The sequence below is a fragment of the Hydrogenovibrio sp. SC-1 genome, assembly GCF_002848135.1.
Classification (GTDB): Bacteria; Pseudomonadota; Gammaproteobacteria; order Thiomicrospirales; family Thiomicrospiraceae; genus Hydrogenovibrio.
Window position 1 is genome coordinate 1 of the sequence record NZ_PKGB01000003.1, and the last position, 57,671, is coordinate 57,671.

54 protein-coding genes and 1 other RNA gene (1 of these 55 running past the window's edge) are annotated in these 57,671 nt (G+C 43.7%); 37 read left to right on the forward strand and 18 right to left on the reverse strand.

Annotated elements, in window-relative coordinates:
- The 6 genes from CYQ88_RS02090 to CYQ88_RS02115 form a co-directional block, all read right to left on the reverse strand.
- A partial coding sequence (locus CYQ88_RS02090) for a tRNA-dihydrouridine synthase family protein (RefSeq protein ID WP_233188786.1) occupies positions 1-378 on the reverse strand: 378 nt, incomplete at its 3' end.
- A 19-nt stretch (positions 379-397) separates the two neighbouring features.
- Positions 398-1,285 (reverse strand): 50S ribosomal protein L11 methyltransferase, encoded by an 888-nt coding sequence (gene prmA, locus CYQ88_RS02095; RefSeq protein WP_101839694.1) that lies wholly within the window; start codon positions 1,283-1,285, stop codon positions 398-400.
- Positions 1,286-1,360: 75 nt separating this feature from the next.
- The gene (accC, locus tag CYQ88_RS02100) at positions 1,361-2,710 is read right to left on the reverse strand and encodes an acetyl-CoA carboxylase biotin carboxylase subunit (protein WP_101839695.1); all 1,350 of its coding nucleotides are present in this window, start codon (positions 2,708-2,710) and stop codon (positions 1,361-1,363) included.
- 23 nt (positions 2,711-2,733) lie between these two features.
- A complete protein-coding gene (accB, locus tag CYQ88_RS02105) occupies positions 2,734-3,198 on the reverse strand; it encodes an acetyl-CoA carboxylase biotin carboxyl carrier protein (RefSeq protein ID WP_101839696.1) in 465 nt (154 codons plus the stop codon).
- A gap of 54 nt (positions 3,199-3,252) precedes the next feature.
- Positions 3,253-3,687: a type II 3-dehydroquinate dehydratase gene (aroQ, locus tag CYQ88_RS02110; protein ID WP_101839697.1), complete on the reverse strand. Its 435-nt coding sequence runs from the start codon at positions 3,685-3,687 to the stop codon at positions 3,253-3,255.
- 256 nt (positions 3,688-3,943) lie between these two features.
- Entirely contained in the window at positions 3,944-5,827 is a 1,884-nt protein-coding gene (locus tag CYQ88_RS02115) for a protein-disulfide reductase DsbD (RefSeq protein ID WP_101839698.1), read from the reverse strand.
- Between the two features lie 171 nt (positions 5,828-5,998).
- Here CYQ88_RS02115 and CYQ88_RS02120 point away from each other — a divergent pair, with 171 nt between their 5' ends.
- Positions 5,999-6,505: an FxsA family protein gene (locus tag CYQ88_RS02120; protein ID WP_101839699.1), complete on the forward strand. Its 507-nt coding sequence runs from the start codon at positions 5,999-6,001 to the stop codon at positions 6,503-6,505.
- 32 nt (positions 6,506-6,537) lie between these two features.
- Here CYQ88_RS02120 and CYQ88_RS02125 read toward each other — a convergent pair whose 3' ends face one another.
- The 6 genes from CYQ88_RS02125 to CYQ88_RS02150 form a co-directional block, all read right to left on the reverse strand.
- The gene (locus tag CYQ88_RS02125; protein WP_101839700.1) at positions 6,538-7,458 is read right to left on the reverse strand and encodes an alpha/beta hydrolase; all 921 of its coding nucleotides are present in this window, start codon (positions 7,456-7,458) and stop codon (positions 6,538-6,540) included.
- 19 nt (positions 7,459-7,477) lie between these two features.
- Positions 7,478-8,767 carry an MFS transporter gene (locus CYQ88_RS02130; RefSeq protein ID WP_101839701.1) on the reverse strand — a complete coding sequence of 430 codons (1,290 nt, stop codon included), beginning with the start codon at positions 8,765-8,767 and terminating at the stop codon, positions 7,478-7,480.
- Between the two features lie 259 nt (positions 8,768-9,026).
- Positions 9,027-9,860, reverse strand: a complete 834-nt coding sequence (locus CYQ88_RS02135) for an SDR family oxidoreductase (protein WP_101839702.1) — start codon at positions 9,858-9,860, stop codon at positions 9,027-9,029.
- Between the two features lie 199 nt (positions 9,861-10,059).
- Complete coding sequence (locus CYQ88_RS02140) at positions 10,060-11,559, reverse strand: OmpP1/FadL family transporter (RefSeq protein WP_101839703.1); 1,500 nt, start codon at positions 11,557-11,559, stop codon at positions 10,060-10,062.
- Positions 11,560-11,985: 426 nt separating this feature from the next.
- Positions 11,986-12,555 (reverse strand): DUF302 domain-containing protein, encoded by a 570-nt coding sequence (locus tag CYQ88_RS02145; protein WP_101839704.1) that lies wholly within the window; start codon positions 12,553-12,555, stop codon positions 11,986-11,988.
- A 189-nt stretch (positions 12,556-12,744) separates the two neighbouring features.
- Positions 12,745-13,893: a 4-phosphoerythronate dehydrogenase gene (locus CYQ88_RS02150; protein WP_101839705.1), complete on the reverse strand. Its 1,149-nt coding sequence runs from the start codon at positions 13,891-13,893 to the stop codon at positions 12,745-12,747.
- Between the two features lie 102 nt (positions 13,894-13,995).
- Here CYQ88_RS02150 and CYQ88_RS02155 point away from each other — a divergent pair, with 102 nt between their 5' ends.
- The 4 genes from CYQ88_RS02155 to CYQ88_RS02170 all read left to right on the forward strand — a co-directional run bounded on the left by CYQ88_RS02155 (position 13,996) and on the right by CYQ88_RS02170 (position 20,651).
- Positions 13,996-14,601, forward strand: coding sequence for an alpha/beta hydrolase (locus CYQ88_RS02155; RefSeq protein ID WP_101839706.1), 606 nt, complete (start codon positions 13,996-13,998; stop codon positions 14,599-14,601).
- 182 nt (positions 14,602-14,783) lie between these two features.
- The gene (locus CYQ88_RS02160) at positions 14,784-16,193 is read left to right on the forward strand and encodes a TolC family protein (protein ID WP_101839707.1); all 1,410 of its coding nucleotides are present in this window, start codon (positions 14,784-14,786) and stop codon (positions 16,191-16,193) included.
- 55 nt (positions 16,194-16,248) lie between these two features.
- Positions 16,249-17,349, forward strand: a complete 1,101-nt coding sequence (locus tag CYQ88_RS02165) for an efflux RND transporter periplasmic adaptor subunit (protein WP_101839708.1) — start codon at positions 16,249-16,251, stop codon at positions 17,347-17,349.
- Complete coding sequence (locus CYQ88_RS02170; RefSeq protein WP_101839709.1) at positions 17,349-20,651, forward strand: efflux RND transporter permease subunit; 3,303 nt, start codon at positions 17,349-17,351, stop codon at positions 20,649-20,651. The genes CYQ88_RS02165 and CYQ88_RS02170 overlap by 1 nt, the downstream gene beginning before the upstream one ends.
- A gap of 33 nt (positions 20,652-20,684) precedes the next feature.
- Here the strand turns inward: CYQ88_RS02170 and CYQ88_RS02175 are convergent, their stop codons facing one another.
- The 3 genes from CYQ88_RS02175 to CYQ88_RS02185 all read right to left on the reverse strand — a co-directional run bounded on the left by CYQ88_RS02175 (position 20,685) and on the right by CYQ88_RS02185 (position 23,067).
- The gene (locus tag CYQ88_RS02175; RefSeq protein WP_101839710.1) at positions 20,685-21,734 is read right to left on the reverse strand and encodes a GTP-binding protein; all 1,050 of its coding nucleotides are present in this window, start codon (positions 21,732-21,734) and stop codon (positions 20,685-20,687) included.
- Between the two features lie 2 nt (positions 21,735-21,736).
- Positions 21,737-22,786 carry a GGDEF domain-containing protein gene (locus tag CYQ88_RS02180; RefSeq protein WP_101839711.1) on the reverse strand — a complete coding sequence of 350 codons (1,050 nt, stop codon included), beginning with the start codon at positions 22,784-22,786 and terminating at the stop codon, positions 21,737-21,739.
- 83 nt (positions 22,787-22,869) lie between these two features.
- Positions 22,870-23,067 carry a DUF2892 domain-containing protein gene (locus CYQ88_RS02185; protein ID WP_101839712.1) on the reverse strand — a complete coding sequence of 66 codons (198 nt, stop codon included), beginning with the start codon at positions 23,065-23,067 and terminating at the stop codon, positions 22,870-22,872.
- Positions 23,068-23,167: 100 nt separating this feature from the next.
- Here CYQ88_RS02185 and CYQ88_RS02190 point away from each other — a divergent pair, with 100 nt between their 5' ends.
- The 3 genes from CYQ88_RS02190 to rpsI all read left to right on the forward strand — a co-directional run bounded on the left by CYQ88_RS02190 (position 23,168) and on the right by rpsI (position 24,581).
- Complete coding sequence (locus tag CYQ88_RS02190) at positions 23,168-23,590, forward strand: winged helix-turn-helix domain-containing protein (protein ID WP_101839713.1); 423 nt, start codon at positions 23,168-23,170, stop codon at positions 23,588-23,590.
- Positions 23,591-23,746: 156 nt separating this feature from the next.
- On the forward strand, positions 23,747-24,175 hold the full coding sequence (rplM, locus tag CYQ88_RS02195; protein ID WP_101839714.1) for a 50S ribosomal protein L13: 429 nt from the start codon (positions 23,747-23,749) through the stop codon (positions 24,173-24,175).
- A gap of 13 nt (positions 24,176-24,188) precedes the next feature.
- Positions 24,189-24,581 (forward strand): 30S ribosomal protein S9, encoded by a 393-nt coding sequence (gene rpsI / locus CYQ88_RS02200; RefSeq protein ID WP_101839715.1) that lies wholly within the window; start codon positions 24,189-24,191, stop codon positions 24,579-24,581.
- Between the two features lie 174 nt (positions 24,582-24,755).
- On the opposite strand, the gene nrdA is transcribed toward rpsI, so the two are convergent.
- Positions 24,756-27,038: a class 1a ribonucleoside-diphosphate reductase subunit alpha gene (gene nrdA, locus CYQ88_RS02205; protein WP_101839716.1), complete on the reverse strand. Its 2,283-nt coding sequence runs from the start codon at positions 27,036-27,038 to the stop codon at positions 24,756-24,758.
- A 483-nt stretch (positions 27,039-27,521) separates the two neighbouring features.
- Here nrdA and CYQ88_RS02210 point away from each other — a divergent pair, with 483 nt between their 5' ends.
- The 13 genes from CYQ88_RS02210 (at position 27,522) to lnt (ending at position 41,512) form a co-directional block, all read left to right on the forward strand.
- Complete coding sequence (locus CYQ88_RS02210) at positions 27,522-28,517, forward strand: porin (RefSeq protein WP_101839717.1); 996 nt, start codon at positions 27,522-27,524, stop codon at positions 28,515-28,517.
- A gap of 185 nt (positions 28,518-28,702) precedes the next feature.
- Positions 28,703-29,686 carry a hypothetical protein gene (locus tag CYQ88_RS02215; protein ID WP_101839718.1) on the forward strand — a complete coding sequence of 328 codons (984 nt, stop codon included), beginning with the start codon at positions 28,703-28,705 and terminating at the stop codon, positions 29,684-29,686.
- Between the two features lie 38 nt (positions 29,687-29,724).
- Positions 29,725-30,861, forward strand: a complete 1,137-nt coding sequence (locus tag CYQ88_RS02220; protein WP_101839719.1) for a hypothetical protein — start codon at positions 29,725-29,727, stop codon at positions 30,859-30,861.
- Between the two features lie 172 nt (positions 30,862-31,033).
- Positions 31,034-31,699 carry a TorF family putative porin gene (locus CYQ88_RS02225; RefSeq protein WP_101839720.1) on the forward strand — a complete coding sequence of 222 codons (666 nt, stop codon included), beginning with the start codon at positions 31,034-31,036 and terminating at the stop codon, positions 31,697-31,699.
- 180 nt (positions 31,700-31,879) lie between these two features.
- A complete protein-coding gene (locus CYQ88_RS02230) occupies positions 31,880-32,827 on the forward strand; it encodes a hypothetical protein (RefSeq protein WP_101839721.1) in 948 nt (315 codons plus the stop codon).
- Positions 32,827-33,687, forward strand: coding sequence for a type II secretion system protein (locus CYQ88_RS02235; RefSeq protein WP_101839722.1), 861 nt, complete (start codon positions 32,827-32,829; stop codon positions 33,685-33,687). Before CYQ88_RS02230 ends, CYQ88_RS02235 begins: the two co-directional genes overlap by 1 nt.
- Positions 33,688-35,070, forward strand: a complete 1,383-nt coding sequence (locus CYQ88_RS02240; RefSeq protein ID WP_101839723.1) for a type II secretion system protein — start codon at positions 33,688-33,690, stop codon at positions 35,068-35,070. It abuts the gene before it with no gap.
- A gap of 122 nt (positions 35,071-35,192) precedes the next feature.
- Positions 35,193-35,753: a prepilin-type N-terminal cleavage/methylation domain-containing protein gene (locus CYQ88_RS02245; RefSeq protein WP_101839724.1), complete on the forward strand. Its 561-nt coding sequence runs from the start codon at positions 35,193-35,195 to the stop codon at positions 35,751-35,753.
- Between the two features lie 139 nt (positions 35,754-35,892).
- Positions 35,893-37,335 carry a tRNA (N6-isopentenyl adenosine(37)-C2)-methylthiotransferase MiaB gene (gene miaB, locus CYQ88_RS02250; protein WP_101839725.1) on the forward strand — a complete coding sequence of 481 codons (1,443 nt, stop codon included), beginning with the start codon at positions 35,893-35,895 and terminating at the stop codon, positions 37,333-37,335.
- A gap of 110 nt (positions 37,336-37,445) precedes the next feature.
- Positions 37,446-38,414 carry a PhoH family protein gene (locus tag CYQ88_RS02255; RefSeq protein WP_101839726.1) on the forward strand — a complete coding sequence of 323 codons (969 nt, stop codon included), beginning with the start codon at positions 37,446-37,448 and terminating at the stop codon, positions 38,412-38,414.
- A complete protein-coding gene (gene ybeY / locus CYQ88_RS02260; protein WP_101839727.1) occupies positions 38,411-38,890 on the forward strand; it encodes an rRNA maturation RNase YbeY in 480 nt (159 codons plus the stop codon). The genes CYQ88_RS02255 and ybeY overlap by 4 nt, the downstream gene beginning before the upstream one ends.
- Before the next feature lie 84 nt (positions 38,891-38,974).
- Positions 38,975-39,910 (forward strand): HlyC/CorC family transporter, encoded by a 936-nt coding sequence (locus CYQ88_RS02265; RefSeq protein WP_101839728.1) that lies wholly within the window; start codon positions 38,975-38,977, stop codon positions 39,908-39,910.
- Between the two features lie 69 nt (positions 39,911-39,979).
- Positions 39,980-41,512 carry an apolipoprotein N-acyltransferase gene (lnt, locus tag CYQ88_RS02270; protein WP_233188787.1) on the forward strand — a complete coding sequence of 511 codons (1,533 nt, stop codon included), beginning with the start codon at positions 39,980-39,982 and terminating at the stop codon, positions 41,510-41,512.
- Positions 41,513-41,522: 10 nt separating this feature from the next.
- Here lnt and CYQ88_RS02275 read toward each other — a convergent pair whose 3' ends face one another.
- Positions 41,523-41,885, reverse strand: coding sequence for a hypothetical protein (locus tag CYQ88_RS02275; protein ID WP_101839729.1), 363 nt, complete (start codon positions 41,883-41,885; stop codon positions 41,523-41,525).
- Between the two features lie 72 nt (positions 41,886-41,957).
- On the opposite strand from CYQ88_RS02275, the gene leuS reads away from it, so the two are divergent.
- From leuS to CYQ88_RS02295, 4 genes are read left to right on the forward strand one after another with little or no spacing between them, the layout of a single operon-like run.
- Positions 41,958-44,579, forward strand: coding sequence for a leucine--tRNA ligase (gene leuS, locus CYQ88_RS02280; protein WP_101839730.1), 2,622 nt, complete (start codon positions 41,958-41,960; stop codon positions 44,577-44,579).
- Between the two features lie 3 nt (positions 44,580-44,582).
- Positions 44,583-45,170 (forward strand): hypothetical protein, encoded by a 588-nt coding sequence (locus tag CYQ88_RS02285; protein ID WP_101839731.1) that lies wholly within the window; start codon positions 44,583-44,585, stop codon positions 45,168-45,170.
- The gene (holA, locus tag CYQ88_RS02290; protein ID WP_101839732.1) at positions 45,167-46,180 is read left to right on the forward strand and encodes a DNA polymerase III subunit delta; all 1,014 of its coding nucleotides are present in this window, start codon (positions 45,167-45,169) and stop codon (positions 46,178-46,180) included. Before CYQ88_RS02285 ends, holA begins: the two co-directional genes overlap by 4 nt.
- 34 nt (positions 46,181-46,214) lie before the next feature.
- Positions 46,215-47,486, forward strand: a complete 1,272-nt coding sequence (locus tag CYQ88_RS02295) for a glutamate-5-semialdehyde dehydrogenase (RefSeq protein WP_101839733.1) — start codon at positions 46,215-46,217, stop codon at positions 47,484-47,486.
- Here the strand turns inward: CYQ88_RS02295 and CYQ88_RS02300 are convergent.
- Positions 47,473-48,159: a DNA-J related domain-containing protein gene (locus tag CYQ88_RS02300; protein ID WP_101839734.1), complete on the reverse strand. Its 687-nt coding sequence runs from the start codon at positions 48,157-48,159 to the stop codon at positions 47,473-47,475. The genes CYQ88_RS02295 and CYQ88_RS02300 overlap by 14 nt on opposite strands.
- Positions 48,160-48,197: 38 nt before the next feature.
- On the opposite strand from CYQ88_RS02300, the gene nadD reads away from it, so the two are divergent.
- The 12 genes from nadD to CYQ88_RS02360 all read left to right on the forward strand — a co-directional run.
- The gene (gene nadD / locus CYQ88_RS02305) at positions 48,198-48,839 is read left to right on the forward strand and encodes a nicotinate-nucleotide adenylyltransferase (RefSeq protein WP_101839735.1); all 642 of its coding nucleotides are present in this window, start codon (positions 48,198-48,200) and stop codon (positions 48,837-48,839) included.
- A gap of 58 nt (positions 48,840-48,897) precedes the next feature.
- A complete protein-coding gene (rsfS, locus tag CYQ88_RS02310) occupies positions 48,898-49,254 on the forward strand; it encodes a ribosome silencing factor (RefSeq protein ID WP_101839736.1) in 357 nt (118 codons plus the stop codon).
- A 12-nt stretch (positions 49,255-49,266) separates the two neighbouring features.
- A complete protein-coding gene (gene rlmH, locus CYQ88_RS02315) occupies positions 49,267-49,737 on the forward strand; it encodes a 23S rRNA (pseudouridine(1915)-N(3))-methyltransferase RlmH (protein ID WP_101839737.1) in 471 nt (156 codons plus the stop codon).
- 51 nt (positions 49,738-49,788) lie between these two features.
- Positions 49,789-50,682: a patatin-like phospholipase family protein gene (locus CYQ88_RS02320; protein ID WP_233188788.1), complete on the forward strand. Its 894-nt coding sequence runs from the start codon at positions 49,789-49,791 to the stop codon at positions 50,680-50,682.
- Positions 50,683-50,712: 30 nt separating this feature from the next.
- Positions 50,713-51,654 (forward strand): hypothetical protein, encoded by a 942-nt coding sequence (locus tag CYQ88_RS02325; RefSeq protein ID WP_101839738.1) that lies wholly within the window; start codon positions 50,713-50,715, stop codon positions 51,652-51,654.
- A gap of 36 nt (positions 51,655-51,690) precedes the next feature.
- Entirely contained in the window at positions 51,691-52,083 is a 393-nt protein-coding gene (locus CYQ88_RS02330; protein WP_143483749.1) for a hypothetical protein, read from the forward strand.
- 130 nt (positions 52,084-52,213) lie between these two features.
- Positions 52,214-53,842 (forward strand): hypothetical protein, encoded by a 1,629-nt coding sequence (locus CYQ88_RS02335; protein ID WP_101839740.1) that lies wholly within the window; start codon positions 52,214-52,216, stop codon positions 53,840-53,842.
- Between the two features lie 139 nt (positions 53,843-53,981).
- Positions 53,982-54,078: signal recognition particle sRNA small type (gene ffs, locus CYQ88_RS02340), an RNA gene on the forward strand.
- A 99-nt stretch (positions 54,079-54,177) separates the two neighbouring features.
- A complete protein-coding gene (gene dnaX, locus CYQ88_RS02345) occupies positions 54,178-56,184 on the forward strand; it encodes a DNA polymerase III subunit gamma/tau (protein WP_101839857.1) in 2,007 nt (668 codons plus the stop codon).
- Positions 56,185-56,202: 18 nt separating this feature from the next.
- Positions 56,203-56,532, forward strand: coding sequence for a YbaB/EbfC family nucleoid-associated protein (locus tag CYQ88_RS02350; RefSeq protein WP_101839741.1), 330 nt, complete (start codon positions 56,203-56,205; stop codon positions 56,530-56,532).
- Between the two features lie 35 nt (positions 56,533-56,567).
- The gene (gene recR / locus CYQ88_RS02355; RefSeq protein WP_101839742.1) at positions 56,568-57,170 is read left to right on the forward strand and encodes a recombination mediator RecR; all 603 of its coding nucleotides are present in this window, start codon (positions 56,568-56,570) and stop codon (positions 57,168-57,170) included.
- Positions 57,170-57,671 carry the start of an Ig-like domain-containing protein gene (locus tag CYQ88_RS02360; protein ID WP_101839743.1) on the forward strand. It continues 1,400 nt past the right edge of the window, so the window shows 502 of its 1,902 coding nt (coding positions 1-502); the start codon lies at positions 57,170-57,172; its stop codon lies beyond the right edge, outside the window. The genes recR and CYQ88_RS02360 overlap by 1 nt, the downstream gene beginning before the upstream one ends.

Genomic DNA, 57,671 nt, shown 5'->3' on the forward strand with positions numbered 1-57,671 from the left:
GTTAACCGCATTGACCAAGGCATCAAGTAGTTGGGCTGCTTGGTCTGGATTTGCCATTAAGGCCGATCCAGCCGCAACATCACAGACCTTTTTAGCAGGGCATCCCATATTAAAGTCAATAATGTCTGCCCCCATTTCAGCCTGCCATTGCGCCGCTTCAGCGAGTTCATCTGGGTCAGTGCCGAGTAATTGAACAATGCGAGGCGACGCCTCGGAGCGTTCTGCTTGGCGGGTGGCCGATTTACGTGAGTGGCGTAATTGTTTTTGAGAAGCGACCATTTCAGCAACGGCATAATCGGCCCCTTCAGATCGACAAATATCTCGAAATACGCGATCGGTAATGCCAGCCATGGGTGCCAGTGCAAGAGTCGGTTGCATTGGCTGATTCGGTGTTGGGTTAAGCAGCGTTAGCATCGTGGCTAAAACTGAGTTGTGCCCAATCGTCTAAGGTATTTTGTCCCGTTAATGAAAAGCCTTGTGCTCGGTAAAACTCGATGAGTTCATCTGCTTGCTGTTCTAATAGGCCGGAAAGCACCAAAGTGCCATTGGGTTTGAGTAGGCGTTTGAACTCAGGGGCCAGTTCTTTGAGGGGGCCAGCTAAGATGTTGGCTAACAGACAGTCAACAGGCGACGATTGAAAGTCCTTAACTAAGCTAAAGGGAATGTCAGCCTGATTTCGCCCAGCATTTTGTTGACTGGCTAAAATGGCTTGAGGGTCGATATCTGTTCCTTGTACCGATTGGGCACCTAGTTTCTTAGCAGCCAGTGCCAGTACGCCGGAACCACAGCCATAGTCGATGACGCTTAAGTCGATGGGTGGGTTTTGATCAAGCCAGGTTAAGCAGAGTGCGGTAGTCGGGTGGGTGCCAGTGCCGAAAGCCATGCCGGGATCAAGCAGTAAATTGACGGCATTGGCATCGGGAGCGTCACACCAACTGGGGACGATCCAAAGGTTATTGCCAAATTGCATGGGTTTAAATTGATCCATCCAGGCGCGAACCCAGTCTTTATCTTCAAGGGGTTCAACTCGAAACTCGTTTTCAGGTAATTCAGGCATTTGTGCTGTTAATTGAGAAATGATTGCTTTAGCATCAGTCTCTGCGTCAAATAGGGCGATGACCCGAGTTTGTTGCCATATCGGGGTGGTTCCCAGTTCCGGCTCATAAATCGGGTTATCTTGGGCGTCAGCAAAAGTCACTGACACCGCACCGACTTCCATAAAAACATCTGAAAGCGGTTCTGCAAGCGGTTCATTGACAGTGATATTGATTTGTATCCAGGCCATGGGCAAGATCCTAACAAGGGGGTTGAAAGAGAGGGAGAACAAAAGGCCCCAAAAAGGGGCCGATTTATTGTTGGATTAAATCAGGTGTTCGAGCCGATGCTCTAAGTAGTGAATGTTTTGTTCACCTTCACAAAATCCTAAGTCATTCATGATCTCACGCTGTAAACGAATATTGGTGTCGATCCCTTGGATAATCAGTTCATCTAATGCCGTGTCCATACGCGCTATGGCAGACGCCCGGTCTGGACCGTAACAAATCAGTTTACCGATCATGGAATCATAGTATGGCGGAACTGTATAGCCCGTATAGATATGAGAGTCCCAACGCACACCGATACCACCAGCCAGATGTAAACGCTCAATTTTACCCGGTGATGGCGTGAAGTTTTTGGAAGGATTTTCGGCATTGACGCGGCATTCGATGGCATGCCCGCGAATGACAATATCTTCTTGTTTGATTTGAAGAGGCAATCCCATAGCAATTTCTATCTGCGCTTTGACAAGGTCAACCCCTGTCACTTGTTCGGTGACCGGGTGCTCTACTTGAAGACGTGTATTCATTTCGATGAAATAGAACTCGCCATTTTCATAGAGGAACTCAAAAGTACCCGCACCGCGATACCCAATTTCCAAACAGGCATTGACGCAAGCCTGTCCAATTCGATTGCGTTGTTCTTCCGTTACGCCAGGCGCGGGCGCTTCTTCAACTACTTTTTGATGGCGACGTTGCATTGAGCAGTCTCGTTCACCTAAGTGGATGGCATTGCCTTGGCCGTCAGCTAAAACTTGAATTTCAACATGGCGCGGAGTTTCCAAGAATTTTTCCATATAAACTTCTGGGTTGCCGAAGAAGCTGCCTGCTTCAGATTTCGTCAGTTGAATGGATTTGATTAAATTGGACTCAGTATGCACCACGCGCATGCCACGACCGCCGCCGCCGCCCGAGGCTTTAATAATAATGGGATAGCCGATTTCTTTGGCTAATTGTTTGTTTTCATCGTCGTTGTCGCCGAGAGGACCACCGGAACCCGGAACAGTTGGTACACCAGCGGCTTTCATTGCTCTAATGGCCGAAACCTTGTCACCCATAATGCGAATGGTTTCTGCTTTGGGTCCCATAAAGACAAAGCCACTTTCTTCAACGCGCTCTGCAAAATCGGCATTTTCCGATAAAAAGCCATAACCAGGATGAATGGCTTCGGCATCCGTGATTTCAGCCGCAGAAATAATGGCTGGGACATTGAGGTAACTGTCGGTAGAAGCAGCTGGGCCAATACAGACCGATTCATCCGCGAGTAATACGTGCTTAAGATTGGCATCGGCCGAAGAGTGTACTGCAACCGTTTTGATGCCCATTTCCTTACAAGCTCTGAGCACCCGTAAAGCAATTTCACCTCGGTTGGCAATTAGAATTTTTTCAATCATGTATCAGGTTTCCTATGGCTTGATTATTCGATGATGAATAAGGCTTGTCCGAACTCAACGGGTTCAGCATTTTGAGTCATGATTTTTTTAATTGTACCTGAAACATCCGCTTCAATCGGGTTCATAATTTTCATTGCTTCGATAATGCATAAGGTGTCGCCTACAGAAACCTGATCACCCACACTGACAAAAGGGTCGGCATCCGGAGAAGGGGCATTATAAAAAGTTCCAACCATTGGAGAGGTAATCGTATGACCACTAACTTCTGTCGGTGCCGCTTCTGCCGGAGCAGCAGTCTCTGCTGCTGGTACGCTGGCTGGCGCAGCGGCTGGTGCCGCATGATAAGCCATTTGGGCAGGGGCTTGCATCATGACAGGCTCTTTGCTACGGGTAATGCGAATATTATGTTCACCTTCCTTAATTTCGATTTCCGCGATATCTGATTGTTCTACGATTTCGATAAGCTTGCGAATTGAGCGAATATCCATGATTGGGTTCCTTTTAAGCAGTTAGGTTTATGGGGTTCAAATTAGTTGAGTCAGTTATTTAAGTTTTTCTACGGCGGCAGCCAATGCCAATTGGTATCCAATCGGACCTAATCCAGCAATAACGCCTTCGGCAATGTCCGAAAAATAGGAATGGTTGCGGAAGGGTTCGCGACGATGGATGTTGGATAAGTGCACTTCTATAAAAGGAATTTTGACAGTGCTTAATGCATCGCGAATCGCCACACTAGTATGAGTGAAGGCAGCTGGGTTAAAAATAATGAAATCAATGTCTTTCATTGCCTTATGAATGCGTTCAATAATTTCATGTTCTGCATTGCTTTGGAAGTTAAAAAGACGCACTTCATAATCATCTGCAAGTACTTCAAGCGATTCAATGATATCGCTTAGTGACTGGCGACCATAGTGTTCGGGTTCTCTCTTACCGAGTAAATTGAGATTAGGGCCATTGATGACGAGAATATTTGCCATAAAGCGTCCTTGGTTTAACTGACAGTCAAGTGAGTTACGTTCTGAAATTTAATAAAGTGCTGAAAATTATACCTTAAAGTGGCAATTTGTCATAGGTAATGTGCAAAAAAAGCCGTGAAAATTCGCGAACGGTATTGAAGTGGTTAAGAAGTTTTAATTTATTAGTTAGAGGGAAGGTTTGGTAAAAAAGTCTGCTAAAAATGACCAGGCCTGGTCATTTTTAGCAGGAGAGGGGAAGTTTTTGCTGTTCTAACGCTTATTTATAAGCGTTTTGAATGTTGTTTAAAAATACATCCGGTTTTTGGAAGCCGACAACACGCTGTGCTTTTTGCTCTTGACCTTCATTAAAGAACATGATGGCTGGTGGCCCAACAATGCCGAGTGCTTTCATTAATGCTTTATCATTGGCATTATTATCTGTCACGTCGGCTTGTAATAGCGTGACGTTGCTAAGCGCTTTTTGTACTGCTGGATCAGAGAAGGTAAAGCTTTCCATTTCCTTACAGCTAATACACCAGTCGGCGTAGAAGTCGAGCATGATTGGGTTGCCTTTGGCAATTTCCGTATTCAGCTCATCAACCGTGCTGATCTTTTGGAAGTTTAACTCTGCATGAGATTCACTTGAACCAGCAGACCCGCTTCCTTGGAATACTTTCAGTGGCTGTAGATACGAGTTGCTACCACCAGCAAGTCCAACGAACATGACCGTACCATAGATGAATAGAATCATGCCGATACTTTTGCCAAGTTTTGCCCAACCAGATTTGCCCGCTGTCGATTCCAACGCACCTAAGTAGATTGCGGAACCAATTAATAGCGATGCCCAGGCTGCCAGAGTGATCCATTCTGGAAGGATGCGCTCTGCCATCCAGATAGCCACACCAATCATCATTACCCCAAAGATCGCTTTGACGTTATCCATCCAGGCGCCCGCTCTTGGTAGTAATTTACCAGCAGAGGTCCCTAGTAGAAGGAGTGGAACGCCCATACCAATACTCATGGCAAATAAGGCGGTACCGCCTAATAAAGCATCCCCAGTTTGACCAATGTAAATCAAAGAGCCTGCTAGCGGTGGTGCCATACAAGGCCCAACGATAAGTGCAGATAGGAAGCCCATAACGGCAACACCCGTTAGCGTACCACCTTGCTGTTTGTTAGAGATATTGGTTAGTTTAGATTGAACACTGCTAGGCAATTGAAGCTCATAGAAACCGAACATTGAGAAAGCCAGCATGATAAAGATGAGTGAGAAGGTTCCGATGACCCATGGGTTTTGGAAGTGCGCTTGTAAGTTCTCACCAAACAGTCCCGCAAATACACCCGCTAGAGTATAGGTGACCGACATCGCTAACACATAGACCAAGGACATAGTAAAGGCGCGACGGGTGGTGAGTTGATCTCCTTGTCCGACAATGATACTGGAAAGAATCGGAATCATTGGGAAAACGCAAGGGGTTAACGATAGCAGTAAACCAATCAGGAAGAAACTACCGATAATGGTCCAAATTGAACCGGTTTCAAGGTTGTTTGCAATTTGATCTGTTTCTGAAAGTGGTTGTTGTGTTTCTGTTTCAGCTGCGCTTGAGGTGGTTGCGTTATTAGCTGTTGCAGATGTCGTTGTAAAATCCGCTGGATCTAATGCAATTTTCTTTTTGACGGGTGGGTAGCAAACGCCTGCTTCGACTGAACAGCCTTGATAGCGAATTTCAACCGTCGTGTCATTGCCGACATTTGAAATGGGTAAACGAACTTGAAAGGCACCATGATAAACCATCACATCCCCAAATACAGGATCGTTTGCGGAGATGGCATGCGGTAGGTCTAGAGCCCCCAAGGTTGCTGAACCAGTCTTAACCTTGGCCTTAATTTTATCTCGATAAAGGTGATAACCCTCAGCAACCTCGAAGTCGAGCACTAAATGGCCTTGTTTGTCTGTCTGTGTTTTCAGCTGAAAAGCATCATCTATGTCCAGAAGTTTTGGCTGTTCATGTTGATTGACGATCTTATTTAAGGCAGAAGCATCAGCAATCGCACCATTGTCGGCTTTGACTAAGCCAGGGTTGAATAAGGCGGCCAGCAACAATAGCATGGCAGCCAGTAATGGGGGTGAAAAAGTAAATTTTAATGCACGTGTTTTCATTAAAAAACCTCAAGTGTTAAATGACATTGATCTTAACTGTTTTGTTGTCATAGTATAGTAAGATATAAATCTTAACCAAAACTTAAAGATGAGATTCATTTATCGTTGCACAATTGTTTTTTTAATGAATGGCGTGGATTAAGTTGACGGGCGTGTATGAAAAGGGTTGTTATGTTTAAAGTATTTTTTGTGCTGTTTTTAGTGGTTCCGTTGGTGGAACTGTATGTGTTGATTCAGGTTGGGAGTGAAATCGGTGCCTTGCCAACGATTTTGTTAACTTTGTTTACGGCCGCCTTGGGTGCAGGATTAATGCGGCATCAGGGGATATCCACTTTGCAGAAAGCTCAAGTCAATATGGCACAAGGTCAAGTTCCTGCGGTTGAAATGTTTGAGGGGGTACTTATTTTTGTCGGGGGTGTTTTACTATTGGTTCCTGGCTTAATCACGGATGCGCTCGGTTTTCTATTGCTATTGCCCTTTTTTAGACAATGGTTGGCAATTAAATTAATTCGCCAGCGTCAAACCCAGTATGCAAGACAAAAGGGGCAAGTGTATGAAGCGGAATGGGCGCAGCAAGAAGATGGTCAAATTACCCGTCGAATTAAAGTGGTTCGAACTAATCAAGAGCCGGGTGACGTGATTGACGGAGAATGGCAAGACCCCAACGCTAAAAAGTAACGGTTGGGGCGGGTCTTACTTGCGTTGTTATTTTAATCCGTGCCACTCATAAATTCTGCAGTGGCGCTGGCGATATCTTCATTGGCAAAATCTAAAAAGAAGTGATCCGCATCTTCAAGCATCAGCGTTTGAATTTTATCGGCTTCAGCTAACGGCTGAATTTTTTCAGGCAGGTCGGCCACAACGGTATCGTTGGTTCCCATGATAACCAGAGTCGGTTTGCTGATCTTTTCTAACAGCGTTGGCGTGTCAAACTGAGGTTTGGATTCATAATAATCCACAAAAGCGCTTGCCGTGACCTGTGCTTTTTTACAATAGATAAAGTCGGTCTCTTTTAGCATGGCATCGCCTTGATTTTTCGCAATCAGGGCTTTTGCTTTGGCAAGAACCTTTGCAAGGGGTTTACCATATTTGCGTTCATAATCGCTGGCTGATTGCTGCTCTCCTGTTGCGGGCGCAATTAAGACGATATTTTTAATTAAGTCACTGTCTTGTTCAGCCGCATACCAAGCCGTTTGATTGCCGCCTCTCGAATGCCCCATCAGTGTCACCTTCGTTGTACCCTTTGATGTTAGCCATTTCAGCCAAAAATCAATTTCTTTTAAAGCATCGGTATGTTTATGGGTATGCGGCGAGGCACAGTCATATTCGCCTTTGCGATCATTCAATCCCAGCGACAAGTTAATCGCTAAAGAACTGATGCCTTGATTAGCAAGGTTTTTTTGAAGCTGTTGATAGGTAGAGCGTTCATTGTGAGTTAAGGTGCCGTGGGTGAGTAACACCATGGGGTTAGCAAAGGTTTTGTCATCAGCCATCATTAATTTGGCATTCACCGTTAGGTTTTGGTAGCTTTGTTTGATTTCTTGAAACTCTGCCGCATAGCCCCATGTGCTAGCAAGCAAGAGTTGTATCGCCATCACGGCAGAAGAAAAAAGAGAAATGCGTTTTTTCATAATAAGTTCTCCTTGGAGGTTAGGTGTTAGAGTAATCGTTTTGCATTTCGGTAAGCTGTTTTATGGGGTGTGGTTTACTAAGAGCGATCAAAACCCATAAACCTGATAATAGCATCATTATTCCGACAAAGTAAAAAGGCCAAATAATCGATTCTGTATAAATTGCGATAACCCCCATTAATAAAGCGCCTAATGCATAGCCAAAATCTCGCCAGAAACGATAAATGCCAAGAATACTTGCACGAGACTTGGGTTCGCTGATATCGGCAACAGCGGCACCTAAGGTCGGGTAAAGCATGGCCATGCCAAAGCCCATCATGCCGGCTAGGATTGACCAAGCGAGGGGCGTTTCAACCCATACAAATCCGAGACTGGCGAAGGCGCAGAGCCAAAAACCACCAACAATCAAGCCTCGTCTGCCCCATTTATCGGATAAGGGACCGGTAATCAGTTGAGAAGCGCCCCATACTACACCATAAATAGCGATAATAGCACTGGCTTGAACCAAGGTTTGGGCTTGATTGAGTAAGTAGATGGGCATAAACACCCACACGAGAGCATCGATGAATTTTTCGACCAGGCCTGCTTGGTTTAGCGCCACTAATTGGGGGTATTTTAAGCTGGCAGAAACCATCATCTTTTTCAGTGGGACGGTTTCCATGGGAGAATCTTTGTTGAGCGTCTTTTGATGGTTTTGTTGATGGCGTTGTGCCCAGCGCTGGGTATCAATAACCTTCCATATGGCCAGCCCTAATCCTAATCCAATAGTCGTTAAGCCAAACCCCAGTATGGCTTCGCGTGAACCATAGTGGTCAGCTAAAGCAGCGGTTACCCAACCGGCGATGCCAACCGCCGCGTAACCTGAAAATTCATTAAGCCCATTGATCAACCCTTTTTGATGCGCATGTGCTAAATCCAATTTGCTATTCAGTGCCATCGACCAACATAAGCCTTGGTTGATACCCAAAAACACCATTGCCCAGATAATCCACCACCAAGATTGCGCAAAGAAGATCAGTAGTGGGACAGGAAGGGCGAATAGCCAGCCTGAAATCAGTAGAGATCGCCGTCCATATTGGTCGCTTAGGCGACCAGCCAGTAAATTCATAGTGGCCTTCACCAGTCCAAAGACGACCACAAAAAGGGAGAGGCTTAAAAAGGCCTGTCCGGCAAGCCCAAACTCCGTTTCTGCCAAACCTGGGACAAGGGTCCGTGTCATACCAATGGTTAGTCCAACTAGAAATACTTGGAAGAGTTGCTGGCTAATTTGCGGTAGGTTTGCACGAATCCCGTGATGGATACGAGGCATTTAATTGTCCTAAATATATATTCAACTAATTGGTTGAATTATAAGTTAGGTCGATAGTGATTGCAACTGATTGTCACTTCAAAATTCTGAATACAGCTTAAAAATGCCGAAATGAGGATTTGGGGGTGGTGTCAGTTGGGGCAGGTGCTTTTGGCTATAGATTGTTGTGCTAGCGGCGAGCAAGAGATTGGAAGGGCCATGTTTGATTGCCACTTTTAATCATAAAGGTGGCGTTAAGAGTGTTATTTGGTTAATCGATTTAAGGCATGTTTTCGAGCATTTCACTGTAGCCTTCTCGGTAGCTGGGGTATTTAAATTGATAACCCGTTGCAGTGATTTTGGCATTAGAGAGTCGTTTGTTACTGCGTTGCATGCGGCTGTTTTCTGTTGGCTCTCTATGGTGAACGCTGGCAACAGAAAGTTGTTCTGCTAACCATTCATAGACATCACAAGTGAGCGCCGGTTCATTATCGACCCCAATATAAAGCACGTCAGGGTTCGTCAGTTGCATCAAATGTTCAAGAATTCCAATACAATCATCAGAGTGAATACGGTTGCTATAAACATCTTCCATGCAGTTGGCCTTGCCTTGTTGCACCATATCAATTAAGTAGGTTCTGCCAGGGCCATAAATGCCACCAAATCGAATAATCGTTGCAGGAAAAGGCGCATTCAGCGCAACCTCTTCGCCTTCGAGAAGTCGGCGACTGGAAAAGTTTTTGGCTTCTGCTAGGCTTTCTTCTGTGACCTTTTCGCCATCGCTTTGGCCAAAGACAGAGGAGCTGGAGACGAAAAAAAGTCGTTTGATGGTTTGGTTTTTAAGGGCTTCAATGACGTGTTTCAGTCCTAGTACATAGGCCTTGTAATAGGCAAGGTCATTATAGGTTTTAGCTGAGACAATATAGTAAACGTAGTCAAAATTGTTCGGTAATTCAGGCAAGGGAGCGAAAAGATCCGCTTCGATTGGCTGGATCGGCGAGCTGACTTTGTCAGGATTGCGGCGAATACCAAAGACCTCGTGGCCTTGATTGATTAAATTTTGACCGAGTGGATTGCCTAGTTGACCACAACCTGCGATTAAAACACGTGCCATTTTGATTCCTCTGTGCTGTTTGGGTTGTCGAATTAAGGTGTTAAATAGTGAGGACTTGTTTTAGCGAATAGTATCACAAAAAAAATGCATCATTTTTTAAAAATGGTTCAAATTGATTCGAAATGTTTTTAAGCAGAAAAGAAATAAAAAAGCCTCTCAAATGAGAGGCTTTATATTGACGAAAGTCAGGTGGGTATGATTAAAATCCAGCTTTACGTTGCACATTCCACTTGTAGGTGTACATGACCTGCCAGTTCATTTGGCTGTGGGTTGATGTCACACCTGCTGAAGAAGTCTGCTTAACTTCAGGTGCCATGACGATAGAGGCATCTATAACGTGGTTTTTACCCATGCCGTAGCCAATCCCTGCGGTATAGTGGTTTTCGATAGTTGCAGGAAATAATGGGTTTAGCGTTTCTTTAGGGACTGGGTTGTTGGCCATATTTGCCCCGAAACGAAGTGCAAGGTTTTTCTGCGCTTTCCACTGTGCTCCAACCATGATCACATTTTGATCATCCCAGTTTTGATCCATTTCGACATTCATCGCTGCATTGGCAAAGTTGCCATTAGCAGCAGAGCTATCAGCAACAAAAGCCATTTTCAAACTTTTCATGGTATCTGACCAAGAGATACGCTTGAAGTCGGCGTTAATGGTTAACGTATCGGTTGCTCGGTAGGAGGCACCGATACCAAATGTCGAAGGCCACTGGAAGTCAACAACTTTGATTTTACCTGTGACGGTCATGGTTTGATCTGTGTAGGCAGTGGTGCCATCAGTTTGATCAACTCCCATTACCATAGAGGCATCGCCTTCTAGGTCGCTGATAGCTGTTTTATTGTGATAGGAACCACCAATTGTTAATTTTGGTGAGACTTCGAAGGTAAATCCAAGTTTGCCACCAAATCCAGCGCCTTTTGCTTGACCGGTAAAGTCACTGTTATCAGAAAACTCAAAGCGGGCATAATTGATGTTGGTTAGTCCAGCCCCGCCACCCTGAGCACTTTGAAAGGATTGGTTTACACCATCAAACATGGAGCCGGAAACATTACCGGTTGGTGCTTGCTGTGCGGTACCTGGGTTAGTGTAGGCTAGGTCTCTAAATTGCGCGCCTGACATATCCATCAGCATGTCCATGCCTGCCCAGACATAATCGATTGATGCAGCAAGGTTTAGCTTGTCGGTCACTTCGTAACCAAATGGCACGACGATACGACCGATTGATACTTCTGAGCGGACATCCTTACCACTTAAAGCTGTGGCATTGTTTTGCATGTCTTGACCACCGGCAAATAGGCCAGTCGCACCTGCTTTACCATATTCAGTTCCCATGCCGCCTTGACCCATTACGCCAACACCCCAAACAAATCCGTTACGCTTTTGAGCATATCCCATGCCAGGCATAATGTAAGGACCACCGGTTGAATCGGTCGAGGCACCAGATTGATCGTGGGTTGAGCTGACTGTTGGGTTTAGAGAGCCCAGTGCAACTTGGAATTTGTTACCTTCGATTGAGCCGTGCCCCATCGTTGCAGGGTTATTCATCATTCCGCCAAGGCCATTATTGTAAGCTTGAGCCGTTCCGCCCATAGCGGTTGAAATTGGGCCGTAGCCTTCCATGTTCATGCCGTTCGTCGCATGAGCCATGCCTGAGACAAAACTGAGTGAAGCGATGGCTAAAGCAATTTTTGATTTTTGCATTGAAAGATCTCTCTAATTGTTAATCAATAAGGTTTTTCAGGCGCAATGTAGACGGCGGCTGAATTAGACACTGAAACTATGCCTAACTTTATCGATATTGAATAATTAAAATTATTTAAATCTCCATCAATAACATTGATTCATAAGGAGAAATTTTGTTTATTTAAGTGGCGAAATAGGTACAGAAATTAAATAAGTGTATGATTTTATTATAAAACAGTTGTATACTTATGCATTGTGGCGAGAGGTGTCATGCACTCTTGTACATGCAATGAATAATTTTATATTAGGGATGGTTTTTTCTATTTAAGCAAAGCCTAATATAAATGAATCAGATAGCAGAGTCGGTCACTGTTTTTTGAAGCAACCACAAACAAAAAAGCCTGCAAGTTGCAGGCTTTGTTAATTAGGGATAAAGGGCGTGTCTTAGAAAGCGCCAGATTTCCCTTTTTGCAGCATTTCCCACATGGTGTCTCTAACTTGCATCGTGGCTTCTCTTAACTCATCAGGCATTTTACGACCCATTTTGATTGCCATATCCATATTCATGGTATAGATATGCAAGCCGTCTTCTTTTTCGATGATATTGACGCGACAAGGTAAGAACCCTCCCATTGCTGGAGAGAAGTCAACCATTTTACGCGCGGTTTCAGGGTTACAGAATGACATAACGTGAATGACACCCCCTTCAATTCCGCGTGCAGCTAATTCTTCAGATAGAGGAAGTTCGCCAACATTTTTAATATTGCGGTTAATGCCGACATTTTTGATGGCATCAATGACATCAGCCAGTTCAACGCCTTCTTCAACCTTGACTTCCCACATGGTAGCTTCGGCAATATCGCCATCTGCCGCAACCCACTTATCCCAGATTTGCATGAAGGTCTCGCCAGCACCATCGGCTAGGTTACCAATAGCATTCATAGTGCCGCACCCTGAAAGGGTGGTAATGGCACCAGCGATAAAGGCGGCTTTAAAAAATTGTGTAAGTTTCATTCAGTTTCTCCGTTGCTGTTTGGTAGTGAGACACAAAGGCTGATATCCAGTAAAAAGCACATTTGTGAATCAGTCGCTTGATTTGAGTCAATTTTCAAGTGACAAGGTTACCCCTGTTGCGCATAAAATAAAAATCAATTTTTTTGTGACCTAATAATTTTATTTTATGAAGATTACGAATTAATAATATTATGGAGTCATGAAATGCTCAAACCCTAAGTGATGTAAGGTTTGATCGAATTTTTTGGATGGGCTTTTGTAGAGGGAATGTTGGTGCCATTCGCGTCGCAAGGGATAATGGCGTCGGTAACTTTCGTAATTGCTTTCAAAATCCTCTGTCAAGCCACTGCGAAGAGCTAGGTCATCTTCTTCTGGACGATAACAGTGCCGCAGTGTTTGATATAAATCGGTTTCTAAGTGCCCCGAGAAGTCAATTTTAATCGGATCAGGGGCGCTGGGTAAATGAGATCGCCATAACTGACTTGGCGAGATCTGCCAATGATTACATAGAGATTGGTAGACCATTTCACTGCCAGCAATTTTGGCATCTAGCGAGTGGCCAGCAATGTGTGGCGTTGCAATATTGGCCACGTTGTAGAGTTCTTGAGAAATATTCGGTTCATTTTCCCAGCAGTCAATAATATTGACTAAGGTTGGCGTTTGACACCATTGAGCTTCATTAATAATGCCGCCTCGGGCTGCGTTTATTAGGATTTGTTGTGGGGTGATATGACGCAGTCTTTCCTCCGAAATAAGATCAACCGTGGCATCTGAACCAGCCTCATACTGAGTTGTTAAAGGTGTATGGACGGTAATAATATCAGCCGTTAACGCCGTTTCTAAATCGACAAAGCCAGTGTCGCCAGTATGTCTTTGTCGCGGGGGGTCATTTAATAAGCATTTCATGCCCAAAGCTTGTGCTTTTTGAGCGACGCCTTGTCCGACATGGCCGACACCAATAATGCCTAAGGTTTTTGAAGCTAGAGAAAATTCTTTGGTATACGCAAGATTCACGAGATTGGTAATAATGTATTCCGCTACGGAATTCGCATTGCACCCTTGCGCTGAATAAAAGGGAATGCCTTTTCGTCTAAGGTACGGTTGATCAATATGGTCGAGACCGACAACGGTACTGCCGACAAAAGAAATTGAGGTGCCCTCCAGTAGCTTAGCATTCACTTGGGTGCGGGAACGCACAATCAGCGCATCTGCATTTTGAAGGTCTTGTCGCGTAATTTCTCGTCCAGGACGGAGAATCACTTGACCAAGAGGGGAAAAAATGGCTTCAGCATAGGGGATGGCATCGTCAATAACCAAGGTTTTATTTGGGTGGTTCATGGAGATCTCTAGGTGATATGAAGTTGGTTCGCCTCTATAATACCAAGTCAAAGACAACTTTGCATAAACAGGGCGAGATTTACATTTAAAGTAGGACTGAAAATGAAGCAATTAATTGACGGAGCCGCAGGCAAACTCCAGATTAGAATGACCAGGCCTGGTCATTCTTCATCTGCTAAATGGGTGGTATTAAGTCATCCGCACCCTCAGTTTGGCGGTACTATGAATAACAAGGTGATTACGACCCTAGAACGCGCCTTTCAACGTTTAGGCTATGGCACTTTGAGTTATAACTTTCGAGGGGTTGAAGCTTCGGAAGGTCATTATGATGGTGGAGAAGGGGAACAGCAGGATTTAGCGTCACTGGTAACATGGCTTCGTCAGACTGAAAGTGTGTCCCATATAACCTTGGCAGGGTTTTCATTTGGCAGTTATATTGCACTCAAACAAGTTGAGCACTTAAAAGCGGATGCGATATGCACTGTGGCACCGCCTGTGTCGATGATGGATTTTTCATCAATTGCACCTAAAGTACCTTGGGTATTAATCCAGGGGGGGCAGGATGAGGTTATCGATTCGAAGGAGGTTTTGGATTGGCTTTGGCATTTACCTAAACAGCCGGATGTCTATTGGCGAGCAGAAGCCAGTCATTTTTTTCATGGGCAGTTGGTTTGGCTAAAAAAAGTGATTGCGATGGCGTATCATTAGATTGATAGGGATGAAGCTGACTTTTAGTCATAATTATTATCTATCCTACCTCAAGAAAACTTGAATATTAGAAAATGCTTATATATAATGCCATTACATTAGAAAATTCTTATATGTGAAATAAGTTTGAGTTATGGCCAAAATCCAGTTAGGGTCATTTAAAACAGTTTAAGGATGTCGTGATGAAAATATTTGACAGAATAAATACGCTATCGGTTGTGGGGTTGCTTTTTTCAGTTTTCGCTGCAGAGTCGCAGGCGGTTTCATCGCCTGTCACTTATGATTTTAAGACTTGTGTCGAAACGGCCTTAAGTCAAAATCCTGAAATGGATGTCAGTCAATATCGCTTAGAGCAAGCGCAATATGCGTTAAAGGAAGCGAATGCCAGCCGTTTGCCACAGGTGACTGCGTCAATGACGGCCTCCCAATCAAATAGTGCTTTAAATGTCTTTGGTATGAAGCTTAACCAGCGCCAAGCTTCTTTTGCCGATTTCGGTTTTAATCCCACGGCCAGTTCCGAATTTATGAGCGGCAATTATAATTATGAACCGAAAGATCTTAACACGCCTGGCAGTCACACTGACTTGAACACCCGTTTGGAAATCTTAATTCCTGTCTGGAATGGCGGTAAGATTTCGGGCTACCAATCACAAGCTGAAGCAATGATTCAAGCGGCTAAAAAAGGTGAACAGGCCGTTCAACAATTTTTAACCTTTAATGTGTATCAAGCCTATGAAGGTGTTCATACGGCACGGGCATTTGTAGCGGTGGCTGAACAAGCCGTTAAAGCGGCTCAAGCTTATGTCGATACGACTGCCAATTTGGTCGAGCAGGGCGTTGTGGTTCGTTCAGAATTGTTGAGTGCTAATGTACACTTGTCTCAGGCAAAAACCAGTTTTGAACAGGCAAAAATGCAAGAACAATTAGCACTTGATAGTTTGAAGATGTTGATGTCGACCCCTGGGAATCAGAGCATTATGGTGGGTGATAGAATGAGTGTTACCTTGCCAAAGGCATCACTTGAAACTTTGCTAACGATGGGGATGCAGACCAACCCGCAATTAAATGCTAAGCGAGAAGAAGCGCGTTCAAGCCAAGCTGAAATGGATGTGGTCAAAGCAGATCAACGTCCGAGCTTTAATATTATGGCACGAGGGGATTTTAATGATTCAGGGCTAGGGTTTGATAGTCAGTCTTATACCGTTGCTGGCGTGTTGTCATGGAAAATGACTGATTTTGGTTTGACCCATAACCGATTAAATCGGGCTTCAGCGGCAACGGCAGAGAAAAAAGCCGCCGTTCGTTCTCAAGAAAATCAAGTTCGTCATGCCATTCTAAAAGCTTGGAGAACGTTGCAGGTGGTCGAAAAACAAGTTTACTCCCATCAGCTTGCCGTTGAACAAGCAGAAGAAGCCCAGCGATTGATTCTAAAACGCTATAAAGGTGGGATTGCGACGATGACTGAAGTGCTTGCAAGTCAAGCGCAGCTAGATAAAGCGCGTGCTGAATTGGTGCAGTCTTTGTATGAACAGAATATTCAAAAAGCCAAGCTAAGATTAGAAACAGGAACTATGCGCTTGGATCAATTGTAATTAAAACGTAACTTCAATTGCTGTAATCATTAAATTAATTGTTAAAGGTGATGCTATGACCTCTTTTTCTAAATCATTGTTTGTTGGGTTGATTGTTTTTGGCGTAGTTGGTTGTAATCAAGCGCCTGAAAATGAACCGGCTGCGGTTCATTCGGTTCAAATCATTGAAGCGCCCGTTGATCAAGTTAAATTGGGAACCATTCCTCTGAAAGCAACCGTCGCGGGAGCGGTGGTGCCAGATCAGAAAGCGCAGATCGCCTCTCGTTTAATGGGGTATATCAAAGATTTTGATGTCAGGGTCGGTCAAAAGGTGAAAGTGGGTGATTTGCTTTTTTCAATTGATTCAAATGATGTGAATAGTCAAATTTTGCAAGCTCAGTCCGCTTATCAGCAGGCGTTGGCTGCATTGGAAGATGCAAAGTTAGATTACGACCGTTTTTCAAAACTCTACCAAGACGATTCGGTATCAAAACAACAATTTGATAAGGTTTCTTTGCAGTATAAAGTCGCTAAAGAAAATTTGATCGCGGCGCGTTCTGGATTAAACCAAGCTAAATCACAATTAAATTATGCCAATGTAAAGGCGCCTTTTGATGGCGTTGTGGTTGAGAAGTTAGCAGTTGCAGGGGCGCTGGCTGCTCCTGGAAATCCGGTTCTCGTTTTGGAGAACCTGACGTCTTTAAGTGTTCGTACCCAAGTTGCTGAAGATCTTTTTGCCGTATTGCGCAATGGAGATGAAGCCGAAGTTCGTATGGATGGGCAGCCAGAACCAATCATGGCAACCATCTATGCGTTAGTGAGTGCAGCAGATCCTAAATCACGTACGCATACCGTTAAACTGAGTTTGCCTTCAGTGGTGAATGTCAATAGTGGTACCTTTGCCAGAGTTGGGTTTAAGCGTGGTGAAAGACAAACCATGATGGTGCCCCAATCCGCGATTGTGAATCGTTCTGGAATAGAAGGGGTCTTTGTCATAAAAGAGGGTGTTGCCTATTTTCACATGGTTCGATTAGGTGAAACGATTGCGGATCAAGTAGAAATCAAAGCTGGGGTTAATTTGGGCGATAATATCGTGATTGATAATAACCAAAGTATCTTAAATGGCGACAAGATCGTGCCTGTTTCTAAGACGTCTGAGTCTAAAGGAGCTAAGTAATGTCAAGCACTGATCAAAAATCATCAATGAATTTGAATATCGCTGGCAAGCTGGCAAAAGGGTTTATTCACTCCAAAATCACTATGATGATTATGATTGCCGTGACCTTAGCCGGTATTTTAGCTTATGTGGTGACGCCAAGAGAATATAACCCACAGATCGTGGTTCCAGCGGCGAATATTATTGTGCCAAAAGGAGGGGCAACGCCTAATGAAGTTCAAAATATGGTGGTTAAACCTCTAGAAACTATTATGGGCGCCTTACCGGGTGTGAAACATACCTTTGGTTATGCATCTAATGATTTTGGGGTGGTAACGGTTCAATTTGATGTGGGTGAAAATCAGGTGGATAGTTTGGTTAAGCTCTATAACCAACTGATGCAAAATATGGATAAGATGCCACCGGATACGCAGCAACCGCTGATTAAGCCAATTAATGTTGATGATGTACCGATAATGACCTTGGCGGTGACATCCGACTCACTTTCTGGATATGATTTGAGGGATATCACCACGAAATTGGTGGAGAGTGTTCGTAATATTCCTGGCGTCTCTTTTACAGAAGTGATCGGTGGGCAACGCCGAGCAGTCAATGTTTGGTTAGATGCGCAAAAAATTGCTCTGACGGGCATGTCGCTTGAGCAAATTAGCAAGATGTTAAAGGGCAGTAATGTGTCGTTGCCAGTCGGCGCGTTGGTTAATAACAACGAACGCTCGACAGTTCGAGTCAATGGCTTCTTGGGTAGCGCTGAAGAGGTTGGCGAAATCATTATCGGCATTTCAAAGGGTCGGCCAATCTATTTAAAAGATATTGCACAGATTGAAGATGGGCCAATGGAGATTGATGAAGATACTCGATTGGGTTATGGGCAAGCAGATCTGCGTTCGGCAAAAGGTGAAAGAGCCGCCGTGACCCTTTCGATTGCTAAAAAACCAGGCACTAACGCAGTCGTAGTTGCCGATGCAGTATTAGAAAAAATATCAGAGTTAAAGCGTAGCGTGTTACCGGCGAATGTTGATGTGGTAGTAACCCGTAATGATGGAGAAAAAGCCAATGCTGCGGTAAATCTACTAATGGAGCACTTGGTCATTGCGGTCGCTTCGGTGATTGTTATTTTAGTGCTGTTTTTAGGTTGGCGTGAAGCAGGTATTGTGACGCTGACGGTGCCGTTGATTTTGTTTGTGGTGTTGTTTATTGGCTATCTTTCAGGTCAGACGATTAACCGTATCACGTTATTTGCGTTGATTCTATCTTTAGGGTTATTGGTGGATGCGGCCATCGTGGTTATTGAAAATATACACCGCCATATTCATGATGGGTTCGACCCAGAAAAATTTGATGAATTAATGATTAAGGCAACCAATGAAATTGGAAACCCGACCAATGTCGCCACGTTTGCGGTTATTTTGGCCTTTATTCCAATGTTGTTCGTGACTGGAATGATGGGGCCTTTTATGGCACCGATTCCTTTTAATGTCCCCGTTGCTATGGTGGCATCCTTGTTGATTGCCTATATTTTGGTGCCTTATGCGTCCTATCGCTTCTTAGGTAAAAAAGCCATTAAAGAAATGCGTGAACGTGAAAGCCTAGAAGCACACCATGTTAATAAACAAGATTGGATGCAAACACTATATGAAAAGACCATCGTACCGATGTTGGAGAGTCGTACTAAGCGTAATGTGTTTTTATTTGCGGTGTTAGCCGCGTTAATTGCGGCGATGCTGCAACCGGCGTTACAGTTCGTGCGAGACGATGGCATGAATAATCCGTTGCACTCAGCTGGGGTTGAAGTCAAGATGTTGCCTTATGACAATACCGAGACGTTTTTAGTGCAGGTGGATATGCCAGAAGGAACGGCATTAGAAGCGACCGATGCCGTTGTGCGTCAAACCAATGCGGTGATTGCTCAAATACCGTTTGTGACTGATTATTCGGTTTATTTAGGTCGGCCTGCACCGATTGACTTTGCCGCATTGGTGCGTGGGGATTTAATAAAGCAAGGTTCAAATTTTGCGCAAATCCGAGTGAATTTGGTGAGCAAACATGATCGAGCCTTATCGTCACACGATATTGTACAGATGCTTGATGAACGTTTAAAATCATTGCGAATAGCGGTGCCTACGGCCAACATTAAGATTTATGAAACACCGCCAGGACCACCTGTGACCACACAAATTATGGCAGAGCTCTATGGGCCTGATTATGAAACTTTACGCGTGGCGGCGAAAGAAGTTAGCGCTAAAATGGATGAAATCTATGGATTGCGCAACATCGATGATAGCGTGACTGTGAACACCGATAGTTATCAAATCAATATTGATCGAACGCAAGCCAATTTGCTCGGTGTTATACCCGCAGAAGTTGCAAAAATGTTACGTGATTACATTACTGGCTATGAACTCGGTTATATGCATTTAGATAATGTCCGTGAACCGGTCAATATTATGGTGCGTTTACCCCGTTCGGAAAGAACCGTTCCAGAACAGTTATTGTCATTAACGGTACAATCTCGTTCTGGAGCATCCGTTCCGGTTTCAACCTTTGCCAAAATTCAAAAGGTCACCCAAGCGAAACCGATTGTTAGCCGAGATCAGCATCAAATGGTGATGGTCGGGGGCGAGCTCTTGCGCTCAAGTCCAGTTTATGCCGTATTGAGTTTAGATTCGATGCTGGATAGTGTTCGATTGCCAGAGTCGGGAGTTGCCTTTAAAACGGCGAACCTTGGCTTTGTTGAAGCCCAACCAGATGATGTGATGAATTATTCTTTGTTATGGGGTGGAGAGATGCGCCTAACATTGGATGTGTTTCGAGATATGGGCAGTGCCTTTATCGTGGCGTTAATTTTCATCTACTTAGTGCTGGTGGGCTACTATCGATCCTTTATGATGCCGGTGATTGTGATGGGCGCGATCCCTTTGACAATGATTGGGGTTTTTCCTGGACATTGGTTAACCGGTCAAGCGTTTACTGCGACGTCGATGATTGGGGTGATTGCGTTAGCTGGAATCGTAGTTCGTAATTCGTTACTGCTAATTGACTTCATTTTAGAATATCGTGCGGAAGGAAAGTCTTTGAAAGATGCGGTGATTGAAGCGGGTAAAGTCAGATTCCGTCCAATTCTGTTAACGGCTTTAGCGATTATGTTTGGTTCAATGATAATGATTACTGATCCAGTATTTGGGGGCTTAGCCGTATCGTTAATTTTTGGCACTTTGTCTTCAACCGTATTAACACTGCTGGTTATTCCATTGATGTATTATATTTGGCAGTGGCATACGGTTGTGAAACATCAACAAGCATAAAGTTCTTGTCAGCGACTTCATGGCGCAGCAAGGTTAAGTTGCGCTATGGGAGGTTATTGAGGCTGCTAAGTGCTGTTCAAATTCGACCAGATCAAAGTCATGGTTGGCTTTTAATAGGATTTCCACGCGACTATCCTTGCGGTAAGCAATCAGCTCTCGACTGACAGTTTGGTTAACCAGTTGAAATAGCATTCGGGGCGTATCGCCCACTCTAAAAACGCCTTTAGCACGTAAAATCACACTGGGCGTTTTCGCAAGCAGTCCAAATAAACTTTGTAATGTTTTCCAATCAAACTGAACCTGATGGTCAAAAACCCAGCCGATGGCTTGTGTGTTCAAATTTTGATGGCTTTGGCGTGTGTGACAGCCTGTTAGTAGGACGCCTGTATCTGGAAGGGGGGGCTGTGGAACCGCTTCGGCAGCGACCAGTTTAAATGGTGTTTCTTGTCGTGTGAATTGAGCCGAATAAAAGTGAGAATGTTCTAGGTGATGATTGTCGATTACGGCTTGTTGTGTGGTGAAAATGGCTGTTTTAGGTGGGTAGAGCGTTTCTAAATAGCTTTGAACGCTCTGTACCTTTTCAGAAGCTGCTAAGTCAGTTTTATTGAGAATAATGACATCGGCCATAGAGATTAGACTTTGTAAAATAGAAAGCCTTTTAATTTCTTGGACATCGGTTTCAGAAACATCAAATAGGGTAAATAAGGTTTGAATTTCAAGTTGATTTTCGAAAACCGGCGCTAAAAAAATATCTAACAAGTTCTGAGGTTCTCCCAGCCCTGTTGGTTCAATTAAAATTCGATCAGGGGTTTGTATGTCTAAAATGGACAGCACCGTGGTGGTGAGTTCATCTTTGGATGTACAGCAGATGCAGCCGCCTGGAATCTGTTGGATTTGTGTGTGGGATTGTTCACTCAAAATGGCGCCATCAATGCCAACAGCACCAAATTCATTCACCAAGATGACCCAGTGTTCTTGGGGTGGTTTTTGGGTTAGCAGTTGACGTAAAAATGTTGTTTTACCGGCACCTAATTGCCCAGAGATTAGATTTAGTGCACACTTTCGAGAGGGGGACTTTCCCATTGTTAAAGTGCATCCTCTCCAACAGTCCGATGTCTGCCGTTTGCTTTAGCCTGATACAGGCATCGGTCAGCTCGATCAAAAAGTTGTTCAAAAGGTTCATTAAGTTGATAGATGGCGACGCCAATCGATACGGTTAGCTGGATAGGAAGTGAATTACTTTTAGCTTGTAGTGGCTTGGCTGCAATTTTTGAGCGAATGTTGTTCGCAACTTTGAGTGCATCACTGTAACTTGTATCGGGTAAAACAATGGCAAATTCTTTACCACCTACACGCGCCACAAAATCTTGACCCTTAATGAGGTTTTTAAGTAAACGTGCTAGATAACGAAGAATACTATCGCCAATGAGGTGCCCGAATTGATCATTAATATTTTTAAACAGGTCGATATCAGCCAGCAGTAAGCTAAAAGTTTGTTGTTGGGTGTTAGCATTGTCGATCATTGCCTTGATTTTTTCATTAAAACCGCGCCGATTGGGAATGTTAGTCAATTCATCGGTTTTGGCTAGCGACGTTGCCTTTGTTAGTTCGGTTTGCAATTGCTTTATTTCTTGCTGGGATTGAATGATTTGCTGGTGTAATTGAAATGTATCGTCTTGGTATGCTTTGATGCTAGGAAGCACTTCTTGTTGTAAATGTTGCAATATGTCTTCTTTTGAAAAAAACTGATGCAATGTTTCGATTTTCCCATTTAGGATTAGATAATGATGGTCATGACTTCGTAACCAATGGTCAAACGAGTCTAGTAGCTCATTGAGTATTTCAGATGTTGTTTCTGCCTGTAAACTTTGACCAAGAACTTTCGACCACAGCATGTTAAATAATATTTGCGCTGAGGCGTCATCATAATTGTCAAATTCGAGTGTTTCAGCAATGGTGGCAGAAAGATCTGAATCAATTTGAGAGATCCATTCATAAAAGAGCGTGTAATAGATTGGGTTTGGAGGGATTTTTTTTGTTTTTAACTCTCGTAGTGTTTTAGCGCAGAGGGTTTCTGTGTCTTTTAATGAGGCTTGATAACGATGAGGTAAGTCTAACGAGTTAAGATTTTTCATAAACCCTCAAGGTTGAGCTTGGAATTGATTTGAGTAAAAAAACAAAACCGCCAGACCTAGCGGTATTGTTTAATCTTCACTGATTATCTTTGAACTTGTTCATGAAGTGGGCAGGTTTGAATTCCCAGTAGGCTGTACAGTGGGCACCACTTTAGTAAGCCTGTAAATAATGGAACGACACCGATATAGGCCCACGCATCGAGTGTATTAGTGGCCGCTAATGTAATGAGTAGCGCACCAATAATAATTCTTAACCAACGATCTAAACTTCCAACATTCATTTTTTAATCTCCATTGACTATTGAGAATTGCACAGACTATTATAACGAAATAATCCTGTTTAAATCGTCTATAGCTTGGGAGTGAGCGTAAAATTTATTTATGACATCAATAGCACACATAACTTCAGATACCAAACAAACCCCTTCCTCAAAACTTCCAGGAGAAGCATACTCTGAAAGGATAAGAGCGCGATTTTGGCTGTCTGACGATTCAGGATCTTATGTCGGAATTGGTCGTATTACGCTATTGGAAGAAATACAGAAAACGGGCTCGATTAATCAAGCGGCGAAAGCAATGAATATGTCTTATAAGAAAGCCTGGAAATTGGTTGATGAAATGAATCAGTTGCTCAATCAGCCATTAGTAATTAAGGCGCAAGGAGGAAAGTCTGGTGGAGGAACCATTTTAACCCAAGAAGGGCTTTGGGTATTGGAACAGTTTCGAGCGATAGAGCAGCGTCTGCAAAAGTTCTTACAGCATGAGTCCTGTCAATTTGCTCAAGAACTGAATTCCTTGAAATAACGTTATAAATACTTGACTTTAATTCAGAAGTCACTAAAATCCCACTCTTTAATCCTTACCCCCTTCTTATTGCCCGTTAAACAGTAAGTGATTATTTGCAAAGTGTCATCTCAGCAAATAATTGGTTGGATTATTTATTTATTTTAGGACAAAGTTATGAAAACATTTGTTGCAAAACCAGCTGAAGTTAAACGTGACTGGTATGTTGTAGACGCCGAAGGTAAAACTTTGGGTCGTATGGCGGCAGAAATTGCTGCCCGCCTTCGTGGAAAGCATAAGCCAGAATATACACCTCATGTGGATTGTGGTGATTATGTCATCGTTATTAACGCCGATAAAGTTGCCGTTACTGGTAATAAGCGTAAAAACAAAATGTATCACCATGTAACAGGGTATGTTGGTAATTTAAAGTCAACCAACTTTGAAACTTTGGTTGGGAACAAGCCAACTCGTCCGGTTGAGTTCGCCATTAAAGGTATGATGCCTCGTGGTCCTCTAGGCCGTGCTATGTTGAAAAAACTAAAAGTGTATGCAGGTGCTGAACACCCACATACTGCACAACAACCTAAAGAACTAGACTTGTAAGAGGAATTTGATAATGGCAACAGAACAATATTACGGAACAGGTCGTCGTAAAAGCTCAGTCGCTCGTGTATTCATGCGTGCTGGCTCTGGTAAAATCACTGTTAATGGTCGTGATGTCGCAGATTACTTTGCGCGTGAAACGGACTTAATGGTGATTAATCAGCCTTTAGAAGCAACTGAAAGCGTCGATAAATTTGATGTAACAATCACGGTATTAGGTGGTGGAACGACTGGTCAAGCAGGTGCGGTTCGTCACGGTATTTCACGTGCATTGGTTGTTTTCAGTGAAGAGAACCGTTCAGCACTTCGTCAGCGTGGTTTATTAACACGTGATGCTCGTAAAGTTGAACGTAAAAAAGTGGGGCTGCGCAAAGCTCGTCGTCGTCCACAGTTCTCAAAACGTTAATTCGTTTTATTACGGCACTCAAAAAACCGCCAAACTGGCGGTTTTTTTATGCCTGAAATAAATGTAAAAGAAGCTTCTATTTAGGGGGTAACGGAGCTTTTAAGTGAGATTAATTATTAAAAAACCCGCAAAGCGGGTTTAGGATAGCTTAATAGGATGCGCTATTGTATAGTCCTAGAGTTTGCAAGCCCCGCCAGCACAGCCATCATCTTCATGAGAGTCATCTGCACCGTCTCGAGTGTTGTGGTAATACAGTGTCTTAAGCCCCATTTTGTAAGCATACAGTAAATCTTGAAGGATGAGTTTAATGGGAACGCGTCCTTCATTGAACCGGGCTGGATCATAGTTGGTATTTGCTGAAATGGCTTGGTCAACAAATTTCTGCATAATACCTACCAATTGTAAATAGCCTTTGTTGTCAGGAATTTGCCATAGAAGTTCATACTGGTCGCGATACTTCTTAAAGCCTGGCACAACTTGTTTTAAGATGCCGTCTTTTGAGGCTTTAACTGATACATAACCACGGGGCGGCTCGATGCCATTGGTGGAGTTGGTGATTTGTGAGGAAGTTTCACAAGGCATTAGGGCTGTTAAAGTGGAGTTGCGTAAACCATGGGTTTGAATCTCAGTACGTAAGGCTTCCCAGTCGTAATGAAGTGGCTCGCTACAAAATTCATCCAGTTCCTTTTTGTAGGTGTCAATCGGCAAAATACCTTGAGCATACTTGGTCTCACTAAATTGTGGACAGGGACCAAATTCTTTGGCAAGGTTTGAAGATGCTTTGAGTAAGTAATACTGGATGGCTTCGAACGCTTTGTGTATGGTGTTGTTAGCAGTTCCATCAGAATATTTAACATGATTTTTGGCGAGATAGTATGCGAGGTTGGTGACACCAATTCCCAAGGTTCTTCGGCCCATGCTTGCACGCTTGGCGGCTTCGACTGGATAGTCCTGATAGTCAAGTAAACTGTCTAACGCTCTAACGATCAAGTCTGCAAGATCCTCAAGTTCGTTGAGGTCTTTTAAAGCCCCCAAATTAAAGGCTGATAAGGTGCAAAGTGCAATTTCGCCATTTGGATCTTCGACCGATTCAAGTGATTGCGTTGGTAGTGTGATCTCTAAGCATAAGTTAGATTGGTGGATGGGGGCCTGTTTTGGATCAAATGCACTGTGGGTGTTGGAGTGGTCAACGTTTTGAATATAAATTCGACCCGTTTGAGCCCTTTCCTGTGCCACTTGGGTAAATAGCTCGACCGCTTTGATTTTCTTTTGGCGAATGCTGGAATCAGCTTCGTAAATTTTATAAAGCCGCTCGAATTCATCCTGGTCCTCAAAAAACGCATCATAGAGTCCGGGGACGTCTGAAGGGCTAAATAGCGTGATATCTCCGCCCTCAATCATGCGTTGATACATAAGTTTGTTGATTTGAACGCCATAATCTAGGTGGCGTGCACGGTTTTCTTCAACTCCCCTGTTGTTTTTTAGAACCACAAGAGATTCAACTTCCAAATGCCATATTGGGTAAAACAAGGTTGCTGCACCGCCACGAACCCCGCCCTGGGAGCAGGATTTGACAGCTGTTTGAAAGTGTTTAATAAACGGTATCATGCCAGTATGATAAGCTTCACCGCCGCGTATTTCTGAACCTAGCGCCCTAATGCGCCCAACATTGACACCAATCCCCGCACGTTGCGAGACATATTTAACAATAGAAGAAGCAGTCGCATTAATGGAATCTAAAGAATCGCCACACTCAATTAAGACGCAAGAGCTGAATTGACGTGTAGGCGTTCGAACGCCAGACATAATCGGAGTGGGCAATGATAATTTGAAGGTTGATGCCGCATCATAAAACCGTTTGACATAATCGAGTCGTGTTTGTCCAGATGTTGCATTATTTGGATAATGTGCAAACAAACTCATGGGAATAAGCATATAAATAAATTGTGGGCTCTCAAAGATTTTTCCTGTCACCCTATTTTGTACCAGGTATTTGCCTTCGAGTTGTTTGACGGCAGCATAGCTAAAGTTCATATCGCGTTCATGCTGGATGTAATTGTCTAGTTCGTCAATCTCAGCCTTAGTGTAGTCGCTTAGTATTTGGGCGTCATATAGGTTGCTTCGAACCATTTTATTAATATGCTCGAATAAAGCTGGTGGTGTAAAGCGATCAAAGGCTTTCTTGCGCAAATGAAAGATGGCCAGGCGTGCCGCAAGGTGTTGGTAGTCTGGCGCGCTTTCTGAAATAAGGTCAGCGGCTGACTTGATAATGGTTTCATGAATGTCGGCCGTTTTCATGCCGTCATAAAATTGTATATGAGACTTCAGTTCTACTTCAGATACAGAGACATTTTCTAACCCCTCCGCAGCCCAGGTGATGACACGATGGATTTTTTCTAAATCAAGCGGTTCGGTTTTGCCATTTCGCTTGGCAATATTCATGGTTTCAGTTGACATAGGCCGTTATCTTTAATGTTTTCAGTTGGTTAAAAAAGACTTATAGAGAAAGCCTTGAAATTTGACTGTTAACCCTTGGGGGTTGAAGTGCTTAAACTACCATATGTAGTAAAATTGTTTGTTCGATTTACTAAATGTGGGATTTATTATAGGGGGAAGTTTGTAAAAATCATAGCTTATTAATCATTAAAAATTCTAGTTTGAGTGGTAAGAAAATTTGATAGCCAAGTCTATTGCCCAATTGAAGGGTGTTGACGCTACACAGCTCAGAATTAATATGACAAAAAAATGTCAAACAACTTGGGTGTATGAAATTTATATGACAAAGGTGTTGTATAAATGCAACGGAAAAGAATTTTGTTGTAAATAAAGTGAAAAGACTTGCTACCCATTAACAAAGTTTATATAGTGTCATTCAAGTTCACAATTTAAGTGAACACTTAATTAAGTAAAATATTACTGATTACAAATAGGAAGAAGACTATGAAAAAGAATATGATTGCGCTAGCTATCGCTTCTGCTGTTGCAGCTCCTGCTGCTTTTGCTGATGCTCCAACTGTTTATGGTAAAGTAAACTCTGCTATTCAAAGTAATGCTAAAGGTGCTGATACGGGTTTAACTGTTGACAGTGTTGCATCACGTGTTGGTGTTAAAGGTGCTGCAGATTTAACTCCTGGTTTAAAAGCGGTTTATAAATATGAATTTGAAGTTCAAATGGATGCTAGTAGCACTTTAAAAAATCGTAACCAATACTTGGGTCTAGCAGGTGGTTTCGGTACCGTTTTAATGGGTCGTCATGATACGCCTGTTAAGATGTCGCAAGCTTCAGATTTATTCAATGATGGTGTTTTTGATAACAATGCCATGACCAGCGTTATGGCGCATGGTGAAGATCGTCTTTCAAATGTTTTAGCCTATGTTTCTCCTGATTTAGGTGGGGTTAAAATCATCGGTGCTTTTGTTCCTGATGAAGGTGCGACTGGTGCTGCCAAAGATTCTTCTTTAACTGACACGACTTCATTTGCAGCGATCTATGGTTCAAAGAAAAAAGGGCTTTTCCTATCAGCAGGTGTGAATTCCTTCGGTGAGTTAAAGGATGCTGCAGGTGTTGTAACTCGTGCTTCTGCAACCTTTACACGTGTTTCAGCACAATATAGTGTTGCTGGATTGGTTGCTAACGCTATGTACCAAACATATGATGGCGCTGGTAAAGAAGGCTCAAACATTACCGCTAACGTTGGTTATCACATGGGTCAATTCATGCCTAAGATTAAATATGCAACCAACTCAGAAGATAAAAATTCTGGCAACACAGGTTCTGTAGTTGTAGTCGGTATGGATTACAAGTTAGGCAAGAAAACCACTGCTTATGTTGATTTCGGTAGTTTTGATAAAGAAATGGGTGCGAATAGTAAAGTTGGTAGCGGTACAGCTGACAGCATTACCAAATACTCAATTGGTTTAATCCATAAGTTTTAATATAATACTTGCTTAGGCGAGTTTAAAACTGAAAAACCCCGCTATGCGGGGTTTTTTTTTGAGTTGAAAAATCTGAGACGTTTATTTGGTAGGGTAATTTCTTTGTTAAGACTTGGTTAAGCTTGCCGCGTTATTCTAATGATGCAGAACAGTCTTTATACGAATGAGAGGGGTGAACGTTGTTAATGAACAGGAAAACGTGGTTGGGTGCAATCTTGGTAGGAATGCTTGCAGGCTGCGGCGGAGGCGGTGGCTCTGCGCCGACCGTGCAAATGACGGGTGTCGTGGTTGATTGGTATATTCAAGATGCATTGATTTTTGCTGACTTGAATGATGACGGTGTTTATCAACCTGAAACGGAGCCTTCAACGCGAAGTGGTTCTGGTGGTGGCTATCAATTGCATGTTACCTCAGATCGGCCCTATTACTTGATTTCAAAAGGTGGCATCGATACTTCAACTTCTCAATATTATGCAGCGACATTGATAGCGGAAGGTCATTATGACAATATTACGCCTGTTACAACCATGGATGCTTTAATTGTCCGCAAGGGCACGCATCCAATGGTCGCAGATTTGATTGTGCGGCAATTAACGGGAATGGATGATCCGACTGAGCCGGATGATTCGGTGCCTTTGGATGCTAACCCTGCAACTAACAAGCACTTGTTGGCAGGATCCAGAATGTTCGCTATGTACAATAATGCCTTGACCGAGGTGCTGTCTCAGGTAGTTAAGCCTTCAGAGGGCTTTACTGAGGCAGAACTTAAAATAAAATTATCCAGATCGGCTTGGGAGCAACTTGCCAGACGAGTTGCAGAAGAATATACCCCAGGGGTGTTTGCAACCATTAAGCCCTCAACGTTGCAGAAGACAATCCAGTATTTGTTAGCCGAATATGGTGTTGAGACCGAGGTTGGTGTAACTGTATTAATGTCAGATGCTTTAGCAGAGACGATTCATGGCTTTGTGAAATCCTCGACATCAGAGTTGTCATTATCTACCCATATATTCGGAGACGATGATGAAGGGGATCGTGTTTATATGGGTGATGTTCAGGATGCCCAAGATCAAACCATAGCTTTGATCATTCAAAATGCATCTGTCACGGGATTAGTTCCGACGATTCGTATAGAGGGTGATGATGATAAAGATGAATATGAGCACTAAAGTGAGTGCTTTATATTTTGAAAGGATCATGGAGTAGAGTGTTTTTTGTAGCGGGCTTATTTAGACGGATTGGGCAAAACAAAGAAGGTGTAGTCGATATGATGAAAAAAGTAATGATTGTTTCAATTCTAGGTGCTTTAGCAGGGTGTGGCGGCGGCTCTTCTTCTGCCCCAGCAACTGATGGTGGAACAACGACGCCTACCAAGACTGTACAATTAAGTGGTGCAGTGGTTGATTGGTATATTACTGATGCCTTTGTATTTGCGGATTTGAATAAAAATGGAGTTCATGAAGTGGATGAGCCGTCTGTTCGAACAGATGCAACTGGTTTTTATGATTTGAACCAAAGTGGGATTACCGAGACAGACTATGATTTGGTTGCAAAAGGTGGGGTCGATAAAGCAACTGGTCAGTACTATGCCGCAACCCTTTTGGCTGAGAGTACTTATAAGAATATTACTCCTTTGACGACTTTGGATGTTCTGTTAATTCGTAATCATGGTTATAGTGCTGCTGAAGCTGACTTGATTGTGCAAAAATTGGTTGGTATGGAAGATCGTGAAGACGTCACTTCGTTAGATGCTAACCCGGCCACCAATAAATACTTGTTATCAGGTGCCAGGATGTTGGCCATGTATAACAATGTGTTAACAGAAGTGATGTCTCAGATTGTCAAGCCATCTGATACGACTGTATATTCGCAAGATGATATCAATATTAAAATTTCGCGTGATGCCTGGGATCAAATGGCGGCTCAGGTGGACTATGAGTATCAGCAGGAATTGGCGAAAGAAAATGGTGATAAAAATAAGGTTGAGCCTCAAATTACCGATGAATCTTTGATGTTTATGGTGAAATTGATGCTTGAAAAATATCAGCAGCAATATAATTTGACTGGTGTGGATTATCAAACGTTGATGCCGCCCGCCTTGGCAAAACAAATTTATGAGTATGTGGATAAGGTCACGGATGATGATTTTGTGTTAAGTGGCCATGCATTTGGGGATGATGAAGAAGCGGATGATACTTATATGTCAACCGTCCAGACTACGCAGGATGATACAGTTGTAAAATATGTTCAGCAGTATTCTGTTACAGGCACTGTCCCTGAAGTAAAAATCAAAGGAGATGATGATGAAGAAAAATATGGAGATGATGAGCATCATCACGATTAAAATTTGGTGCACTGTAGTTTAAAATGGTGCATTAGTTTTTTCTATAGCAAGTTTGTTTTTGGTTTTTTTTGATTAACTTATTGATTTATATATTGTTTAAATTTTATGGCATGGAAATCTCTATAGGCATAGCGAGTTTTAAATTAATAGACACTAAATTTGGAGATCCAAAATGAAAAAAACTAATTCTATCAAAAAACTACTTGCTTCTATGGCAATTGTTTCTTCAGCCGCTTTAACTTTTGCGCCAGCTACGACACATGCCGGTGAAGTTTCTTATAATGCCGCGGTTTCTAATATGTACTTGTGGCGTGGACAAAACATTAGTAGTCCATCCCCAGCTGTTTTTGGTGGTATTGATTATGCTGCGGATTCAGGGTTCTATGTTGGTACTTGGACCTCTTCAGAAGGTGCTGCAGGTAGTACTGAGTTTGACTTGTATGGTGGTTTTGCTGGTGGAATGGGTGATTTTGGTTATGACATTGGTTATGCTGCTTATTTGTATCCAGATGTTAACGGTAAAGAATTCGTAAACTCGGATGCCAGTTTTTTAAGTGAATATATCGTTGGTTTATCTTTCAAAGATTTATCAGCAACCTTCTTCTTGTATACTGAAGAAGTGTCCGATATGTATACTTCTATTGATTACAGTGTTGGTAAGTTTGGTCTTCACGCTGGTATGTACAAATTTAAAGCGTCTGGCAGCGACTATACCGACTTCAATGTGAGTTATGCAGCAACAGATAGCTTGTCATTTACCTTGAGTAAAGCGCAAGGTGATGGTGTGAAGGGTGCTGAAAACCCTATGATTCAAGTTACCTATGCTCTACCTATCTAAATAGAGCAGTAACGTAAGCTAATACTTTTTCTTATTTTCTTTCCTCAAATATTAACGGGCCTTGCGCCCGTTTTTTTTTGTCTAGTGTTTAGGTGGTTAATTTTTATAGGATTTAGGATGCCTTTAATCTGAGGTGCTTTGGCGTATAATCTAAGAATGATTTTAGAAAGGGCTTAACACGTGCATAAGCAACAATCTGGTTTTATTATGATGGTATTGGTGGTTATTATGGTCATTGGTGCCACTGCTTATTTTGGTGGTTTTGGTGAGAATCTAATGTTTCATCAGAAAGCCAAACTGGCCGAACGTGATATTGCGAACACCTTGAAAATTAGAGAACAGCTTTTACGTTATGCTATTTTTCAGCCAGAGCTATACGAAAGTGACCCAACAGGCGGAACGGGTTATGCACTAAAAACCTTGGATACTATTCCAGCTCCTGGCTATTTACCTTGTGTGGATCTAGATGGAGATGGAGAAGTGTTAGCAGCGGAAACCAGTTGCGGTAATCCAACCGTATCTGGAGATGACACGACGGGATTTGTGGTGGGTTTTTTACCGACCGATTTTAGAACCCGAAATATTTTCTTTGGCGGGGCTGTGCCTAAACAGTTTTATTATGTTTTAGATGAACGTTTTGCGAATGGGAATAATTTGTATCACAATGGTTCGACTGGACGATTTGCTCCGCTCAATCCGGATACTCTGCCGCAAGGACGTTTGAATTTAAATGGTCGAGAAGGTTATGTTGCTTTAATCATTGCTCCTGGTGAGCCCATTACGATGCAGGATGGGACAGTGCAGGATCGATCGCAAGCTGGCGATGCCGTAGTTCGAATAGTAGATTATTTAGATAAGCGTTTTGATGACTCTGGAAATGAAATTAATGGCAATGCCGATGGTGATCGGTTTTTTTTCAGTCAGGCTAAAAATAATTTGGGAATTAATGACACCATTATCGGTATTTCGTTTCAGGAATGGCAAGCTGAAATGCTTAATCGAGTCTGTTCTCAAAAAGCGCGTTTAGAAGCAATCGACTCGTCTGAGGCTTTTTGGTTTAATGCCTACAATGAAATTGATAATCCAGCCGGTTCCGATTGGCGTGCCTTTATGGGTGGGTGTCCGTGATGTCTGATAGCAAACAGCAAGGGGTTACGTTGGTAGAAATATCTTTAGCGCTGTTGCTGATTGGTATCTTGACCACGGGAGCACTTACGTTAAACGGGGTATTTAGACAGTTAACCAAAGCTGAAGAAACGAAAGAACAAATGGCTCAAATTAAAATGGGGTTGATGAGTTATCTTAAGGTGAATCGCTATCTACCCTGTCCAGATACGAACTCCGATGGTTTAGAAGATAGAAGAATCAGTATGGGGGTGTCTGTTTGTCAGTCTCGACAGGGGACATTGCCCTATCAATCGTTATCGGTCAGTGATAAAGACGCTTGGGGCTCCCCTTTTTATTACAGGGTGAATCCGCGCACTGAGCAAAGCCAACGAATAAATGACTTGTGTGAAACCGCAAGCATTTTTGGATATTCAGGTGCTAGAGTTAGACCGGATTCATCAGCTATGTGTGAAAAAAACGGTGTATTTTATTGTGATAAGTGTGGGGATGTCTGCAGCGGATCATGTGAATACAATACCGATGTCAGGCAAAACGATTCGCCGCCCTATTTTAGTCTTCATACGCCACCCAAGGGCGCTGAAAATGCGGACGGTTACAAAAACATGTTAGTGCTTAATGAGCAAGGTGCCGAATTTGAGAATGCTATCGTGGTGATGGTGGTTTCTTTTGGCAGCAATGGAACTCAAACATGGCTTGATTGTGAACAGGCTACGTCAACCGCCAGTCCTGAACGTCAAAATTGTGATAATGACTCGGCGGGGGTCTTTCAAATTGATACCTCTGATTATTTAGATGACTATCTGGCTTGGATAACCTTGCATGATGTTAAGCAAGCAATGATTGATGTGAGAGGGTTTTAAATGGTAAAGCGTCAAAGAGGTTTTTCATTGGTTGAGTTGGCAGTCGTCATGGCTATTATTGGTATTATCAGTGCAGGGCTAATGCTGTCGCTTAGTGGTCAAAGGGATGTCGTTAAGTCCTCCGACTCACAAAAGACGTTAGCGCAAATTAAAAAATCTTTATTGGCATTTGAGTTGGTAAATCGATATCTACCTTGTCCAGACACGAATGCAGATGGAGTTGAAAACAGAACGAATAACGCCTGTAGTGCAAGTTATGGGGGGGTGCCATTCCAAGATTTAGGCTTGAGTTTAGCGGATGTTCAAGATAGTTACGGGGTCGCTATTCGTTATGCAGTAAATCAAGGCACGACAACGCTTGCAAATATGCAAGACGTAGGGCATTCAGCCAGTTATTTTTGTAATTTAGGCTGTAGCATTGATGGTGCTTTGCCAGCTTTTAAGTTAACAACGCCGCCCTTAGTAGGGAATTTGGGCTCAGGCAATTTTACCATTTGTCATCCTTCTGCCACGGCCTGTACATCGGGTGCCATTAGTAGTCAATATTTAGCAGATGGATTATCCATTTTATTAGTTGCATATAATGCGAATGGACGTCAACTGGCTGCAGGTTGCTCGGGACTATCAGTTAGAGAAGCTGAAAATTGCGATACGGATTTGCTCTATTGGGATTATTTTTTGACTAAAAACGCACAAAACTATTTTGATGACCAACTTTTGGGGATTTCTGGTTATGAAATTAAACAAGAATTGCTCAAAAATGATTCAACTGCTTTGAATTCGGTCGGGTCTGGCAATAACGGTTCAGAAGATAACTCATTGGTCACGCCACCACCTGTCCCTACTAACCCAGACACCACCATTATTGGTGATTATAATGATGCCAGTCAATACACACCACTCAGCGGGAATCGTGATGATTCGGTTAAAATTGAGGGGAGTTTAAATGCACCTTTGGATTTAAATAATGGTGATAATGACTTGACGGTAGAGGGGGATCAGAATGCATCAGTGGTGGTCGGGTCGGGTATCGATAATTTGTATATTACTGGTGATGCTAAATCAACTATTACCTTGGGTCCAGGCAACGACTTTTTGACCCTTATGGGGGATTTAACGGCATCTGGATCTATTACCGCTAGTAGTGGGGATGACTTTGTATATGTGGCGGGAAATGTATTAGGTGCAATTGATTTAGGTTCGGGCAACGATCAGCTGCGAGTGGATGGGGATTTAAATCATGCCATTGAAGGTGGGCCCAATACAGATGTCATTTATGTCAATAAAACCCCAGCGGAATGGGGTGCTTCGGGCCAAATTGCTTATTTGAACGGGTTTGAACGGATTCGTTTTAATGATGGGACGGATCAAGATTTGCCCTAAAATACAGGTAATCTTCAGTCCAGGTTATGTAAAATAAATTATTAATAATTTCTTCTTTTTATTTGTTATTAAGAATCGCTATACTATATCCATCTCATTACAAAAATTAATGGAGAGATGTTATGAAAACTTCGAGTCAGAAAGGGTTTACACTGGTTGAAATAGCTATAGTCCTGGTTATTATTGGCCTGTTACTTGGTGGTGTGTTAAAAGGACAAGAATTAATTGCTAGTGCAAAAACAAAAAATATTCATAATGATGCTCAAGGCATTATTGCGGCTATGTTGACCTATCAAGATCGGTATGGTGTTTTGCCAGGGGATGATGATTCTACAGCTATCGCCACAGCAGCTTCAACCCAAGGAAATGGCAATGGAGAGCTGGAGGATGCTGAAAGTGATGCATTTTTTGAACACTTGCGTGATGCGGGATTGTTGAAAGGTGAAGGAACCACTTTTCCGACGCATTCTTATGGCGGAACCATTGAATTAGATGAAGATGCTTATACCAATGCTCAAGGCAATAACCTATGTTTTATGGGAGTTCCTGGAGAAGCAGCGGATGTCGTTGATCGTCAAAATGATAATGGTAATCCAAGTACGGGGTCAATTCAGTCTGACAATGCTGCAACGACTTATACGGTTGATGGCACCACGACTTATGATTTGTGTTATAAGTTATAAAAAGTGATTTTAAGTTGTTTAAAAACCGCCAACTGGCGGTTTTTTTGTTTTTGGTGTTTTGAGAGTGGATTATGGTAGAATTCCGTCCCTAAAATTTTTATTGTTTCAATTACTTCTGTTTCTTTAAGGTTATTAATCTATGTCGGCTGAACACAAGAACATCCAAACTGATTCTCCCTTTACTGGAGGCGTGTTTATTAAAACTTACGGATGCCAAATGAATGAGTATGATTCAGATCGGATGGCAAAACTGCTGAAACAAACCTTCGGCTTGGAAATGGTCAATGAAGCAGATAAGGCTGATGTTTTAATTTTAAATACCTGTTCAGTGCGTGAAAAGGCCCAAGAAAAAGTGTTTGATGAATTAGGGCGCTGGAAAAAGTGGAAGCAACAAGCGCCAAACCGGGTGATTGCGGTTGGCGGCTGCGTCGCTTCACAAGAGGGTGACGTAATTCGTAAACGTGCGCCGGTTGTGGATGTGATCTTTGGCCCTCAAACCTTGCATCGTTTGCCTGCTATGATGATAGAAGCTTTAAGCTTGCGTGAGCAGACACAAGCAAATAAGAAGCTCAAAAAACACGCGATTATTGATATCTCTTTTCCGGAAATTGAGAAGTTTGATAACTTGGCCGCCCCTGAATCGAATGGTGTTTCTGCCTTTGTTTCGGTGATGGAAGGCTGTTCCAAATATTGTACTTTTTGTGTGGTGCCCTATACGCGCGGTGAGGAGTTTAGTCGTCCTTTTGCCGATGTCATGGCTGAAATTGAGAGTTTGGCAGAACAAGGGGTTAGAGAAGTTAATTTGCTTGGGCAGAATGTGAATGCCTATCGAGGGGTAATGGCTGATGGCGATATTGCCGATTTAGCGCTGTTGATTCATCATGTGAGTGCAGTAGAAGGCATTGATCGAATTCGTTTTACGACGTCCCACCCGAATGAAATGACGCAAGAGTTAATTGATTGCTATGCGGAAGTACCTGAACTTGTTTCACATCTACATCTGCCGATTCAATCAGGTTCGGATCGAGTGTTGGCAATGATGAAACGCAATCACATGGCGATTGAATATAAATCGACTATTCGTAAAATTCGAGCCATTCGACCGAATTTAAGTTTGTCAGGGGATTTTATTATTGGTTTTCCTGGCGAAACCTGTGATGACTTCAAGCAGACCTTAGCACTTGTTGAAGCATTGAATTATGATCGTTCATTTAGCTTTATTTACAGTCCGCGTCCCGGTACGCCTGCTGCTAGTTTGCCAGATGATGTTTCATTGGAAATGAAAAAACGTCGGTTGACAGCGTTGCAGGCAATGTTGAATGACCAAACAGCGGCAATTAGTGAAGCCATGATAGGGACAGTTCAACGAGTATTGGTCGAGCGACTATCACGCAATGAGGTGGATGAGGTCTCGGGACGAACGGAAAATAATCGTGTTGTTAATTTTCCAGGTTCTCCAGAGTTGATCGGACAATTTGTCGATGTGGAAATCACCGACGCCTATACCAACTCTCTAAAAGGGCGATTAGTCGCAATGCCCGAAGCAGAGAAGTTTCAATCGCGTCAGTACCATGCACTTTAAGTGTGATGCTAAAGTGCGCGAAAAATGCAAAAATATCCTATTAATTTCATTGAAATTCATTACAAATTGATTAAGATGAAATCTCTCCTTGCCCTAAATGGACATTTTCATTGACACCACTGCAAACGATACAGTTTCAATTAACGCCTGAAGATAATGCGGCTTTAGCCAATTTATGCGGTTGGCAATCGGAGCACCTTTCGCAGTTGGAACTGCGATTAGGTGTGGAGATTAACCATCTTGGCTTTCAGTTTAGTGTGACAGGCTTGGCAGATCGACTTGTTAAGACTGAGCAATTGATTCGAGACCTCTATCAACAGGCACACAATGAATCTTTAGATCCTTCGCAAATACATTTGGCACTTCAAGCGATTGGTTGTTTTGAAGATCAGGTTGTTGAGCCCACGCAGAAGCTGATTAAAACCCGAAAAAAAGTGATTAAAACCCGCAATGCTAACCAATCCAATTACATCCAGTCCGTTGAAGATTGCGATGTGAGTTTTGGTATTGGTCCAGCGGGAACGGGCAAAACGTATTTGGCTGTGGCTACCGCAGTTGCGGCACTCGAATCGGAGCAGGTTCGACGCATTATTTTGACGCGCCCAGCGGTTGAAGCAGGTGAAAAACTGGGGTTTCTACCAGGCGATTTGAGTCAAAAAGTCGACCCCTATTTGAGGCCCTTGTTTGATGCCTTGTTTGAGATGCTTGGTTTTGAAACGGTTGAGCGCTTGATTGAAAAGCAGGTCATTGAAATTGCGCCTTTGGCCTTTATGCGTGGCCGTACTTTAAATGATTCATTTATGATTCTAGATGAAGCACAAAATACCACTGTTGAACAGATGAAAATGTTTTTAACTCGGATTGGTTTTGGTTCCAAGGCAGTGGTCACAGGGGACATTACCCAATGTGATTTGCCTAAACATCAGAAGTCGGGTTTGCGTCATGTGATTGAAGTTTTAGAAGGGGTGCCTGATATTGGGTTTACATTTTACCAGTCTCAGGATGTGGTTCGGCATCAGTTGGTGCAAAAAATTGTCCAAGCGTATGATCAGTTTGATCGACGAAAGGAAAGGCCATGATTCATTTAAATTATCAAATTGCAGTTTCAGATGAGCAAGCAAAAGCGTTGCCGACAGAAGCTGAAATGCTAAATTGGATTGATGCAGCCATGCTGGATGATCGGCGAGATGGCGAGACGGAAATTGCCTTGAGGGTTGTTGAGCCTGAAGAAATCCAAATGCTGAATCGTGACTATCGAGGGAAGGATAAAGTAACCAATGTATTGTCTTTTCCGTTTGAAATGCCACCAGGCCTGGTCGATTTAGGGGAAGAATTACCTTATTTAGGCGATTTAGTTATTTGTGCAGCGCAAGTCGCGCAAGAAGCTATTGATCAGCAGAAGTCGTTAAAAGCACATTGGGCGCATATGGTAATACATGGTTGCTTGCATTTACAGGGATATGACCATATAGATGACGACGAAGCGAATGAAATGGAAACGTTGGAAGTGGATATTTTAGCTGAACTCGGGTTTTTATCGCCTTATGAAAATTAGTTTTTGACACGACAATATCGGCGTTAAGTGTGAAACACCTTGATTGACGAATAATAATTTAATTAGATGGAGAATAAAACGTTCATGAGTGACAGTCGCAACGGTTCGACTTGGTTTGAAAAATTAGCCAAACTCTTTTCAGATGAACCAGAGAGCCGGGAAGATTTGGAAAGCTTTTTAAGAGAAGCTCAGTCTCAAGATTTAATTGATAAAGATGCCTTTTTAATGATTCAGGGCGTACTGAATGTGTCCGAAGCACGCGTGCGAGATGTGATGATTCCAAAGGTGCAGATGTCTTGTGTGGATGAAGCGGATGAACTGGATACCATTTTAGAGCATATGTTGGAAGCGGCTCATTCCCGTTATCCTGTCTTATCGGCTGAATCGGATGAAGTGGTTGGTATCTTATTGGCAAAAGATGTTCTACGGGCGGTGGTCAAGCATGATTTAAAAGAGAAGTCGCAGTTGCAGGAACTTTATCGAACCCCTGTATTGGTGTCAGAAAGTAAACGGTTGAATGTGTTGTTAAGAGAATTTAAAAACAGCCGAAATCATATGGCTTTGGTCGTTGACGAGTATGGTGAAGTGGCTGGGCTTGTCACCATTGAAGATGTATTAGAACAAATTGTCGGCGACATTGAAGACGAACATGATGAAGACGAAGATCATATTCAAAAACACTTGTCTGGTGCTTATGCTGTTGCATCGATTACCTCTTTGCATGAATTCAATAGCTTTTTTAATAGCGACTTTGATGATGAAATGTTGGAAACCATTGGTGGTTTTATTGCCAAACAATTGGGAAAAATCCCGGAAACAGACGAACAATTTGAAATGAATGGTTTGCAATTTACCGTTCAAAAAGCTGATGAACGTCGAGTTGACACTTTTTTGGTAGAAGAAAGGTCGGTGTTGGATCGAGTTGAACAACCAGAAATGGCTGAGACGGTAAGTGAATCGGCTGTTGCCGATTTACCTTCGAATGCAAGTGAAGACGCCCCGGCTTCTGCTAAATCTTAATTGACAGGTTTCTAACGATGATGACAGTCTTTTTTTATGTTCTTTCCCCTACGGCTTGGTCGGGTCAGCATGATTAAAAAAGTATTGCATTTTTTTCTGTTAGATCGAAACCGTCTGATCGCATTGGCCTTAGGTGCCCTGATGGTTGCGGCTCATGCGCCTGTTGGCTTGGTTCCTATCGCCTTGATATCGCTTGCTGGACTTTTTTGGTTGTGGCAGCAAGTGGACACCCAAAAAGCGGCCATCCAAATTGGTTTTTGGTATGGCATTGGTTTTTTCGGCGTTGGGGTCAGTTGGCTGATCTCCAGTATCTACATTTACGCGGGTGTCCATTTGGCCTTATCAATATTGGCAACCACTATTTTTGTGCTTTTTCTGACTAGTTATTTTATGTTAGCGGGCTGGTTGGTGGCTTGGCTAAAACGTCCAGGTCAGCTCGGCGTTAATTGGGCCTTGCTGATGCCAACGGTCTGGGTGTTAGCCGAAGCTTTGCGAGCATCCCTATTTGGTGGCTTTCCATTCTTATTGACTGGCAATACGCATGCACTTACTTGGTTAGGTGGTTATGCGCCGTTATTAGGCGTTTTAGGTGTCAGTTGGGTGGTGGCTATTTCCGCTGGCGTTTTGTTGTGGTTGGTGATATCACGGAGTTGGGTTTTAGCGCCGATGATTTTAGCGGTATTCTGGCTAAGTGGTGCAGCGCTTAAGAATGTAGAGTGGGTTGAAGCAGATGGTAAGCCAGTGAAGGTGGCGTTAATACAAGGCAATATTCCACAAGATCAGAAATGGTTGCAGGAACAGTTCTTACCCACGTTACAAACCTATGTATCTTTGACAAAGCAGCATCTGGATGCGGATGTGGTGGTTTGGCCGGAAACGGCGATTCCCGATTATTATGATCGAGTCGAAAAGGGCGCTTTACGCAACTTTATTCGTGATGCGCAATTATTAAATACCGACATTTTAGTGGGGGTGATTACCCGAGATTTAGCGACCAAAGCTTATTACAATGCCATCGTCAATGTTCATCAACCGGATCAGGTTTATCAAAAACGTCATTTAGTCCCTTTTAGTGAATTCTTTCCTTTTACCGATCTGTTTAAGGCATTGAGTTTATTGTTTGATGTGCCTTTTTCATCCTTTTCCGCAGGGGAGGATGACCAAGCTCCTTTTCAATTAGGGGTTCATAAGGTGGGCATGTCGGTATGTTATGAGATGGCATTTGGCGAAGAATTGGCCATAAGTGCTATTCAGTCAGATTACTTGCTGACCGTGAGTAATGATGCTTGGTTTGCGCATACTTTAGAGCCAGCACAACAAGTTCAAGATGTACAGATGCGTGCACTGGAATTGGGGCGAGAAATTGCCCGCACCACCAATACGGGCTATACCGTTATTGTTGGGGTAGACGGTCAAATAAAACAATCGATCGAAGCTTATCAAACGGGTGTTTTAAGGGGCGAAGTCCAACCTTATAGGGGAGAAACGCCCTTTATGACATGGCGCCAATGGCCGGTTTTTGGTTTGTTAGCGCTGGTTTTGGCGGTATTAGTTGTCAATCGTTGGCGCTTTAAAAAAGAAATGCACCTAGAGACAACATGAAATCAGTCGGTTAATCTTTTAAAGCGGCATTTAATCTTAAACGCAGCACCATTAACTCGGTTGGATCCGCAAGACTGAGCGCTTTTTCTTCTAAATATTTTTCAATAATAGGCAGGTCCATTTCCACAAAAGATTCAACGCCTTCGTTGAATTCTTCAAGGGTGGTGGCCAATTCAGTAATGTCGGCTTTGAGATCGTCCTGTACCTGGTTGAGTTCTTGTTGCGTTAATTGCTCTAAAACCGATTCTTTTTGTTGAATGGTTTCGACCAACTCTTTGAGTGTATCCCAACTTTTGAACTCTGCTTTAATTAATGCTTCTCTTGCGCTTTGTAAAAGATGCCGATAAGCCTGCCCCATTTTATTTTCACTCATTATGATCCCCTCAGTTTTGTTCTATTTTGTTATAATTCAACCAAATTAATCATAACAAAAAGCAAACGAATCATGTCAACAGAATTAACCCCTGAATACCAACCGCAATCGATCGAAACAGACCTGCAAGCGACCTGGGACCAACAGCAAGTTTTTAAGGCCACAGAAAACTCTGATAAGCCTTCTTTTTACTGCTTGTCGATGTTTCCCTATCCCAGTGGCAAGCTGCATATGGGGCATGTTCGAAATTATACGCTAGGAGATGTGGTCTCGCGCTTTCAGCGAATGCAGGGGAAAAATGTATTGCAACCGATGGGGTGGGATGCCTTTGGCTTGCCGGCTGAGAATGCTGCTATGGCGCATCAGGTCGCACCTGCAAAATGGACCTATCAAAACATTGATTACATGCGCCAACAGTTAAAGTCTCTGGGACTCGGCTATGACTGGAGCAGAGAAGTGGCGACCTGTCATCCAGATTATTATCGTTGGGAACAGTGGCTGTTTACCCGTTTAATGGCAAAAGGCCTAGTATACCGTAAGTTGTCAGTGGTGAACTGGGATCCGATTGATCAAACAGTTCTGGCAAATGAACAGGTGATTGACGGCAAAGGATGGCGTTCAGGCGCACCAGTCGAGCGTAAGGAAATTGCTCAGTGGTTTTTACGTATTACCGATTATGCGGAAGAGTTATTAACCGATTTAGATCAATTAGATGGTTGGCCTGAACAGGTTAAAACCATGCAGAAAAATTGGATTGGCAAATCAACTGGTTTAGAAATTCAATTTCCAATGGTTTCCGGTTTGGATGGCTCTGAAGACCCTTTAAAAGTTTACACCACTCGCCCGGATACCTTAATGGGTGTGACCTATGTCGCGGTTGCAGCTGATCACCCTTGGGCACGTAAAGCGGCCGTTCAAAATGAGCCCTTAGCGGACTTTATTGAAGCTTGTTCGCATGTTTCTACTGCGGAAGCGGATATGGAAACCATGGAGAAAAAGGGCATTGATACCGGAATTCGCGTTCAGCATCCTTTGACCGGTGAAACCTTGCCTGTTTGGGCGGCTAACTTTGTGTTAATGGGGTATGGAACCGGTGCGGTGATGTCGGTTCCGGCGCATGATCAGCGTGATTATGAATTTGCCAAAGCCTATGACTTGGCAATGAAAGTAGTGATTGGCAAAGCGGCTGACCAACCCGCAGAGGTGTCTGAAGCTGCCTTTACTGAAAAAGGTATTTTAGTGAATTCGGGTCCGTTTGATGGTCTAAAGTCAAAGCAGGCCCTATTTGAAATGGCCAAGGTGCTTGGTGAAAAGGGGTTAGGGGAAAAGCAAACCAATTACCGATTGCGAGATTGGGGAGTGTCACGTCAGCGTTATTGGGGGTGTCCTATTCCGGTGATTTACTGTCCTGCTTGCGGCGCCCTGCCTGTGCCTGAACAGGATTTGCCTGTTCGTTTGCCGGAAGATGTGGTGCCGGATGGCGCTGGCTCGCCTTTAGCGAAATTAGATTCCTTCAAGAAATGCAGCTGTCCACAATGTGGCGGACCCGCTAATCGTGAAACCGACACATTCGATACCTTTTTTGAGTCGTCTTGGTATCACGCGCGTTATACCTCTCGTAATAATGATCAAGCCATGTTGGACAAGACGGCAGCTGATCATTGGCTGCCCGTGGACCAATATATTGGCGGTATCGAGCATGCCATTTTACATTTATTGTATGCTCGATTTTTCCATAAGTTGATGCGGGATGAAGGACTGGTGTCCAGTGATGAACCCTTTAAAAACCTGTTAACTCAAGGAATGGTTCTGGCCAGTAGTTGGTATTCTCAGGATAACACTGGAAAACAGACTTGGTATTCGCCGCTGGATGTGGAACCGATTACTGATGATAAAGGCGCGATTATTAAAGGTCGTCTCAAATCTGATGGCACCGAAGTGCAATACGGTGGCATTATTAAAATGTCGAAGTCTAAGAATAATGGTATTGACCCACAAACGCTGATTGATCAATATGGTGCGGACACACTCAGGCTTTATATTATGTTTGCCGCACCACCAGAGCAGACTTTAGAGTGGTCTGATTCAGCCGTGGAAGGCGCGCATCGTTTTCTGAACCGAGTATGGCGACAAGTTCATGCGCACACTCAACAGGGAACGGTGATCGCCTGCCAGTCCAATGAGGGATTAAATAAGTCTGAAAAAGTCCTGCGTCTAAAATTACATAGCACTCTGCAAAAAGTCACGGATGATATGGGACGCCGTATGCACTTCAATACTGCCATTGCTGCGTCAATGGAGTTGTTAAATGAAATTGGCCGTTTTGAATCAGAGACAGATCAAGGGCGAGCGCTGATCCAGGAAGCGTTAGAAGTATTGGTATTGATGTTGTCGCCGATTACGCCGCATATTGCTCAGACATTGTGGCAAACGTTAGGTCAAACAGGGTTAGTTTTGGATGCGTCTTGGCCAAAGGTAGATGAAAGTGCTTTGGTAAAAGATGAAATTGAATTGATGGTGCAGGTGAATGGCAAGCTCCGAGGCAAAATTGAAGTGGCTGCGGCAGCCGATAAGGATACCATTTTGGCGGAAGCCAAAGCCAATGCTCAGGTCGCTAAGTATGTTGAAGGCAAAGACATTGTCAAAGAAATTGTCGTGCCAGGTCGTTTGGTCAATATCGTGGTAAAGGGTTAGTTGATGAAGTCCCGCCATAAAAATAACCAGGCCTGGGCGTTTTTAATGGCTAAGTCGCTACTGTTGTCAGTGTTGGTTGCCTCCTTAATGGCTTGCGGGTTTCATTTAAAAGGCATGGGTCCCAATGCGAAAGCCTCTTTTCAGTCAGTCTATTTAGCAAAGACCACGGGTGTTCGGGCGGATGCGCTGAAAACCTTTATGCAATTACTAAAGGCCTCGGATGTCAAAGTGGTCGATTCTGTCGCTTCGGCTGAACTTTCAGTGTCGCTTGACGCAACCGTTTATGAGGTTTCTCGTACCAGTATGTCTGGGCAAGGCGATACCACTTCAGAACTGTTGAAAATGAGCCAAACTGTCAGTGTACAAAGAGTGGCAACTGAAACCCTACTGATGACGGCAACGGTGAACAGTTATCGAGATCGCCGCATTGAAACGGCAGCGGCTTTAGGGTCCAGTCGCGAATTACAGGATATTCAACAACAAATGGCGTTTGATGTCGCCAATCAGTTGATTGACCGAATCAATCGTGCGTATCAATTAAAACAGCCATCAAAACCAACGCAAGCTAAGGATCAAGGTGAACAGCCATGATTATGGCGCCAGCTTACCTAAAACAGTTGGCGCAATCGGCGACCATTCAACCCATTACATTGGTTTTTGGAGAGGAACCGTTATATATTCGGCGAGTCGTTGATGCTTGGCGGGCTTCGCTAAAGGCGCAAGGCTATTTGCAAAGAGACCGATATGAAGTGGATGCAAATTTTAAGTGGGATGACCTTAAAATGGAAACCCAAGCGGGTACCCTCTTTGCCGATTTGCGATTGATTGAATTGAATATACCCAAAGGGACACCTGGAAAAGAGGGCACGGCTTTTATCCAATACTGGTGTGCGTTGCAACACGCTCTGCCGCCAGAAATTTGCATTTTAATCAGTTGTGAAAAACTGGATGGTCGTCAATTAAAAACCAAGTGGGTTCAAGCAATTGAATCTGTTGGGATGGTGGTTCAGTCAAAGCCGATTGAAGGTGTCGCTTTGCAAAAATGGTGTCAACAACGCGCTCAGGAAATTGGGTTGTCACTAGAATCAGAGGCAGCGGCATTGTTGGCAGAAAGGGTTGAAGGGAATTTGTTGGCGGCTGATCAGGAAATTGAAAAGCTGGGGCTATTATTTTCACAAGGGGCTGCCATCCTTCCACAGGATATTATCGATAATGTGGCAGATCAGGCGCATTATCAACTATTCGCATTAAGTAGTGCGATGCTGTTAGGACGCACTCAGTATGCATTGCAAATTTTGCAACGCTTGCATCAGGAAGGGTTAGAGGCTCCGATTGTTTTATGGTTGTTGTCAAAAGAATTGCGCTTGTTAATTGCGATTGATCAACGGAAATCGCAACAGTCTTTACCACAAGTTTTTAAGCAGTTGGGCATATGGTCTTCCAAGCAAGGCGAGTTTCAAGCGGCGATGACGCGTCATCAAGGGGACTATTGGCAGCAATTATTACCCAAAGCATTAGAAGTCGATTTAATGGTCAAAGGGGTTCGCCCTGGAGATGAATGGCAAGCCTTATCCGAATTGGTATTTAAAATAGCCTGTTAGGGGTCGCAATCAAGTTGTAATGAGAGGATTAAACATGACAGATGAATTGAATCAAGATATCAAAGCTTATATGCAAACCTTGGGGCAACAGGCTCGTAAAGCCTCTCGCCAATTAGTGAGCGCATCCACCGCACAAAAGAATGCGGCGTTGGAAGCGATTGCAACAACACTTGAACAGAAAATGGCTTGGTTGATTGCTGAAAATCGTAAGGATTTAGAACAGGGCGAAGCCAATGGTTTAGATGCAGCGATGCTGGATCGCCTTTCCCTCACTGAACAAGGCGTGGCGGCAATGGCTGAAGGCGTAAGACAGATAGCGGCTTTAAAGGATCCGATTGGTCAAATTTCGGATATGAGTTATATGCCTTCCGGAATTGAAGTGGGCAAAATGCGCGTTCCGCTTGGGGTCGTGGGGATTATCTATGAATCACGGCCTAATGTGACCATTGATGCGGCTGCACTCTGCTTAAAATCGGGGAATGCGGCTTTATTGCGTGGTGGTTCGGAAGCGGCACATTCAAATCGTGCTTTGGCGGCCTGTATTCAAGAGGCAGTGACTAAAGCGGGATTGATGGCCGAAGTAGTGCAAGTAGTTGCGACCACGGATCGATCGGCAGTCGGTGAAATGATTACCATGCCGGATTATGTCGATGTCATTATTCCTCGCGGTGGCAAAGGGTTGATTGAACGGATTAGTCAAAGTGCGCGCGTCCCGGTCATTAAACATTTAGACGGCATTTGTCATGTGTATATTGACCAAGATGCGGATGCTGAAAAGGCTGTGCGCGTTGCCTTTAACGCCAAAACCCACCGCTATGGGGTTTGTAATGCGATGGAAACGTTGCTTATAGCCGAATCAAGAGCGGCTGAAATCCTACCAGGCCTGGTTGAAATGTATCAACAAAAAGGCGTGGCCTTGCGTGGTTGTGAAAAAGCGCGTGCGGTGGCTGAAATGGAAGCCGCAACCGATGCGGATTGGGCAACCGAATATTTAGCGCCGATTTTGTCGATCAAAGTGGTGTCGAATGTGGCTGAAGCCATGGACCATATCTTACAGTACAGCTCGGGACATACCGAGTCCATCATTACTGAAAATGTGACGACGGCTCGTCAATTTTTAGCCCAAGTGGATTCGAGCTCAGTGATGGTGAATGCATCTACGCGCTTTGCAGATGGCTTTGAGTATGGTCTGGGGGCTGAAATTGGTATCAGTACAGATAAGTTTCATGCACGTGGCCCTGTCGGCTTAGAAGGGTTGACGTCGCAAAAATATATTGTTTATGGTGATGGTACTATTCGTGAATAATCGGGGTCGTTTGGAGGTGCTTTAACAGCACTTCTTTGGCGTGGCAGATGGCATGAAAGGCTTCTGCTTCACCGCCTTTGTCAGGATGGTGAACTTGGGAAAGGATTCGAAACTGTTTCATCACCACTTTGGCGCCGTTTTCTGGGTCTAGTGGGGTTGAAATCTCGAGACACTGTTTGGCCTCATGGATATCTGCATCACTGTATCCTTTCGATAAGGCTGATTGATCGCCAAAGCTTTGCCAAAATTGGGCGATGAGGTCAATGACATCCCGTTCCTGAGTAGTTAAGAAGGTCTCGTAATCTAGGTAGTAGCGCTTGATTTCATCCGATTCTGTGATGGCAAAAGCGGTTTGTTCAAGTGATGCCTGATCACTCTTTAAACAAATTTCCAAAGTATGAATGCACAATCGCCCTTTGTTTTGTTGTTGCCACTTGTCTTGTAAACGATAGAGTAAATGAAACAGCAAAAAGTGCCCGCGAAATAAGGCAAGTGGTTCTAAAGACGGCGTGAATTGTGAAAACCCTTGGTCGACTAGGTATTTCATTAAGTCGTATTCTTTAAGGGTGTCGCCTTGTTTAAGACGATGGTACACCACTTCTTCAAATTGGGGGGGGAGGGGTGGCTGAGTCGGATTGGTAAATGCTGGATTGGCGTGGGTATCGCTTGACATAGTTGGTATAATACCAAAAAAATCATAGAGAAGTGACTTTGAAAACCAAACGTTTAATCGGTATTAATGGTGGAACTTTTGATCCGATCCATTTTGGCCATCTTCGGCCTGCACTGGAAGTACTGCATGCGTTAAACCTGGATGAAATGCGATTTATGCCGGCGTGTTTGCCTGTGCATAGGTCTCAACCGTTGGCTTCGATAGAACAGCGATGTGACATGATTGAGCTGGCAATTCAACATCAGCCCAAGTTTGTTTTAGAACGTTTAGAGGCTTCAATGGGCGGTTTGTCTTATACCGCTGATAGCTTAGCTCAGTTAAAACAAGCCGAACCGGGTGCCAGTTTTGTCTTAATGATGGGTACAGATGCGTTTGCCAAATTTGATACCTGGAAAGACTGGCAATCGATTTTGACACTGGCCAATATTGTGGTCACTCACCGGCCGGGTGAACCCTTGCCTCGACAAGGCACCGTTGGCAAAATCTTCATAGATCATTGGGCCCCGCATTTAACGCAGAGCGCGGGACAGATTGTTGACTTGCCCGTTACCCAGCTAGATCTGAGTGCAACGATGTTGCGTTCCTATTTGGAATATGGTGATCCAGTAGACTATTTGATGCCTGCGGATGTTGCCGCTTATATCCAACAAAACCATTTATATCAATCTTCAATTAACTAGTGTCGTGATGAACGATACACGCCGTTTGAAACGGTATAACCAAAGAGAACCCTGCTAGATGATGAATGCCGAACAAATAGAAAGTCTTGTTGTTTCAAGCTTAGAGGATGCTAAAGCGCGTGATATTCAGGTGTTAGATGTCTCTCATTTATGTTCCTTTACCGATAAAATGGTTATCGCGACGGGTACCTCAACCACCCATGTTCGCTCAACCGGTAATGCGGTTGCTCAAGCTTTTAAAGATGCTGGTGAGCCGCCAATGGGCGTAGAGGCTGGTCCAGAACCTGATTGGGTGTTAGTCGACCTTGGCTCGGCGGTGGTTCATGTGATGACAGAATCAGCAAGAGCTCATTATCAATTAGAGAAGCTTTGGGATATTAAACCCAGTACCAGTGTTCAATCGGAACAGGATTAGTCAGACACAAAGATGGTTATTCATTTTATTGTCGTTGGGCAAAAGATGCCGCAATGGGTGCAAACGGGCTATGGCGAATATGCAAAACGCTTACCTGGCGCCTGTTCGCTTAAATTGGTTGAAATTCCCATGGCGCAAAGAGGTAAAAGCGGATCGGTTAGTCAATATAAGGCTGAGGAAGCCAAGCGTATTCTTGCAGCGGTGCCCAAAGGGGCAAAATTAATTGTGTTAGATGAAAACGGTCAGATGCCATCAACAGTCGGGTTTTCAAAGAAGTTAGATGACTGGCTAGTATCGGGACAAGATATCGCGTTGGTTGTGGGCGGTCCCGATGGTTTAGATGGGGCTTTGGTGCAACAAGCCGAGTGGGTATGGGGTCTGTCTAAACTAACCTTACCTCACCCCTTAGTGCGAGTGATGGTAGCAGAACAAGTTTATCGAGCTTGGTCGTTATTGCAAAACCACCCTTATCATCGTGCTTAGCCACAAAATGACCAGGCCTGGTCATTTTAAGTAATCTTTAGGAGGCGTCGCTTGAGTGAAAGAGATGTTGTGACACAATCCAACAAAACGGTTTCTTTGGTCTTAGGCAGTGGCGGTGCCAGAGGGATGGCGCATATTGGCGTTATTCGTTGGTTGGAAACGCATGGATATCAAATTCAATCTATCTCAGGATCTTCGATTGGCGCACTGGTCGGCGGGATTTATGCAGCTGGTAAGTTGGGTGCCTTTGAGGAATGGATGCTGAAAATGGATAAAGTCGATATCCTAGGGTTATTGGATTTGGCGTGGCAGCGAAATGGCTTAGTGAAGGGTGAAAAATTGATGAAATCTCTCTCTGAGTTAATCGGTGATGTTCAGATTAAAGAGTTGCCCATCGCTTTTACCGCCGTAGCCACTGATATTGCTCGTCAACGGGAAGTCTGGTTGCAATCTGGTCGCTTATTAGACGCCATTCGGGCTTCCATCTCGTTACCGTTATTCTTTACGCCATACCCGTTAAATGGCGTTGATTTAATGGATGGTGGTATCTTGAATCCAGTGCCGATTGCACCAACCTTTAGTGATAACACGGATTTAATTGTCGCAGTGAGTTTAAGTGGTGACATTGAGTTGCAAGAGCCAACTTCAGCAGAACACGATGATCAAGCGAGCTTCCTTCAGCAATTTAATCAGTGGATGCAGTCACTTCGGAGTCCGCAAACACTCGCAGACATGCGGCCTAAAGGGCTATATGAAATTGCGGACTTAGCATTTGATGCGATGCAGAATACGATTGCTCGGCAGAAATTAGCTGCTTATCCAGCCGATGAGATGATTGAAATTGCCAGTAATGCCTGTGGGATGATGGAGTTTGATCGTACGCAAGAAATGATTGCATTAGGCTATGAAGTTGCGGATAAAAATTTTCGAGATAAGCTAAAATAAGCGAATTATTTATTTAGTGAGATTGATTGAGTGCCTTTTTGGTTTGAAAAAGAAGATGCACGTCGTTTTCGGCGTTTAGATATTTCTATAAAAGCAGTTGTTCGTCCGCAGGAGAGTCTTAAAGAAACGCCTATTTTTGCCTATGGCATTGACTATTTTCCCTCTTCTGTACAGAAGCGAATTAAAAAATCTAAAAAAGCACTACGGCATTGGGTGAGCCATATTCAAGATCAGCAGGATATTTTAGAACCTTTCTTTAGTGATTTTGAACGCTATATAGACTTTTTTGGAGACTGGACTCATAAGCTTGCTCATGGGCAGTCACCTCGGATGAATCGTAATGACTGGCTGGCATTTCATGGATATGCAAAAGGCGTACAGCGGATTCAATCTATCAACCAATCGGCGCCTAAGACGTTTCAATATTTTGATGCCCTTAACCATAAAATGATATTGCATTTTCAGCATCTATCTGGATGCTTTGAAAGTTCTAACGCAACTAGTTTTAAAGCCCCACCGCCGTTACCAAGTAATTTTGTCATCGATCAAAAAGCGAAGCGTTTTGAGCCGGATACCTTTCAAAATGTTCCCTTGGCACAGGCGCTCTATCATTTAAACGCGCTGATGGCGCATTATTTTAATGCCTATCAAAATTTAGTTGATGATATGACATTATCGAGAACACCACAAAACTGGCCCAAACTGGAGCTCAATTTAAGTGAATGCGGGGCTGCGATTTTTGTACCTAAACGGTTTAGTGCTGATAAACGCTATAAGATACTATTTTATTTTGATTCCTTTAACAGAGCATTAGAAATGCCTTCGGTATTAGTCCGTAGTATATATGATCAAAATAGAAATTTAGAATGTAATGCATTTGACTTTGTTTTTCCCAATTCACACTATCAGCGTCTGATCCAATTGGAAATTGACCGTTATGAAATAACCCAATCTAAAAAGGTTTATCGCTAGGTGCCTAGTCTACATAGTACTCCCGAAGCTTTTTTTATGAATCAATTGCCATTTCCCGTAAGGCCAGCGGCGAAAGAGGTCTTTTTGTATCAATCTTTAGCTGATGCGATAATGTTAAAAAAGGGGAAGGTATCACGAGATTTGTCGATACGATACCAGTTAGATCAAGCACAATGGCGCATGGTTGCAGATGCGGTGATCTTGGCAAGATTGCCTCAATATCGACTGTTGAATTATTTTGATATTGAGTTGCTTGTCTTTCTTGAATTATTATTTCTAGATGCTTTGAATATGCCTGGTTTTTCCAGTGAGGAAGCCGTCAAGCAGATTGAACGTGATGCGCAAACTTTAGCGAGTTGGGTGCGTCATTTACAGAAGCTCATATCTCGATCTAAGTTAAAACGGCTGAATGGCAACTCAGCAAATTAATGTTATGATTTGAAGGTATTTATCGATGCTAAGCATTAAAATATCTTGATATGCTTATGCGTTTGTTCTGGTATTTGGGCTGCTCTATAATGAAACTCCAGCCAATTGGGTTTTGCAAGGAGCACATATCATGAATACCTCGGCCTTTAATCTCTTTGTCCTTTCAATCAGCATTTTAAGTCTTCAGGGATGTGGCGGTAGTTCTAGCTCCAGTTCCTCTGAATCCACTTCCGATACATCACAAGACCAAACGCGCGATTTATCCAGCTTTCCACAAAGTTTGATGGTGGCATCTCCTACTGAAGTCGATACCGCAGATAGTTTAACCCGATCCATGCCTAGAGCCGTTAGCTATCATGGTTATGCTACTCAACGGATTGATCAATTATTGTCAGGTGATACCCCTTTGCGGGATGTTTTTAGTGTCGAAAATTTTTATAAGCTGGCAGCCAATGCCACTTGTTTTGGGCCTGAGTTAAAGTATGCCAATCACCCTGATGGTACACCTGCCTCAGGAAGTCTGCCTACTGGTGATTTAGGATTATGGACTGAAAAAAATGGCACAACGAATGAAGCCTGTTCTGCCGCGCAGCTGAACACCCAAATGAATGGGGTGCGTAGTCGAAATTTTGCAGGCTTGAGTGTGCTGGCCAGTTTGATCGATGCCTTATATGATAAGGGGGAAAGCTTACCTGCTGATGGCGAAACCAAGACTTTAACGACCGAGATGAATGCCAAATCGATTGCAAATACCAGTTTTACGTTAGCGACACTGAGTCGAAGTGGAACGAAATATACCTACGTGGTGAATATGACGTATACAGGAAAGCGGGGTAATGATTCAACGCCTCAGGATTATGATATCGCGGTGACGCTTACGCATGCGCCAGATAGCTCGGGAACCTATAGTGGCAATATGAGCTATCAAATACAAGACAAATATCAAGGTGGAACCTGTTCATCGCTTTATTCAACGTCATTTTTCCAAATCGCGCGAAAAGGCAGTCTGACCTATGAAAAGAAAGCCGGAAATGCATTTTTATTAGATGCACGTGAAGCACAATACTGTAGTGATACCTTAGATACCTCAGCTCATACGTCAGCAAATCAATTATCAGCGACCACGCCTTATTCGAGTTCAACGCCCTCTGGGTGGAGTGATAATTTTAACTGGTTTAAAGCATCGTTTGATCAAACCGATCTGTCTGGAGACTATGCATATGCTTGGCAGGCTGGACCAAATGATTCCCATAGTCGGGTATTGAATGTGGGGTTAAACCCTTCAAGTGTTAGTGATGAAACCGGTTCAATTAATGCCGATGGGGAAGCTTGGTACGGTTATGGCGGTTCCTTAACCAATACGGCGACGACTATTGGTCAGATTAATGGGTTTATCTGTAATTGGGCTGGCCCTGGCTCGACCAACACCTTGGTTGAAAAGGCTCAACGTCAGTTCATCTCAAAAGGAACCAGTGGATTGTATGAGACGGTCACAGGTGGGTCGAATTTAACCTATGCGCCGACCAATTCTTGTTTGTACTCAGGGAGTAGCTTCCAGTATGACCGCGATTTGAGTGGCGTTCTGGATAGTGCTGATACGGTTAAAGTGGTGAGCGGATCACCCGGTTCAGGCGAATTACAGTACCAACTATTTCCTTATACTGGATTATATTTTACAGATACCACGACTTACCCTAATATTGAAAGCATTATCACGGCAAGAGGATTTAGTTTGCCGAGTGACCCCAGCACGCCATAAAAGACAGGCGGTTGAATCTCGAATGATTAAGCAGGGTTCGGTGCGAGTTTAAAAGTATTTTTATCGAGGGGGTTGAAGATTTATTTCACCAAGAGGCTTTAAATTTTTAGCAAATCGTGTATCATTCATCGCGGTGACTTGTTCGTCCCCTCGCGACGATAGGTTGGGAACCCCGCCAGGTCCGGAAGGAAGCAACGGTACCTTCTGATTCGTGCGCCGAGGTAAGGCGGGCAAGTTGCCACTTTTCTATTTTTTATTTCTTTCTGAAATTGAGTTCGCATTCTCTGTGTTTCACGTTAAAATGACCTTTCTTAAAATGACTTGAAATGGTTCTCGTGAGCGATACTGTACTGGCCCGAAAGTGGCGTCCAAAAAACTTTTCCGAATTAGTGGGTCAAACCCATGTCATGCAAGCGTTATCCAATGCACTGGATCAACAACGGCTACATCATGCCTATTTATTTACTGGCACACGCGGGGTTGGTAAAACCACCATCGCTCGAATTTTCTCTAAGGCTTTGAATTGCGAGCAAGGAATGAGTTCAACGCCATGTGGCGTTTGTTCTGTCTGTCAGTCAATTGATGAAGGGCGGTTTGTTGATCTGATTGAAGTGGATGCGGCCTCGAAAACCAAGGTCGAAGATACCCGAGAATTGTTGGAAAATGTTCAGTACGCACCCGTTCAAGGTCGATACAAAGTATATTTGATTGACGAGGTGCACATGCTCTCTAAGAGCAGTTTTAATGCTCTGTTGAAGACGTTAGAAGAGCCGCCTGAGCATGTTAAATTTTTATTAGCGACCACCGATCCGCATAAATTACCGATGACGGTCTTGTCGCGCTGTTTGCAATTTAATTTAATGCGGCTGACGCAAGTCCAATTACAACAGCATTTAGCGTTTATTTTAACGCAAGAAGCAATCGCCTTTGACGACGCAGCCTTGGCGATGATTGCTAAGAGTGCCGATGGTTCCGCGCGGGATGCGCTGAGTATTTTGGATCAGGCCATCGCTTATGGGGCTGGTGAAGTTCAGCATGCCGCTGTTCAGGCGATGCTTGGCTTGGTCGATCAGCAGTTTACCTTGGCCATTTTACAAGCCTTGGCACAAGATTCTGCGGAAGGCATAAAACAAGTCGTGAAGCAACTAGCTGCACTTGGGGTCGACTATGTTGCCTTAAATGCGCAACTCATTGAAAGCTTGCATTCCTTGAGCCTGATTCAGGTGTTAGGCGACGCTGGTGAAACGGCGATTTTAGAGACCGACACGCTTCAAACGCTTGCCGAACAACTTGCACCTGAGCGTGTACAGATGTGTTATCAAATTGCGCTATTGGCAAAACAAGATATGGCGTTGGCTCCCGATATCCGCATTGGTTTTGAAATGGCATTGCTTAGAATGTTGGCATTTCAACTGGCGGAAGGTGATCCCGAGCCGTCTAAAATGACCAGGCCTGGGCAAAATTCTGTTCAAAATACGGGGCAAGAAGCACCGTTAACCCAGCCAATGAATGCTGCTGTGAATTCAGTGACAATTCCTTCGGCTCCGCCGCAGCCCATGGCCGAGCAAACCTTGCCTGCTTCAGAATCCGTTTCCTCTCAGCCAAACCAACAAGCTGTCAGTGCTCAGCAACCGTCAGTGCAGATGGTAACGGAGGATGATCCAATTCAAGCCTTGAAAAAGCAATTAGCCGCCACTTTAGGTGGTGCGGATGAAAAAAAAACGTCTGCTAACGCACCCAAGGTCCCGCCAAAAACAGCGGCTATTCAAGAAAGTCAGCATAATGTTGCGCCAGAGATGGCTGCTGCAGAACCTAGCCATTCATTTGACGCTCAGCCGATAATGGAGCAGGCGATTGCGCCGCAATCAGATACCAGTTCGCATCTTGAGCAAACCGTTTCTTCGGATGTCGTATGGGAGCCTGACCTGTCTGCATCGCAATTGCAAGACACAGGACAGCCGCATCCAACCATTGAAAATTGGTTACAACTGATTGTCGAATTGGGATTAGAGGGCATGGCTGCAGAATTAGCGCGACAGTCTATTTTAGTTCGTCAGACTCCACAAGTATTGACTTTGAGTGTTGATCCTGCTCAGGCACAGGTGGCTTTAACCGAGTTGGCTTTTCAACGGTTAGAGGAGCAGGTAAAAGCCCAGCTTGGTTGTCGATTGGAGTTTGAACAGGCATCAGGACCACACTGGACCCCTGCAAAACAATCAGCCTCTGATAATGAAATGCGTCAACAGCAGGCAAGAACGGCTATCGAGCAGGATGCCAAAGTACAAGCTTTTAAACAAACTTTGAATTTAAATGTAATTGAATCGTCGATTCAACCAAAATAACTCATAAAAGGAGTCGGTATGTTAGGTGGTAAAGGTGGTTTGGGTAATTTAATGAAACAAGCCCAAGAAATGCAGAAGAAAATGCAAGCCGCACAAGAAGAAGTTGCCAAAATGGAAATCACGGGAGAAGCCGGTGGTGGGTTGGTTTCTGTGGTGATGACTGGTAAGCATGAGTTGGTTAAGGTTTCAATAGACGATAGCTTAATGGATGACAAAGAAATGCTTGAAGACTTGGTGGCTGCGGCGGTTAATAGTGCAGCTCGCAAAGTAGAAGAATCGTCTCAAGAAAAAATGGGCGGTTTGACCGCAGGCATTGACTTACCGCCTGGGATGAAAATGCCCTTTTAACGCTACTTGATGGGAATCCTAAAGATGAGCTTGCGATGCAAAGTCCTTTAATTAATGAACTAATCGATGCCTTTAAGCAACTGCCAACCATTGGTCAAAAGTCCGCACAGAGGTTGGCTTATTATTTGTTGCAAGATCACCAAGCAACTGGGCAGCGATTGGCAAGTGCGATAGAAACTGCGATTGAAAAAGTGGGGCACTGCCAACAGTGCCGAAATCTTTCAGAGACGGATATTTGTAGCATTTGTGCATCACCAGCGCGCGCACGGCAGCAAGTCTGTATTGTTGAATCTCCAACCGATGTGATGGTGATTGAGCAATCAGGGGTTTATCAGGGGTTGTATTTTGTCTTAATGGGGCATTTATCACCCATCGATGGGATTGGCCCTGATCAACTGGGATTGCCAATTCTTAAAAACCGTTTGCAAGTAGGGGAGGTTGAAGAAGTGATTATCGCCACCAATCCCACCGTTGAAGGGGAAGCAACGGCGCATTATATTCAGCAAATGGCCTCTCAACAGAATATTCAGGTAACGCGTTTGGCGCAAGGCATTCCATTAGGAGGAGAGTTGGAATACATTGATGCTGGCACACTTGGTCAGGCTTTTGTCGGACGAAAAAATATTGAGAGTCAGTGATGAACCTGTGCTCAAAACTTTGTCATTGGAGTTGGCTAGTTGTCTTATTGGTGATTCTGTCAGCTTGTGGCGGCGGCGGCAGTTCAACCGGTACGGCTGATAGTCAAGCATTGGCTGCGGGCATTAATCTGGTCGTTTTTGAATCCGAACGAAATGGTGCTTCTGCCTTGGCTGCAGCCATTGATGAAGGCGAGCGTATTAAAGTGACGGTCAAGTTACTCGACGACCGTAAGCTACCTTTGGCTCGGGAAGTCATCACCGCTGCAGTTGATATTGGCACTCTCTCAAGTCCGCCCAGTTTAACGGATCAAAATGGATTAACCACCTTCTATCTTGAAGCGCCAGCACCCCTAGCAACTGAAACCGTTGTCGGGACTTTGACGGTGGGTGCAACGGGGTATCCGGACCGCACCTTTAGCTATGAATTTAAACAGACGGCAACGGCGACTACCGGTACCACCACGGGAGAACCTACAGGGGTTTCCATTTCATTTATTTCCG

Excerpts from the sequence above, each read along its gene's own strand:
- CYQ88_RS02240 (WP_101839723.1), top strand. The coding sequence starts at position 33,688 with ATGGTAAAGCGTCAAAGAGGTTTTTCATTGGTTGAGTTGGCAGTCGTC.
- ybeY (WP_101839727.1), top strand. The coding sequence starts at position 38,411 with ATGATTCATTTAAATTATCAAATTGCAGTTTCAGATGAGCAAGCAAAA.
- CYQ88_RS02170 (WP_101839709.1), top strand. The coding sequence starts at position 17,349 with ATGTCAAGCACTGATCAAAAATCATCAATGAATTTGAATATCGCTGGC.
- CYQ88_RS02265 (WP_101839728.1), top strand. The coding sequence starts at position 38,975 with ATGAGTGACAGTCGCAACGGTTCGACTTGGTTTGAAAAATTAGCCAAA.
- CYQ88_RS02140 (WP_101839703.1), bottom strand. The coding sequence starts at position 11,559 with ATGCAAAAATCAAAAATTGCTTTAGCCATCGCTTCACTCAGTTTTGTC.
- CYQ88_RS02295 (WP_101839733.1), top strand. The coding sequence starts at position 46,215 with ATGACAGATGAATTGAATCAAGATATCAAAGCTTATATGCAAACCTTG.
- rlmH (WP_101839737.1), top strand. The coding sequence starts at position 49,267 with ATGGTTATTCATTTTATTGTCGTTGGGCAAAAGATGCCGCAATGGGTG.
- CYQ88_RS02120 (WP_101839699.1), top strand. The coding sequence starts at position 5,999 with ATGTTTAAAGTATTTTTTGTGCTGTTTTTAGTGGTTCCGTTGGTGGAA.
- CYQ88_RS02235 (WP_101839722.1), top strand. The coding sequence starts at position 32,827 with ATGTCTGATAGCAAACAGCAAGGGGTTACGTTGGTAGAAATATCTTTA.
- CYQ88_RS02130 (WP_101839701.1), bottom strand. The coding sequence starts at position 8,767 with ATGCCTCGTATCCATCACGGGATTCGTGCAAACCTACCGCAAATTAGC.
- lnt (WP_233188787.1), top strand. The coding sequence starts at position 39,980 with ATGATTAAAAAAGTATTGCATTTTTTTCTGTTAGATCGAAACCGTCTG.
- leuS (WP_101839730.1), top strand. The coding sequence starts at position 41,958 with ATGTCAACAGAATTAACCCCTGAATACCAACCGCAATCGATCGAAACA.
- prmA (WP_101839694.1), bottom strand. The coding sequence starts at position 1,285 with ATGGCCTGGATACAAATCAATATCACTGTCAATGAACCGCTTGCAGAA.
- aroQ (WP_101839697.1), bottom strand. The coding sequence starts at position 3,687 with ATGGCAAATATTCTCGTCATCAATGGCCCTAATCTCAATTTACTCGGT.
- CYQ88_RS02150 (WP_101839705.1), bottom strand. The coding sequence starts at position 13,893 with ATGAACCACCCAAATAAAACCTTGGTTATTGACGATGCCATCCCCTAT.
- accB (WP_101839696.1), bottom strand. The coding sequence starts at position 3,198 with ATGGATATTCGCTCAATTCGCAAGCTTATCGAAATCGTAGAACAATCA.
- CYQ88_RS02245 (WP_101839724.1), top strand. The coding sequence starts at position 35,193 with ATGAAAACTTCGAGTCAGAAAGGGTTTACACTGGTTGAAATAGCTATA.
- CYQ88_RS02215 (WP_101839718.1), top strand. The coding sequence starts at position 28,703 with ATGAACAGGAAAACGTGGTTGGGTGCAATCTTGGTAGGAATGCTTGCA.
- rsfS (WP_101839736.1), top strand. The coding sequence starts at position 48,898 with ATGATGAATGCCGAACAAATAGAAAGTCTTGTTGTTTCAAGCTTAGAG.
- CYQ88_RS02165 (WP_101839708.1), top strand. The coding sequence starts at position 16,249 with ATGACCTCTTTTTCTAAATCATTGTTTGTTGGGTTGATTGTTTTTGGC.
- CYQ88_RS02275 (WP_101839729.1), bottom strand. The coding sequence starts at position 41,885 with ATGAGTGAAAATAAAATGGGGCAGGCTTATCGGCATCTTTTACAAAGC.
- CYQ88_RS02125 (WP_101839700.1), bottom strand. The coding sequence starts at position 7,458 with ATGAAAAAACGCATTTCTCTTTTTTCTTCTGCCGTGATGGCGATACAA.
- CYQ88_RS02135 (WP_101839702.1), bottom strand. The coding sequence starts at position 9,860 with ATGGCACGTGTTTTAATCGCAGGTTGTGGTCAACTAGGCAATCCACTC.
- CYQ88_RS02115 (WP_101839698.1), bottom strand. The coding sequence starts at position 5,827 with ATGAAAACACGTGCATTAAAATTTACTTTTTCACCCCCATTACTGGCT.
- CYQ88_RS02225 (WP_101839720.1), top strand. The coding sequence starts at position 31,034 with ATGAAAAAAACTAATTCTATCAAAAAACTACTTGCTTCTATGGCAATT.
- miaB (WP_101839725.1), top strand. The coding sequence starts at position 35,893 with ATGTCGGCTGAACACAAGAACATCCAAACTGATTCTCCCTTTACTGGA.
- CYQ88_RS02285 (WP_101839731.1), top strand. The coding sequence starts at position 44,583 with ATGAAGTCCCGCCATAAAAATAACCAGGCCTGGGCGTTTTTAATGGCT.
- CYQ88_RS02180 (WP_101839711.1), bottom strand. The coding sequence starts at position 22,786 with ATGAAAAATCTTAACTCGTTAGACTTACCTCATCGTTATCAAGCCTCA.
- CYQ88_RS02175 (WP_101839710.1), bottom strand. The coding sequence starts at position 21,734 with ATGGGAAAGTCCCCCTCTCGAAAGTGTGCACTAAATCTAATCTCTGGG.
- CYQ88_RS02300 (WP_101839734.1), bottom strand. The coding sequence starts at position 48,159 with ATGTCAAGCGATACCCACGCCAATCCAGCATTTACCAATCCGACTCAG.
- recR (WP_101839742.1), top strand. The coding sequence starts at position 56,568 with ATGCAAAGTCCTTTAATTAATGAACTAATCGATGCCTTTAAGCAACTG.
- CYQ88_RS02210 (WP_101839717.1), top strand. The coding sequence starts at position 27,522 with ATGAAAAAGAATATGATTGCGCTAGCTATCGCTTCTGCTGTTGCAGCT.
- nrdA (WP_101839716.1), bottom strand. The coding sequence starts at position 27,038 with ATGTCAACTGAAACCATGAATATTGCCAAGCGAAATGGCAAAACCGAA.
- CYQ88_RS02145 (WP_101839704.1), bottom strand. The coding sequence starts at position 12,555 with ATGAAACTTACACAATTTTTTAAAGCCGCCTTTATCGCTGGTGCCATT.
- rpsI (WP_101839715.1), top strand. The coding sequence starts at position 24,189 with ATGGCAACAGAACAATATTACGGAACAGGTCGTCGTAAAAGCTCAGTC.
- CYQ88_RS02190 (WP_101839713.1), top strand. The coding sequence starts at position 23,168 with ATGACATCAATAGCACACATAACTTCAGATACCAAACAAACCCCTTCC.
- holA (WP_101839732.1), top strand. The coding sequence starts at position 45,167 with ATGATTATGGCGCCAGCTTACCTAAAACAGTTGGCGCAATCGGCGACC.
- CYQ88_RS02335 (WP_101839740.1), top strand. The coding sequence starts at position 52,214 with ATGAATACCTCGGCCTTTAATCTCTTTGTCCTTTCAATCAGCATTTTA.
- rplM (WP_101839714.1), top strand. The coding sequence starts at position 23,747 with ATGAAAACATTTGTTGCAAAACCAGCTGAAGTTAAACGTGACTGGTAT.
- CYQ88_RS02330 (WP_143483749.1), top strand. The coding sequence starts at position 51,691 with ATGAATCAATTGCCATTTCCCGTAAGGCCAGCGGCGAAAGAGGTCTTT.
- accC (WP_101839695.1), bottom strand. The coding sequence starts at position 2,710 with ATGATTGAAAAAATTCTAATTGCCAACCGAGGTGAAATTGCTTTACGG.
- CYQ88_RS02350 (WP_101839741.1), top strand. The coding sequence starts at position 56,203 with ATGTTAGGTGGTAAAGGTGGTTTGGGTAATTTAATGAAACAAGCCCAA.
- CYQ88_RS02155 (WP_101839706.1), top strand. The coding sequence starts at position 13,996 with ATGAAGCAATTAATTGACGGAGCCGCAGGCAAACTCCAGATTAGAATG.
- CYQ88_RS02160 (WP_101839707.1), top strand. The coding sequence starts at position 14,784 with ATGAAAATATTTGACAGAATAAATACGCTATCGGTTGTGGGGTTGCTT.
- CYQ88_RS02185 (WP_101839712.1), bottom strand. The coding sequence starts at position 23,067 with ATGAATGTTGGAAGTTTAGATCGTTGGTTAAGAATTATTATTGGTGCG.